At 66.6% G+C, this 57,671-nt stretch carries 45 protein-coding genes (2 of these 45 only partly in view); 18 read left to right on the top strand and 27 right to left on the bottom strand.

Features of this window, described 5'->3' with window-relative positions:
- The 13 genes from BKE09_RS18140 to BKE09_RS18080 form a co-directional block, all read right to left on the bottom strand.
- A protein-coding gene (locus BKE09_RS18140) for a DUF3025 domain-containing protein (protein WP_075677079.1) crosses the window boundary here: on the bottom strand, nucleotides 1–577 show its 5' portion. Its footprint begins 257 nt before the window's first position; only the first 577 of its 834 coding nucleotides appear in the window; it begins with the start codon at nucleotides 575–577; the stop codon falls past the left edge of the window.
- Entirely contained in the window at nucleotides 574–1,935 is a 1,362-nt protein-coding gene (gene rimO, locus BKE09_RS18135) for a 30S ribosomal protein S12 methylthiotransferase RimO (RefSeq protein ID WP_049436796.1), read from the bottom strand. The genes BKE09_RS18140 and rimO overlap by 4 nt, the downstream gene beginning before the upstream one ends.
- 146 nt (nucleotides 1,936–2,081) lie before the next feature.
- Nucleotides 2,082–2,645, bottom strand: coding sequence for a hypothetical protein (locus BKE09_RS18130; RefSeq protein WP_075677077.1), 564 nt, complete (start codon nucleotides 2,643–2,645; stop codon nucleotides 2,082–2,084).
- On the bottom strand, nucleotides 2,645–2,914 hold the full coding sequence (locus BKE09_RS18125; RefSeq protein ID WP_075677075.1) for a hypothetical protein: 270 nt from the start codon (nucleotides 2,912–2,914) through the stop codon (nucleotides 2,645–2,647). Before BKE09_RS18125 ends, BKE09_RS18130 begins: the two co-directional genes overlap by 1 nt.
- An 84-nt stretch (nucleotides 2,915–2,998) precedes the next feature.
- Entirely contained in the window at nucleotides 2,999–3,214 is a 216-nt protein-coding gene (locus BKE09_RS18120; protein WP_075677073.1) for a hypothetical protein, read from the bottom strand.
- Between the two features lie 89 nt (nucleotides 3,215–3,303).
- Nucleotides 3,304–11,580, bottom strand: coding sequence for a host specificity factor TipJ family phage tail protein (locus BKE09_RS18115; RefSeq protein ID WP_075677071.1), 8,277 nt, complete (start codon nucleotides 11,578–11,580; stop codon nucleotides 3,304–3,306).
- Nucleotides 11,571–11,966: a hypothetical protein gene (locus tag BKE09_RS18110; RefSeq protein WP_075677069.1), complete on the bottom strand. Its 396-nt coding sequence runs from the start codon at nucleotides 11,964–11,966 to the stop codon at nucleotides 11,571–11,573. The genes BKE09_RS18115 and BKE09_RS18110 overlap by 10 nt, the downstream gene beginning before the upstream one ends.
- Nucleotides 11,966–12,427 (bottom strand): DUF1833 family protein, encoded by a 462-nt coding sequence (locus BKE09_RS18105; RefSeq protein WP_075677067.1) that lies wholly within the window; start codon nucleotides 12,425–12,427, stop codon nucleotides 11,966–11,968. The genes BKE09_RS18110 and BKE09_RS18105 overlap by 1 nt, the downstream gene beginning before the upstream one ends.
- Nucleotides 12,424–12,777: a hypothetical protein gene (locus BKE09_RS18100; protein ID WP_014037988.1), complete on the bottom strand. Its 354-nt coding sequence runs from the start codon at nucleotides 12,775–12,777 to the stop codon at nucleotides 12,424–12,426. Before BKE09_RS18100 ends, BKE09_RS18105 begins: the two co-directional genes overlap by 4 nt.
- Nucleotides 12,774–15,107: a phage tail tape measure C-terminal domain-containing protein gene (locus BKE09_RS18095; RefSeq protein WP_075677065.1), complete on the bottom strand. Its 2,334-nt coding sequence runs from the start codon at nucleotides 15,105–15,107 to the stop codon at nucleotides 12,774–12,776. The genes BKE09_RS18100 and BKE09_RS18095 overlap by 4 nt, the downstream gene beginning before the upstream one ends.
- A gap of 94 nt (nucleotides 15,108–15,201) precedes the next feature.
- Nucleotides 15,202–15,444 carry a hypothetical protein gene (locus BKE09_RS18090; protein WP_233490795.1) on the bottom strand — a complete coding sequence of 81 codons (243 nt, stop codon included), beginning with the start codon at nucleotides 15,442–15,444 and terminating at the stop codon, nucleotides 15,202–15,204.
- 80 nt (nucleotides 15,445–15,524) lie between these two features.
- The gene (locus tag BKE09_RS18085; protein ID WP_075677063.1) at nucleotides 15,525–15,869 is read right to left on the bottom strand and encodes a hypothetical protein; all 345 of its coding nucleotides are present in this window, start codon (nucleotides 15,867–15,869) and stop codon (nucleotides 15,525–15,527) included.
- On the bottom strand, nucleotides 15,869–16,327 hold the full coding sequence (locus BKE09_RS18080) for a hypothetical protein (protein WP_014037992.1): 459 nt from the start codon (nucleotides 16,325–16,327) through the stop codon (nucleotides 15,869–15,871). Before BKE09_RS18080 ends, BKE09_RS18085 begins: the two co-directional genes overlap by 1 nt.
- A gap of 365 nt (nucleotides 16,328–16,692) precedes the next feature.
- On the opposite strand from BKE09_RS18080, the gene BKE09_RS18075 reads away from it, so the two are divergent.
- The 3 genes from BKE09_RS18075 to BKE09_RS23550 are packed head-to-tail and all read left to right on the top strand — an operon-like array spanning nucleotide 16,693 to nucleotide 17,966.
- Nucleotides 16,693–17,364: a dienelactone hydrolase family protein gene (locus tag BKE09_RS18075; RefSeq protein WP_075677061.1), complete on the top strand. Its 672-nt coding sequence runs from the start codon at nucleotides 16,693–16,695 to the stop codon at nucleotides 17,362–17,364.
- Complete coding sequence (locus tag BKE09_RS18070) at nucleotides 17,361–17,783, top strand: HIT family protein (RefSeq protein ID WP_014037994.1); 423 nt, start codon at nucleotides 17,361–17,363, stop codon at nucleotides 17,781–17,783. The genes BKE09_RS18075 and BKE09_RS18070 overlap by 4 nt, the downstream gene beginning before the upstream one ends.
- 15 nt (nucleotides 17,784–17,798) lie before the next feature.
- Nucleotides 17,799–17,966: a DUF5668 domain-containing protein gene (locus BKE09_RS23550; protein WP_005418011.1), complete on the top strand. Its 168-nt coding sequence runs from the start codon at nucleotides 17,799–17,801 to the stop codon at nucleotides 17,964–17,966.
- 87 nt (nucleotides 17,967–18,053) lie between these two features.
- Here the strand turns inward: BKE09_RS23550 and dcd are convergent, their stop codons facing one another.
- Entirely contained in the window at nucleotides 18,054–18,626 is a 573-nt protein-coding gene (gene dcd / locus BKE09_RS18065) for a dCTP deaminase (protein WP_014037995.1), read from the bottom strand.
- 78 nt (nucleotides 18,627–18,704) lie between these two features.
- Nucleotides 18,705–19,559 carry an iron-sulfur cluster carrier protein ApbC gene (apbC, locus tag BKE09_RS18060; RefSeq protein ID WP_042359268.1) on the bottom strand — a complete coding sequence of 285 codons (855 nt, stop codon included), beginning with the start codon at nucleotides 19,557–19,559 and terminating at the stop codon, nucleotides 18,705–18,707.
- A 213-nt stretch (nucleotides 19,560–19,772) separates the two neighbouring features.
- On the opposite strand from apbC, the gene BKE09_RS18055 reads away from it, so the two are divergent.
- The 7 genes from BKE09_RS18055 (at nucleotide 19,773) to BKE09_RS18025 (ending at nucleotide 34,833) form a co-directional block, all read left to right on the top strand.
- Nucleotides 19,773–22,562, top strand: a complete 2,790-nt coding sequence (locus BKE09_RS18055) for a TonB-dependent receptor (RefSeq protein WP_075677059.1) — start codon at nucleotides 19,773–19,775, stop codon at nucleotides 22,560–22,562.
- Nucleotides 22,563–22,948: 386 nt separating this feature from the next.
- The gene (locus tag BKE09_RS18050) at nucleotides 22,949–25,927 is read left to right on the top strand and encodes a TonB-dependent receptor (protein WP_075677057.1); all 2,979 of its coding nucleotides are present in this window, start codon (nucleotides 22,949–22,951) and stop codon (nucleotides 25,925–25,927) included.
- 94 nt (nucleotides 25,928–26,021) lie between these two features.
- Nucleotides 26,022–28,049: a prolyl oligopeptidase family serine peptidase gene (locus BKE09_RS18045; protein ID WP_075677055.1), complete on the top strand. Its 2,028-nt coding sequence runs from the start codon at nucleotides 26,022–26,024 to the stop codon at nucleotides 28,047–28,049.
- A 172-nt stretch (nucleotides 28,050–28,221) separates the two neighbouring features.
- Entirely contained in the window at nucleotides 28,222–30,324 is a 2,103-nt protein-coding gene (locus BKE09_RS18040) for a M13-type metalloendopeptidase (protein ID WP_075677053.1), read from the top strand.
- 222 nt (nucleotides 30,325–30,546) lie between these two features.
- The gene (locus tag BKE09_RS18035) at nucleotides 30,547–32,556 is read left to right on the top strand and encodes a M13 family metallopeptidase (RefSeq protein WP_075677051.1); all 2,010 of its coding nucleotides are present in this window, start codon (nucleotides 30,547–30,549) and stop codon (nucleotides 32,554–32,556) included.
- 123 nt (nucleotides 32,557–32,679) lie between these two features.
- Nucleotides 32,680–33,174 carry a VOC family protein gene (locus BKE09_RS18030; RefSeq protein ID WP_075677049.1) on the top strand — a complete coding sequence of 165 codons (495 nt, stop codon included), beginning with the start codon at nucleotides 32,680–32,682 and terminating at the stop codon, nucleotides 33,172–33,174.
- A gap of 75 nt (nucleotides 33,175–33,249) precedes the next feature.
- Nucleotides 33,250–34,833, top strand: coding sequence for an NAD(P)/FAD-dependent oxidoreductase (locus BKE09_RS18025; RefSeq protein ID WP_075677365.1), 1,584 nt, complete (start codon nucleotides 33,250–33,252; stop codon nucleotides 34,831–34,833).
- Between the two features lie 193 nt (nucleotides 34,834–35,026).
- On the opposite strand, the gene BKE09_RS18020 is transcribed toward BKE09_RS18025, so the two are convergent.
- From BKE09_RS18020 to BKE09_RS17990, 7 genes are all read right to left on the bottom strand, one after another.
- Nucleotides 35,027–35,701 carry a rhomboid family intramembrane serine protease gene (locus BKE09_RS18020; protein WP_005410509.1) on the bottom strand — a complete coding sequence of 225 codons (675 nt, stop codon included), beginning with the start codon at nucleotides 35,699–35,701 and terminating at the stop codon, nucleotides 35,027–35,029.
- A gap of 93 nt (nucleotides 35,702–35,794) precedes the next feature.
- Nucleotides 35,795–36,133, bottom strand: coding sequence for an MGMT family protein (locus BKE09_RS18015; protein WP_223224586.1), 339 nt, complete (start codon nucleotides 36,131–36,133; stop codon nucleotides 35,795–35,797).
- Nucleotides 36,130–37,050, bottom strand: a complete 921-nt coding sequence (locus tag BKE09_RS18010) for a DMT family transporter (RefSeq protein ID WP_075677048.1) — start codon at nucleotides 37,048–37,050, stop codon at nucleotides 36,130–36,132. The genes BKE09_RS18015 and BKE09_RS18010 overlap by 4 nt, the downstream gene beginning before the upstream one ends.
- Before the next feature lie 184 nt (nucleotides 37,051–37,234).
- Nucleotides 37,235–38,593: a glutathione-disulfide reductase gene (gene gorA, locus BKE09_RS18005; RefSeq protein WP_075677046.1), complete on the bottom strand. Its 1,359-nt coding sequence runs from the start codon at nucleotides 38,591–38,593 to the stop codon at nucleotides 37,235–37,237.
- Nucleotides 38,590–39,840 carry an FAD-dependent oxidoreductase gene (locus BKE09_RS18000; RefSeq protein ID WP_075677044.1) on the bottom strand — a complete coding sequence of 417 codons (1,251 nt, stop codon included), beginning with the start codon at nucleotides 39,838–39,840 and terminating at the stop codon, nucleotides 38,590–38,592. The genes gorA and BKE09_RS18000 overlap by 4 nt, the downstream gene beginning before the upstream one ends.
- 3 nt (nucleotides 39,841–39,843) lie before the next feature.
- The gene (locus BKE09_RS17995) at nucleotides 39,844–41,088 is read right to left on the bottom strand and encodes a DUF418 domain-containing protein (protein WP_075677042.1); all 1,245 of its coding nucleotides are present in this window, start codon (nucleotides 41,086–41,088) and stop codon (nucleotides 39,844–39,846) included.
- Nucleotides 41,089–41,187: 99 nt separating this feature from the next.
- The gene (locus BKE09_RS17990) at nucleotides 41,188–41,670 is read right to left on the bottom strand and encodes a peptidylprolyl isomerase (protein ID WP_014647924.1); all 483 of its coding nucleotides are present in this window, start codon (nucleotides 41,668–41,670) and stop codon (nucleotides 41,188–41,190) included.
- A 111-nt stretch (nucleotides 41,671–41,781) separates the two neighbouring features.
- Between BKE09_RS17990 and BKE09_RS17985 the strand changes: the two genes are divergently transcribed.
- Nucleotides 41,782–42,321 (top strand): C40 family peptidase, encoded by a 540-nt coding sequence (locus BKE09_RS17985; protein ID WP_014038010.1) that lies wholly within the window; start codon nucleotides 41,782–41,784, stop codon nucleotides 42,319–42,321.
- 131 nt (nucleotides 42,322–42,452) lie between these two features.
- A complete protein-coding gene (locus tag BKE09_RS17980; RefSeq protein ID WP_014038011.1) occupies nucleotides 42,453–43,226 on the top strand; it encodes a C40 family peptidase in 774 nt (257 codons plus the stop codon).
- Between the two features lie 229 nt (nucleotides 43,227–43,455).
- Here the strand turns inward: BKE09_RS17980 and BKE09_RS17975 are convergent, their stop codons facing one another.
- Nucleotides 43,456–44,790, bottom strand: coding sequence for a dicarboxylate/amino acid:cation symporter (locus BKE09_RS17975; RefSeq protein ID WP_046988032.1), 1,335 nt, complete (start codon nucleotides 44,788–44,790; stop codon nucleotides 43,456–43,458).
- Nucleotides 44,791–44,944: 154 nt separating this feature from the next.
- Here BKE09_RS17975 and BKE09_RS17970 point away from each other — a divergent pair, with 154 nt between their 5' ends.
- The 5 genes from BKE09_RS17970 to BKE09_RS17950 all read left to right on the top strand — a co-directional run bounded on the left by BKE09_RS17970 (nucleotide 44,945) and on the right by BKE09_RS17950 (nucleotide 50,272).
- Nucleotides 44,945–46,651 carry an alkaline phosphatase gene (locus BKE09_RS17970; RefSeq protein ID WP_075677040.1) on the top strand — a complete coding sequence of 569 codons (1,707 nt, stop codon included), beginning with the start codon at nucleotides 44,945–44,947 and terminating at the stop codon, nucleotides 46,649–46,651.
- Entirely contained in the window at nucleotides 46,648–47,193 is a 546-nt protein-coding gene (locus BKE09_RS17965; protein WP_075677038.1) for a WG repeat-containing protein, read from the top strand. The genes BKE09_RS17970 and BKE09_RS17965 overlap by 4 nt, the downstream gene beginning before the upstream one ends.
- Before the next feature lie 627 nt (nucleotides 47,194–47,820).
- Nucleotides 47,821–49,107 carry a tRNA lysidine(34) synthetase TilS gene (tilS, locus tag BKE09_RS17960; RefSeq protein WP_170871774.1) on the top strand — a complete coding sequence of 429 codons (1,287 nt, stop codon included), beginning with the start codon at nucleotides 47,821–47,823 and terminating at the stop codon, nucleotides 49,105–49,107.
- Nucleotides 49,108–49,143: 36 nt separating this feature from the next.
- Nucleotides 49,144–49,404 carry an exodeoxyribonuclease VII small subunit gene (locus BKE09_RS17955; RefSeq protein ID WP_006381978.1) on the top strand — a complete coding sequence of 87 codons (261 nt, stop codon included), beginning with the start codon at nucleotides 49,144–49,146 and terminating at the stop codon, nucleotides 49,402–49,404.
- Nucleotides 49,394–50,272, top strand: a complete 879-nt coding sequence (locus tag BKE09_RS17950; RefSeq protein WP_075677036.1) for a farnesyl diphosphate synthase — start codon at nucleotides 49,394–49,396, stop codon at nucleotides 50,270–50,272. Before BKE09_RS17955 ends, BKE09_RS17950 begins: the two co-directional genes overlap by 11 nt.
- 92 nt (nucleotides 50,273–50,364) lie before the next feature.
- Here the strand turns inward: BKE09_RS17950 and BKE09_RS17945 are convergent, their stop codons facing one another.
- Both BKE09_RS17945 and pmbA read right to left on the bottom strand, forming a co-directional pair.
- Nucleotides 50,365–50,739 carry a DUF4870 domain-containing protein gene (locus BKE09_RS17945; RefSeq protein ID WP_075677034.1) on the bottom strand — a complete coding sequence of 125 codons (375 nt, stop codon included), beginning with the start codon at nucleotides 50,737–50,739 and terminating at the stop codon, nucleotides 50,365–50,367.
- 87 nt (nucleotides 50,740–50,826) lie between these two features.
- Nucleotides 50,827–52,194 carry a metalloprotease PmbA gene (pmbA, locus tag BKE09_RS17940; RefSeq protein WP_075677032.1) on the bottom strand — a complete coding sequence of 456 codons (1,368 nt, stop codon included), beginning with the start codon at nucleotides 52,192–52,194 and terminating at the stop codon, nucleotides 50,827–50,829.
- Nucleotides 52,195–52,262: 68 nt separating this feature from the next.
- Between pmbA and yjgA the strand changes: the two genes are divergently transcribed.
- Nucleotides 52,263–52,850 carry a ribosome biogenesis factor YjgA gene (yjgA, locus tag BKE09_RS17935; protein WP_014038020.1) on the top strand — a complete coding sequence of 196 codons (588 nt, stop codon included), beginning with the start codon at nucleotides 52,263–52,265 and terminating at the stop codon, nucleotides 52,848–52,850.
- A 41-nt stretch (nucleotides 52,851–52,891) separates the two neighbouring features.
- On the opposite strand, the gene tldD is transcribed toward yjgA, so the two are convergent.
- Together tldD and BKE09_RS17925 are read right to left on the bottom strand one after the other, a co-directional pair.
- The gene (tldD, locus tag BKE09_RS17930; protein WP_075677030.1) at nucleotides 52,892–54,337 is read right to left on the bottom strand and encodes a metalloprotease TldD; all 1,446 of its coding nucleotides are present in this window, start codon (nucleotides 54,335–54,337) and stop codon (nucleotides 52,892–52,894) included.
- Nucleotides 54,338–54,395: 58 nt separating this feature from the next.
- A protein-coding gene (locus BKE09_RS17925) for a YhdP family protein (protein WP_075677028.1) crosses the window boundary here: on the bottom strand, nucleotides 54,396–57,671 show its 3' portion. Its footprint extends 582 nt past the window's final position; 3,276 of the gene's 3,858 nt are visible here — the last part of the coding sequence; the start codon falls outside the window, past its right edge; its stop codon occupies nucleotides 54,396–54,398.

Here is a 57,671-nt window from a genome sequence, read left to right as displayed (position 1 = left end):
CCTGTTCCATCAGCGCATGCCCGAATACCGCGGCAATGGCGATGTCACCGCCCTGCCAACGCGTTGGCTCGAACAACGCAGGCCAGTCATGCCCATCCCACGCGCGCAGCAATGTGTCATCGCGCACACGGACAATCACGCCGGTTTCGTCGAACTGGGTCAAGGCGGCCTGCGCGCGGTTGCGCTGTCCGGGTGGCATGGCCTCGATATGCCGACATTGCTGCACGTTGAGTGCCCGCTTCAGTTGCGGGTGGGATGCCCACACCAGTGCATTGAACAGGTCATGCCAGTTGTCGGCACGGGTGGCGATGCGCCCCTGCGCGATGCGGGCCTCGTAGTGCAGGCCATCGGCCAGCAGCGCGGCATCCTGTTCGACCAGCTGCCAACCCGGCAGGGACAGGCGTGCGTCAAGTGCCGCGATGGACGGCCAATCGGGGCCAACCAGCAGATCACGGACGTCCTGCAGCCCGGCGAACAGCGGCTGCCCGAACACCTGCGGATCGACCGCCGCACGTGGCGGCGGTACGAAGCGGCGGACGCCGCCCCCGTCACCGGCGGCGGTCGTCGCTGCGGTCACAGCATCTTGAGATCGAACGCCGGGCGGGTAGCGGCGGGCAGCGCGTCACCGTACAGGTCGTGCTCGTCGCTCTCGGTGATTTCCACGTCGACGAACTCGCCCACGCGCAGCGGCACCTGGTCGGCATTCTGGATATGCACCAGGCCATCGATCTCCGGCGCATCCGCCTTGGAGCGGGCCACGGCGATATCACCTTCGATGGCATCGACCAGGCACTGCTGCACGGTACCGATCTTGGCCTCCAGGCGTGCGGCGGAAATCTGCGCCTGCTTCTCCATGAAGCGGGCCAGGCGTTCCTGCTTCACTTCCTCCGGCACAGCATCGGGCAGATCGTTGGCGGTGGCACCCTCAACCGGCGAATAGGCAAACGCGCCCACGCGGTCCAGCTGCGCTTCGTCGAGGAACGACAGCAGCTCTTCGAACTCGGCCTCGGTCTCGCCCGGGAAGCCGACGATGAAGGTCGAACGCACGGTGATGTCCGGCGCAATGCGGCGCCAGTTCTGCACGCGTTCCAGGGTCTTCTCGACCGCGCCCGGACGCTTCATCAGGCGCAGGATGCGCGGGCTGGCGTGCTGGAACGGGATGTCCAGGTACGGCAGGATCCGGTTCTCGGCCATCAGCGGCACTACTTCGTCCACGTGCGGATACGGGTAGACGTAGTGCATGCGCACCCACGCATCCAGCTCGGACAGGCCTTCGCACAGCGCCTTCAGGCGGGTCTGGTAGGCCTTGTCGCGCCACATCTTCTCGGCGTACTTCACGTCCACGCCGTAGGCCGAGGTGTCCTGCGAAACCACCAGCAGCTCACGCACGCCACCGCGCACCAGGCGCTCGGCTTCACGCAGCACCTCGTCGACCGGGCGCGAGACCAGCTTGCCGCGCATCGACGGAATGATGCAGAAGCTGCACTTGTGGTTGCAGCCTTCGGAAATCTTCAGGTAGGCGTAATGGCGCGGCGTCAGCTTGATACCGTAGTCGGGCACCAGGTCCACGAACGGATCGTGCTTGGGCGGCAGCGCTTCGTGCACCGCTTCCATCACGCTCTGGTAATCCTGCGGGCCGGACACCGCCAGCACGTTGGGGTACGCCTCGCGGATCTGCTCCGGGCGCTTGCCCAGGCAACCGGTGACGATGACCTTGCCGTTCTGGTTCATCGCCTCGCCAATGGCATCCAGCGACTCGGTCACCGCCGAATCGATGAAGCCACAGGTATTGACCACCACCACGTCGGCCGAATCGTAGGACGGGACGATGTCGTATCCCTCCGAGCGGAGCTGGGTGAGGATGCGCTCGGAATCGACGAGGGCCTTCGGGCAGCCAAGGCTGACGAAGCCGACTTTGGGGTTCAGCTGGGACATGGAATCGCGGGACTCTGGGGGCCTGGGCCCCTGCCGGCATGGCAGGGGTTCCTGGGGGCCGGGGCCTGAAAGGGCGCCAGTATACCGGGGTTCGGGCCAGCGCCCTGAATCGCCGCTCCCGCCTGCGGCGCCTGGCCCGTGAAGGGTCAGTACCCGGTCACGTCCAGCACCACCGCAACCAGGTCGCGGAAGTCCGGCCGCCCCGGCTGCGGCGTCTCGAACATCATCGACCAGTCGCTCCAGATGCCATTGATGAAACCCAGCTTCAGGTGACTGCTGTCACCGGAGATCACACCGGCATTGCGCGTCATCCATCGGGCCTGCCATCCACCGTGCACGCTCTGGTTCTCGACCAGCTCCTGCCAGGGCGCCACCAGGAACGCGACAGCATACTTTCGACCGGCGGGTACTGGAATGATCCGATAGATCCAATCGTAGGAGTTCGTGTACTCGATCAGCTCGACCACACGCGCGTACTTGAAGCCGGACCAGAACGCACATTGCCCGGCGTCGTTGAATACCTGCAGGCCTGCACGGGCCTCTGTGGGAATCACACGATCATCGGCAAAGTGGTAGCTGCGGTCATGACTGCTCGCGACCAGATGGACCTGTGGCCACCTGGGCTCGTAATCCACCAGCCGCAGGCACGAGAAATCATCGCTGATCTGGATGCCATTGCCATCGTCGAGGGTTGTTTGGAAGTACGCCATCACCAGGCCACAAGATAGAGATAGGCGCCGTCGCCGGCGGACCAGGAAACCCGGTTGCCACTGATCGTGACGACCCTCCTGGAACTTGAGCTTCCGGTGAATCCACCGGCATTGATGAAGGCGCGTATCGTGCCCTGGCCGCTGGCATTGACCTCGATCTGCCCTGGTCCCATGCCGATGGGAATAACCTGCAACGTGCGGAAAACGCGAGTAGCCAGGTCGATCTCCGGCTGGCCGGCAGCGTCCCATGTCTGCAATCCCGCGGGCATTTTTCATTCTCCTTGAAAACACGGGGCCGCAGGCGGCCCCCTGAAACGGGCGGCGGCAACCCGCCGCCTGACAACCGCCCGGTCTCAGCCAGCGGCCGCTTCAATGGGCAGCGCTTCGTCCACCTCGATCGCTTCAAAGCGGTACAGCGCGCCAAACTTCAAGGCGTACGCATCCAGCGGCGATACCGGGATCACCATCTGCGGAAGAAGGTTGTCGCCCTCCGGCCGGAAATGCAGATTGACCACCCCCGACTGCTCCACTGCGCGGGTCAGCAGGACGAGACGTGCGTTGAACTTCATGTTGGATCTCCAAAAAAAATGGGCCGCATCCACCGGCGGCCCGAACGGTTTTCATGCAGGGCACCCACCGCGAGGGGCAGGCGCGCGGTTCACCACACGCCCATGCGCACACGCAGGCGTCCGGCTTCGTCATAGACCCGCCAGTTGCCATCGCTGTACTCGGTGCGGCGCCCGCCACCGGGCGCACTGACACTGAACGCATCGGCCACCACATCGAAACGCGAAACCTGGCCACTGGATGCCAGCTGCACGCCGCCGACCCGGCCATCGGCACGAACGTTCACCGACCATTGCGCGGAAGACTCGGTGCCTCCGGCCGACCAGGTGGGGGGGGCGGTTGCCGACGCATCCACCTGGCTCAGCATTGGGCGGAACATCCAGAAATAGGGCGTGTCTCCACCGGTACCGATCACGATGACGCGGAAGTATGCGAAGGCTGCGTTTGCCGGTGCCTTGGTGATCAAGAACGCCCGCGACAAGCGGTCGAGCGTGATCGGCGTTCCGGTATCGCTTCTCACGCCGGGGCTGTGCACCAGCCCCAGGTGATTGCCGGCCGCATCGAAGAAGGTCATCTCCAGCTTGGCTTCAACGCGATGGGTATTGATCCAGGCGGACGCGCAATAGGTCTTGCCGCCCTCGATGGCGATGTCGTACTCGGTTCCCCACCACGCCATTTCGCCTGCTGCGACGACGCCGGGCGTCACCGCGCCCAGCCCGAAAATTCCCTTCGGATGCCAGCTGTCATCGCCGGTGGGATTGCCCAGCTCGGACCAGCGGCCGTTCGGATTGCTTCCCCAGCCCCACCCCGAGCGCTGCCAGAAGGGGAACGTGGTGTTCATCAGCAGGTTGCCGCCGGCGCCCAGGTTCTTGACCTGCGCCTGCATGCTGGTCACTACGGCAGCGTCCGCCTTGCCGCCCAGTGAGGCCTGCACGCCGTCGACCCGCCCGGACAGTGCGGTCAGCTGCGTACCCTGCTGGCTGACCTGGCTCTTCAGCTGCGAGAAGCCGCTGGCGGAGACGTCGCCCACCTGGGTCTTGAGCTGGGTCAGGTCACGCGCCGTGGTGTCCAGCTTGCTGCCCTGCTGGCTTACCGAGGTGCTCAGTCCACTGATGGCCGAGGCATTGGCATCGTTGGCCACCTGGTCGGTGATGTCGTAGACCTGGACGCTGTCCACCCGCACCTGGCCGTTGTCGGGGTGAACATAGATGTTCAAACGCCAGGCATCGATGCCGCTGTTGAAGGCATCGAAGTCGAACGATCGGGTCTCGAACGCCTCCACTGCGAACACCGCACGCAGATCCTGGTAGGACTGCTGGCCGGCCGCATTCTTGCGATAGATCCGCACCAGCAGATTGTTGGCACCGCCAGCACCGCAGGCGCGGACGATCACCCGCAGGCGGCGCGCGCCGTTGATCGGCACCCATTTGCCACCGTTGGCCTGCAGGGTCGGATTCACGTTCGTGTAGCGGTTGAGCAGCACACCTGGGCGTCCATCACCGTTGACCGTGCTCCACACCGCGCCATTGGCGGCCGCCGATGCCGTCCAGCCACCCAGCCCTTCGGCGAAGTCGGGATTGGGCAGCAGGCCGCTGCCGGTGTTGAGTACGCCCTTCAGCCCACTGGACAGGTCGGTGATCTGCTGTGCCTGCGCATCGACCTTCGTCCCCTGCTGATCAACCCTGGTGGTCAGCGCGGTCACTGCAGTGGCCGTGGCAGCGGCGCTCTGCTGCGCGGCGTAGGCGTCGGTGACATCGATCATGCGGATGTCATCCACCTGCACGCGCACGCCCACCTCGCGCGCACCGCTTCCACCCGGGATGCTGACCAGCATCCGCCACTTCGCCGCAGACGCGGCGGTATTCATGTAGCCGCTGACCTTGGTCCAACCATCCTTGCGCAGCGAGGCCAGTGCGTAAGCCTGCAAGGGCCACGAATTCTCCGCGTTGGCTTCGTTCGTGGTCTGCCAGCCCACCCGGATCGAGCCACCGGTCGGCTGGATGCTGTCCGGATGCAGGCGTGCGTAGTACTCCACATAGATGCGGCGATTGCCGGTGATGGGGGTCCACTGGCCGAAGTACATGTCCGCATTGGTGTTCGGGCTGGTATTGGCCGCGACATTCACATCCAGGCCGCGCTCGCCGGTCCGGCGTGCATCGGCGCGGGCGGTGTAGATCGTGCCCGCCGCACTGCCCAGCAGCTGGCCGTCCTGGAACGTTTCGAACGCACCCAGCGGGAACAGGCTGTCGCTGCCATTGAGGACCGATTGCACGTCCGACTGCAGCTTGATCACACTGGACGCACTACTGGTGACACGATCACCAAGCTGCACTACGTCGCTGCGCAGGTTGGCGATGGCTGTCGCGTTGCCGGCGATGTCCTGCGCATCGGTGATGTCGTAGAGCTCGACCCGGTCGAACAGCACCTTGCCGCCTGCGTTGGTCAGGTGCACCTGCGGCATGATCTCGTTGCGATCCTGCGCGGCAGACCATTCGGCCGTGTAGGTTTTCCAGGCCGCATCGGACAGGTTCAGCGTCACGTCGGCATGGCTTTCGCCCCCTCCGCTGGTCCGCACGCGCAGCCGGCAGACCAGGGTGGCCGTCGCATTGTCGAAGGCGCGGGCGATCATCACCAGGCGGTACCGCCGCGACCTGCCGGCAACCACCGGCAACCACCGCGCATCATTGGCCGTGATGAAGGGGTTCTGCCCGGCCTGGGGACCATGCGTCATCAACAGTGCGTCACCACTCTGGCCCGATGCCTTCACCCACTCCACGGTGTTGGCCGACACGGTGCGGGTCAATGTCCACCAGGCGGCACTGCCAGCGAAGGAGCTGTTGCGCAGCACGTTGTCGCTGCTGGTCACCGAGGTCTCCACCCGCGCGGCCAGGCTGGTCAGGCTGTCGGCCGCGGACACCAGGTCGGCACCGAGCTTGCTGACGTCGGTGCGCAGCCCAGTCAATGCTTCCGCATTGCTCCGCGCCGCACGATCGAGCATCGACGAATCCTGCGATCCGGTCGGCACGCCATTGAGCACGGTGACGGTCATTTCCACCCACATGCCGGTACGGCCGGTCTCCGGCAAGGGCGACAGGATCTGCCTGCCACCGCCGGCACCGCTCCTGCGCCGCCCGATCATCACCAGCATCCGCGACCCCGACAGGGCCGCCAGGTTCTCCTGTGACAGGCCCGCATCCAGCAGGCGGGTGCGCAGGCCGCCGGTGTCGGTGTTGCTGGCACTGCTGATCGCCCCGACTGCGTCGGATGTGTAGGCAATGAAGTACTGGTTGTCCTTCAGTGTCTGGTCGTACCAGGTGTTGAAACGGGCCGACTCGCTCTGCAGGTTGCCATGGGTATCGAACACCGCCGTATCGGTGATGCTGTTGTCCGCATTGATGATGCCGACCCGCAGCCCCCGGTTGGCGCCCATGCCAGGCACGATGCTGCCATTGGCGCGGTATACACCCGATGCGCGCGGACCACCCGTGGGTGAGGAGGCGATATGCGCGTTGGCGATGATGTTGTAGCCCACCATGTTGCCGATGCCCGAGGCCAGCCGCGTGACGTCCTCGGCGGCACTGCTCAGCTTGCCATCGATCTGTTCCACCTTGGTCGACAGGCCACTGACCGCCGCAGCGTTCGCGTCGACATCGGTTACATCCTCCACCCACAGATCGTCCAGCCACAACGTGCCGGCCGTACCATTGCGATTGATCGTGACCTTGATGCCCTGCACCGTGCCCGTGGGCGACAGCGTCACGAAGGTCTCGGTCTTGACCCAGTCAGCCGATTTCGGGAACGACTGCGTGGCGCCACCCATCAGGTTTCCGTTGTGGTCGGCGACGCGCAGCTTGGTGTTGTCGGCGGTGCCGTCGAAGTCCTCGCTGGTCCGCGTCCAGCACGACACTCGATAGCGACGGCCGGCGGTCAGGGCGATGACGCGCCCCTCATTGACCGCGGCGCTGACCACCGTACTGCTTCCCCCCGCGTAGGGCTCCGCCTTCCAGCACAGACTGTTGCCGCGCCCCTCGCGCACCACCGATGCTGCGGTGGTGTTGAAGAACGTCCACCCGGTGCCAGCGCCCAGGTTGAAGTCGCCATTGAGCGCGAGGTTGCTGCCCGCGCCCATCACCGCTTCCATGCGACTCTTCAGTTGCACCAGGTCCTGGCTGCTGCTGGTGACCCGGCCATCGAGCTGCCCGACTTCGGTCTTCAGTGCATTGAAGGCGCTGGATCCGATCTTGTCCCCCATCGTGGCATCGAGGCTGTCCACGCGCCGCCCCAGTGCCGTGTCAGCGGTCACCATCGCCTGCTGCAGGCTGCTGACACTGGCACTGGTGGCCAGCGCGCCGGTGCCTGCCGGCATGCGCGCCTGGAGTGCCTGGATCGACTGCGCGTTGACCTGGTCGCCACTCAGCCGCGCGGTCTTCTCGGCCGCAATCAGGCCCTGGCTGACCCCCGCCAGGTCACCGCCCTCGTAGCTGCCGCGCATCTGCACGGCCAGCGACTCGCGCCGGCCCGCTTCGCTGCTGTCTGCCGCGACGCGTGCAGTGGCTTCGTCCTGCAGCATGGCCACCGACGCACCCGGCGTCGGGCGACCGATCGCCACCCAGTCCAGCAGGAAGTAGTGGGCGTCGGTCTGCGCCTTGGACAGGTCCAAGCGGATCTGGTCGACGACGGTACCGTTCCACGGAATGTTGTCCACATCCAGCGTCGCGATGCCGTTGCTGTCATAGCTTGGCTCCGCGAACTGCACCATGCGTGCGTTGTCCCACGACTGGCCGGGACCGTTCCACAGCAGGCGCCCGTCCCAGGCAGGATTGCCCACCTTGCGGATGCGCAGCTTGACGAAGCGATGCGCCGCGCCTTGGACATCCTGGCCGCGCGGGCTGGTCACGAAGGCATCACTGGCATGGTTGGCCGGGCGCAGCCAGCCCTCCACCAGCGTTGGACTGCCGCCGTTCGCCCCCCACCCTTCGACGCTGCTGTCGAAATACCAGATGCGCTTGCTGTCGAACTGCACGCCACTGCCCGCCGACAGCTGGCTCACCATGCGGGTGAGGTTCTCCACATCCGACCGGCGTTCGCTGGTTTCGCGGGTCACCGCCGTGGACAGCTCGGTGCGGGTATTCAGATCGCCGGCGGCGCGGTCCAACACTTCGCGTGCCAGGCCATCGGTGCTGGCCTTGAGCGCCAGGGCCTGCTGGTCCAGCCGTTCGGCCTGGCCGGCAAGCCGTTGGGCGCTGGCGGTGATCTGATCCTGCAGGCGCAGCGATTCGCTGCGCAGCGCCTCGGCGGCACGGGTGGCGGCGGCCAGGTCGCTGTCGATGCGGGCGTTGATTTCCTTGCCCAGGTCCTGCTTGACCGATTCGACCACACCGCCGATTCCCTCCAGCGTCTGCCCGGTGTTACGCCCCAGCGCGCGCCGCAGGTAGCGGGCACCGACGGACAGCACGCCGGCGGTGTTGCGACTGCGGCAGGCAAACGTCCAGCTGCCCGCCTCTGGCAGTACGGCTTCGATTGCGGAGGTGAAGAAGCCACCGGCATCGCCCAGCGGGGTCATGTGCTCCCACAGCGGATTGTCGATGCTGCCGGCGGTATAACGGATCTCCACGCCGGCGAAATCAGCCGACTGCACGGTGTCGCTGGAGAAGCCCCACACATAGCGGCGCACGCCACCGCTGAGCTCTTCGATGTCGAACAGATCGACCAGGACCGGCGGCGCATCAGCACCCAGCGTGGTGTACTGGGTGGACACCGCAACGCCGGCGCGGCCATCGGGGCTGTACGGACGAACGACCACCGGATAGGTGCCCGCACCGGGAATCGCCCAGCTCGCCGACCGCGTGGTGGTGCGAGCCACTTCCTCCAGCGCAGCATTGCCGTCTGGATCGGACAGGACCCGCGTTTCGCCGGCCGGGCCACTGATATCGAAGCTGGCCTGCAGCTCGGTGTGCATGCTGCCACCGCGGCTGACCTGGCGCTCGACCACCTTCAGATTGCTGGCCACCGGCCGGGTCTGCAGCGAGGATTCATTCGACGGCGGCACATATTGGCCGGTCCGCACGTAGTGCCAGAACTCGGGCCCCTCCTGCACCACCTCCACAGCGGCACCCTTCAGGTCACCTTCCGGGCGGATGCCGGTCACGCGCACGCGGGTACCCGGCGTCTGCTTGAAGTCGTAGATCCAGATCGTGTCGTGTGCAGGATTGCCGTCGTTGTGGCCCGGCAGTGGTGCATCTGCCGGCCACGGATCGGCCAGCACCAGCCTGTCACTCGGCTCCGTGCCCGGAACCACGCGCAGTACGCGGTAGACACGTTCGCCTGGAATACGCAGGCCGATGAACGCACTGCCCAGCGAAGGTGCCGGGACCGTCTCGTCCAGTTGCAGCGTGGCAACGCCTGCAGTGTCGACGGCGGCACCAATCAGGCGGCCACCGAAGCCCCACTGGGTCAGGTCGTGCTGCAACGCCAGCACTGACAACCGCGAGTAGGCCAGATGCTCGATGTCGGTGCTGTAGCTGATCGACTTGTATTGGTAGACGCTCTGCGCCAGATGCCAACGCGCCAACATCGCAGCATGGGCTTCGGAGCTGACGCCCTCACCGGTGATCTTGGCCGGATTGAGCATCACCTCCACGCCCGGCGCCGGCACGCGCAGCGTCGCCGCCTTCCAGGTGCGGCGGTCCAGATAGCTGTACTCGATGCCGTCGGCAGCATTGGCCAGGGTGTAGTCCACCTGGAACTGGCCCTTCTTGATCGTGGCCATGTTGACCACGCCGGAAAGGGGCTGCTCGTCAGCCGCCCAGGCCACGCCGAGCCGGCCCTTGGCCCAGGTCACCTGGCCGAAGCCGGCCAGCGCGATGGCGTCGAGCACGGCCTGGTGGCTGCGCACCTCGGTCAGCCAGTAGTCGTAACCCAGCGCGTTGTCCGCGCAATGCAGCATGAAGGCCTTCAGGCTTTCGATATCGATGCGCCGGTCGGCCATGCCCAGGCCGGCGATGCGCTTACCGTTCTCATCATGGATGCCACGCGCGTAGGCCAGGATCTGCGCACCCGGGTTGCTGGTTTCCTCGGTCACCCAGCCGGCCGCTTCACCCTTCCACACCGGAATCGGTCGCGCATGGGCCACACAACGGATCTCATCCGGGGTGCCGTTGAGCTGACCGGACGCCTTCATCTGCAGGCCGATGGCAGGAATGCCGGCATGGCTGGCATCGTCGCGCTGCACGCTGACCAGCGTGGTCCAGGTGAAATTCGCCTGCGCGCCGCTGCCGTCGGTGTTCTGCCCGGCCACGCGCACGCGCACGTCGTACTGGCCCAGCTCCACGTCGCGGCCGTAGCTGACGCGGCGCGCCTTCTGCGTGCGCCCCACTACGCTGTAATTGCCGAACGACTGCCAGGCATCGGCGCCGACCGGCCGGTACTGGATCTGGATCTGCTCGCGGTTGTCCTTGTCCTTGCCCTTGGACGTGGTATCCCACAGCCGGAACTCGATGTTCACCTGCAGGCGCAGTGATTCAGCGGAGCTGGTGCGTTCCACCCACGGGCTGGCCACGTGCTTGGCATCGCTGCCAGTATCGAGCAGCTGCGCACCTTCAATCACATCGGCGTTGCTGTACAGCGGAATCGCTTCGTCAGGCATCTGCGGGAAGCCGCGGAACCAGGTGCGCACGCCCTCGTAGCTGGACAGCGCCGAATCACCGTTCTGCAGGGCCTCTACCCGGCCAACGTTGATGCCCGGGCTGAGGGTCAGGCCGACGTACTGCTCATCGCCCTCGAACCAGGTATAGGGGCGGCTGATCAGGTCCGGAGCGAGGCGCGTGGAACCGAACAGCAGGCCCAGCGGTTCATAGGCGCGCACACGGTTGCGCGGCGCTGCCAGGGAATACGCAGTGTCGGCGACACCGCCACCACCGGGCTTGGGTGGCTTCGGCGTGAGAACCTTGTTGATCAGCACGCTGCCGGCCACGTAGACCGCGGATGCAGCCAGCGTGCCGTACGTGCCTGCGATGGCGCCTGCGCCCCAGGCGGAACCGGCCACCAGCGTGCCGATGCCGAAGGTGAAATAGGTCAGCGCGATCATCGCCACCAGCGGAATCACGGCCTTGCCCACCACGCTGCGCACTTCGATCAGCTGGCCATGGCGCGGTCGCACCTGCATCCACTGCTCGCGCGGCACCTCCAGCCCGTCCACGCAGACCTGCCATGCGCGGCCATCGAGCCCGTCTACATGGCGCATGAGGAACGCGTACAGGCTTTCACCCGGGCGCAGGTCGACCGGCACGTTGCGCTGGCCATCCAGCAGCACCGGGTGCGGGGTGATGATGAGGCGGCCGTCGACCGCCGGTTGTGGTGTCAGTTCCATGCGTAGTATCCCTCGATCCTCAGCCCAAATCCGGGCAGGTCACGAACGCGGTGCAGCACGCTGCAGCCGTTCGTTTCGTTGCTGTGCAAGACCCAGCCCTCATGGGCCAGGAAAAAGAAAACCCCGGCGTGGCCGGGGTTGTGTTGTCCGCGTTCGATCATCAGTACCAGGTCGCCGTCCTGTGGAGGGCCCTCGCGAGGTACCGCCTGCGCGCGCGACAATGCGCCCAGCCCGGCCGAGCCGCGCCGCCCGCGCGGCCGGCGTCCGGGCAGTGCCACTTCACGGGCGAACAGCGCTCGCTGCACCTGCATCACCAGGTCGGCGCAGTCGTACGCCGCTTCGTCATAGGGGATGCCCACCCATCGCTCGACGTCGACCAGGCGCATCAGAAGATTCCCGGCAACGTGAACGGATTGGCATGCAGCAGCACGGCCTGCTGGCGCATCAGGAAGTCGACACCACACTGGGCACTGACCGTGCGCGTGTTGACCGACACCTGGGTCATCGGCAGGTCGTACTCGGCCTCGATGGCATCCGGATCGGCGCGATCGGTCAGCATCAACCGTGCGGTCACCATCTCTCCGGGGGCCAGCCCTTCCAGGTCCTCGGTGAGTGCGCGGCCGATGTTGTCGATCACCAGCTGCGCGCGCGGTGCCTGTCCACTGACATCGTCGGGAAGCTGGAAGCCGAACGGTGCGGCAATGAACTCCCTGCCGTTGCTGGTCCAGTTGACGTTGTCGTTGACGATCCGCAGCACCTCCGGCATCGACGGTGCCGACACTTCCAGCAGCATCAGCGGTCCCTGGGGGTCGGCCAGGCGCTGGCGGCGCTCATGGAACGAACTCATCGCATGTACTCCAGTACAAGATCGCGCTTGGAGAAGCGGAACCGGGTGTTCAGTGGCACCAGGCGGCCGATGCCCTGCGGGAAGCGGGCGCTGATCGGCTGCCCGGTCCGCGGGTGCTCCATCGTGAACCAGCCGACGCGACCGACATCGTGCAGGTACCACTCTTCGAATGCCTCGGCGTCAGCCGCGGTGCGGAACTGCACCGAGGCGTACACGTTCTTCATCACCCGGCTGTTGAGCGCGCGCATCTTGCTGGGGCCGCGCTCCATCTCGGTCCGTTCTTCCGAGGCGACGATCTCCTCGCCGTAATCCGCAAAGCGGATTTCTGCATACTCTGGCCAACTGCTCATCCCACTGCCTCCGTCCATCCGTATCGGGCCCGTCCAATGGCGCCCAGCTCACCACCGTTGAGGCTGTCGCCCACGATGTCGATCACCAGTCGCCGCACTTCGCTGCCATCGGGCATGCGCTGCCGCTCTTCCCGGGTGTTGACCCGGCTTTCGCCGTAGTTGTTGATTTCCACATTCATCCCACCCTCGCCGGCACGGGCGATCGGCACCTGCACATAACCCCCGCTGTCACCACCAGACAGGCCATTGCCGGTTCGCAGCGACGTGCGCAGGGCGAAGAATGCCGATGGGCCGCCGAGCGCAGCCATGTCTTCCTGGCTGAGCACGCCCTCGCCCTTGTGGACGATGCCGGCCGGCTCGTACTTGCCTCCCGGGCCGGTATAGCCGCCGGCGGAATACACTATGTCGATGGCCTCTTTCTTCACCGGGCCAATCTGCTGGTTGAAGAACGTGTTGAAGATGCCCACGATCGCCTGCTTGGCGGCAATCCTTGCCAGATCAGCGATGATGGAATTGGCCATCGTCGAGAACGACAGCTTTCCAGTCTGGGCAAACCTCACCAGACTCTCCTCCATGCCCGAGAACATGTTGGTGAACAGCCCACCACTGGCCTCGGCCAGATTGGCCGCACTCGCTGCATAGTCTTCGAACGCCTTGGTGGCGCCGGCACTCCAATCGGATTCAAGCGCCTGCTTCGCCTGCTGGAAATCAGCCTCACGCTGCAACGACTCCGCATGGAATGCGTCCAGTTCGGCGAGCTTGCTCTTGTAACCGGCCGACTCGATGACCTTGCCGTCTTCACCACGCGACTCGTCGTCCAGCGCACGCTTTCGATTGTCCCGGTCCTCATCCAGTGCGGAACGGCGCTGCATGCGATCCACGCGCGCTGCGCCGTGGCCGATGCCGAACAGTGCCTGGTCATTGCCGCGCTGCTGTACATTCGCCGCCTGCTGGAGCTCCCGCTGCAGCTTCAGCAGGTCCTGCTGCGCCTTCTTCGACGCTTCAGCGGCTGCCGCCTCCTTGGCCAGGGCCACCGCGGCATCCAGCGAGGCCTTCACCCGCAGCTGCTTCTGCTCGCTGAGCTTCCTCTCGGCATGCTCCATCTCGTCAAGGAGGGTGACCTGCAGCTTTTCCGCCTCTGTCATCCCCTCCTTCAGCTTCTGGCGCACCCGGTCCTGGGCGATCTGCTTCTCGATGCGATCCATCAGCCCGGCGTACGCATCAGCCTGCTCGTTCACACCCCTGACCGACTGGTGGGCGGCCTGCTGCTGTTCGCGGAACTGGGCCTTGCGTTCGATGTCGGCCTTCTTGCGCGCGGCGTCCCTGTTGAACTCGGCGCGCTGGACCGGGTCCATCTTGTCCGGGCCGCCTCTTGCGTTGATCTCCGCGCCGCGTTCAGCCATCCAGGCCGCGTACTCGCCACGGGTCAGCCGGATCCACTCGACCTCGTCCCGCCACGCCTCTCCGCGCATGGCGCCCAGCATGCCGTTGAAGGCATCGGTTGCCTTCAATGCGTTCCATTCCGTCGCACCCAGAGACGCGATGAGCTGGTCAAGCGTCTGGTTGTCCACGTTCTGGATGGCCGTGGCAATCGCATTGAACAACTTCTCGTCAAGGGAGCCCCTGATCGTTTCTTTCAGGCCCCGGAACTTCTCCTGGACCGGCGCGACCTCCGCCTGGAACGCTTCCAGGTTCGCCTTGGCCTTCTCCAGCTCGGCGTAGTCCGAGGCTGCACTCAGGCCCGCACCTTCCCGTCCTGATCGCTGGCCATAACTCACTCGACCTTCCCAATGGACGACCGAGCCCTGCAGCGCCTTCTCGCGTGCCTCCAGCTCGCGCAGCGCCTTGGCCTGCTCATGCAGCGTGGCGACCGCCTGCTCCAGGGGCAGCGTGCCCGCTCCCATGCCCAGGCCGGCCTGGTCCATCGAGAACGACATCTGCTGCAGCGACTGCATCTGCTCCTTGTACTCGCTGCGCGCACGTTCGGACGCCTTGACCATGTCCAGGTACGCTTCGCCCAGCTTCTGCACCGACGCGATGGCGATGCCCCATGGGCCACCGGCGGCCGTCAGCAGGCCGCTGCCCAGCTCCTTCAAACCGCTGCCGAGGGCATCGCCGCCGACGTTGGCCTTTGCCTTTGTCCCGGCCTTGCCGGTTGCGCCCTCCGGTGCCGCATGCACGCGCGCAAGCGCGGCGGCCGTCCGATCGGCCTCCGCGCGCAGTGTCTTGAGATTCTGCGTCGCCAGGCGACTGGCCTCCGCCATTGCGGTACGGAAGCCCGTCGTATTGACCCGCAGTACTACGTCTAGATTCTGGTTAGTGGACGCCATACGCGTTCCTCCAAGAATGATGAGGGGCCCCGCAGGGCCCCAGGTTCGATTGCATGCCACACATCGGAGAAGCACTGCCCTGCCCCGCCCGGAATCACGCCGCAGCGTTGCGTCGCGATGCGCTGCCGAACAGTTCCAGCAGCTGCTGCGAGCGCTCCTTTGCCGCCTTCTCCGGCGAAGTGCGGGGACGCACCAGCAGGAAGTCTTCGGCAGTGGTCGTATTGCCATGCACCTGCGCCAGCACGCTGGTCAGCTGGGCGAGCATCCCCTGCAAGGGCTGGTCCAGCGGCTCCAGGCGTGCGAACGCATACATCTCCGAGAGCTGGCGGGAGGTCACTCCCGCCAGCAGGTGGTCCGGATGCGGGAGGCCAAGCCTCCACGCGATCCGGAACTGAAGCCGGCGCTCAGGCCGGCGGATCAGTTTTTTTCCAGCTCTCCCACGGCCGCATCGCCGAGCGCATTGAGCGTCTGTGCGACACGGAACACGCGATCCAGCGCCGCGGCCGATTTGGTACCCAGCTGGGCCACCTCATGGTCGGAGAACAGGCGCTCGCCCATTTCATCGACCAGGCACAGGCCGACGAATCGCGCACGGAAGTCATCCACCTTGGGCGTGTCACCGCCATAGGTGTCCTGCTCCCAGCGATCACGGTCACGGGCCGACATCATCGCCACGCGCACGCTGCCGCCCCATTCGGGTACGGCGACGTCCTCGTGCCGGCGATCCTGCGCGTCCAGGATCTGCTGCTTGCCCAACAGCATCACGGGGTGCCGCCAGCGGCCACGGTGACCAGCGCGAACTCACGCGGCAGCAGGTCCGCAGTGAAGGTCAGCACCTGGTTGGTACCCGGGGCCACGTTGAAGGCGGCGACCTTGGCGACGAAGGTGGCCGCATCGCCGGTGGGCAGCACCATCAGGAAATGCAGGTCGGCATCCGGATCAGCGTCGCGCAGGATCTCCTGGCCTGCCGAGCTGCCGACCGGCCAGCGGTGGCCGGACACCTGCACGGCCTGGCCGCCGGACAGACCCGCGATGTTCTCCATCTGCTTGGAACGCAGGTTGGTGGCATCAAGGGTGTTGGCCTGGCCGCGGCCGAACGGGAAGGCCGTCAGGCCGTCGATTTCGGTATAGCCGGCCGGGTTGTTCGGCGCGGTCGGGGCGGTGCCGGCCTTCACGTACAGCGCGGAGTCCTGGGCGGAAATGGCTTGATTGATGGACATGGTGTTGAATCTCCTGGAAATGAAAAAGCCGCCTTGCGGCGGCTGGGGTTCGGGGTGATCAGGCTCGGGGCTGCCTGCAGTGGGTCATCGTGGCTGGCCCGTCACAGCCACCAGTTGCGTGTTGCGATCGGCAACACGCGGACAACAAAAAAGCCCCCGGCTCGCGCCGGAGGCTTGTATGTCATCGTGGCTGAAAGCCTAGGCTGCGGGTGTGCACCGGTCAATGCAGAAACAGCCCTCTGCACCGCCTTGGGAACGCACTGCGGCACGCCCGCAGCCGCCCGATCCGGCACAGCCGCTGACGCCGCGCTAACCGGCGCAGCACCGACAATGCAGCTCTGTTCCCAGCAACGAGGAAGATGACGATGGCCGAGTGGATCACCCTGGATACGCATCACGGCCCGGTACGGGCCTGGCAGGCCCTGCCGGAAGGCACCGCGCGCGGCGGCCTGGTGGTGGTGCAGGAAATTTTCGGCGCCAATCCGCACATCCGCAGCGTGGCCGAGCGCTTCGCGGCTGAAGGCTATGCGGTGCTGGCGCCCTCGTTCTTCGACCTGCTCGACGGCGCCGACGCCGATCCGGACGCGCTGCCCTACGACGCCGAGGGCGTGAAGCAGGGCCTGGAGCGGGTCGGTGCGCTGGGCATGGAACGGCCGCTGGAGGTCGTGCGCGCGGCGGCCACCCGGCTGGCCCCCTACGGCAAGGTCGGCACCGTCGGCTACTGCTGGGGCGGCACGGTGGCGATGCTGTCCGCAGTGCGCCTGGGGCTGCCGTCGGTCAGCTACTACGGTGCGCGCAACGTGCAGTTCCTCGACGAAATGCCCAAGGCCCCGGTGATCTTCCACTTCGGTGCCCAGGACCGCAGCATCCCGCCGGAAGCGGTCCAGGCCCACCGTGAGAAGCTGCCGCAGATGGCCACCTATGTCTACCCGGCCGACCACGCCTTCAACCGGGAGGTCGGACATGCGTATGATCCAGACAGCGCCGCCCTGGCGCTGCAACGCACCCTGGACTTCTTCTCGGAGCATCTTGGATGAGCGAATTCGAACTCGATTCACGCCTGGCCACCGATAGCGTGCTGGTGGCGGAAGGACCGTTGTCGCAAGTGCGGCTGATGAACGACGAACGATTCCCCTGGCTGGTGCTGGTACCGCGCCTGGCCGGGGTGACCGAGTGGATCGAGCTGGACGGCGAGCAGCAGGACAAGCTGCGCACCGAGCTCAACCGCGCCTGCAAGGCCCTGAAGGGCTCCGACGGGGTGGAAAAGATCAACATCGGGGCGCTGGGCAACATCGTGCGCCAGCTGCACTTCCATGTCATCGGCCGCCATGACGGTGATCCGGCCTGGCCGGGCCCGGTCTGGGGCAGCGGCCCGGCGCACCGTTACGAGCCGGCGGCGCTGGACCAGCATGTCGCCTACTGGAAGGAACGGCTAGGATATCCGGCCCAGTCCTGAGCCTTCGCCGACCCGATGCGATTCAACCTCGTTGCCGCCGTCCTGCTGATCCTGATCGGCCTGTTCATGCTCGCCAGCAATCTCGGCTGGACGCACCTGAACCTGTCCAAGCTGCTGCTGACCTGGTGGCCGGTGGCCCTGGTGGGTGTCGGCATCGCGATGCTGTTCGGTCGCGGCAAATAAGGCAGTGCCCGGCCATGCCCGGGCACGCGCCAGAAACGAAAACGCCGGGTATGCCCCGGCGTTTTCGATGGGTGGTGATGCAAGCGATCAGGTCCGCGGCAGGGTCACGCCGGTCTGGCCCTGGTACTTGCCGCCACGGTCTCGGTACGACGTCTCGCAGACGTCATCGGCAGCCGCCTGGAAGAACAGCATCTGCGCCACGCCTTCGTTGGCGTAGATGCGCGCCGGCAGCGGCGTGGTGTTGCTGAATTCCAGGGTGACGTGGCCTTCCCATTCCGGCTCCAGCGGCGTCACGTTGACGATGATGCCACAGCGCGCGTAGGTGCTCTTGCCCAGGCACACCACCAGGGTATCGCGCGGGATGCGGAAGTACTCGACGGTACGCGCCAGCGCGAAGCTGTTCGGCGGGATGATGCACTCGTCGGCGGTGATGTCGACGAAGCTGCCCGAGTCGAAGTGCTTGGGGTCGACAATCGTCGAGTTGATGTTGGTGAACACCTTGAACTCGCGCGAGCAGCGCACGTCGTAGCCATAGCTGGACGTGCCATAGCTGACGATCCGCTGGCCGTTGGCCTGCTTCACCTGCCCGGCCTCGAACGGCTCGATCATGCCGTGCTGCTCGGACATGCGGCGGATCCAACGGTCACTCTTGATGCTCATGCTTTGTCCTGGGGGTACGAGGGGGCGCGAGGATTCTAGCAGGGGCCCGGCCTCGGCCGGCGGCCCCTGCACCCGCACTTACAACAGCGACGACAGGATCGGGATCGAGGCCCGTGGGCGCTTGCCGACTTCCTCGATCAGGCGCTGTGCGGCATGGCGGTAGGCCTGGGCCGGCGCCGAATCCGGCTGGGCGACGGTGATCGGGGTGCCTGCATCGCCCTGTTCACGGATGCCGATCTGCAGCGGCAGCGAACCCAGCAGCGGCACGCCGTACTGCGCGGCCATGCGCTCGCCACCGCCCTCGCCGAACAGGTGCTCGATGTGCCCGCAGCTGCTGCAGGTGTGCACGGCCATGTTCTCGACGATGCCCAGCACCGGCACCTCGACCTTCTCGAACATCTTCAACGCCTTCTTCGCATCCAGCGTGGCGATGTCCTGCGGCGTGGTGACGATCACTGCACCGGCCAGCGGAATCTTCTGGGTCAGGGTCAGCTGGATGTCACCGGTGCCCGGCGGCAGGTCGATCAGCAGGAAATCCAGGTCGTCCCACAGGGTATCGTTGAACAGCTGCGTCATCGCCGAGGTGGCCATCGGGCCACGCCAGATCATCGGCGTGTCCTCTTCGATCAGGTAGCCGATGGACATGGTGTCCACGCCGAACGCACGCAGCGGCTCGATGCTCTTGTTGTCCGGGCTTTCCGGGCGGCCGGACAGGCCCAGCATGGCCGGCACGCTGGGGCCATAGATGTCGGCGTCGAGCACGCCCACGCGCGCGCCGAGCTGCTGCAGCGCCACGGCCAGGTTCACCGAGGTGGTGGACTTGCCGACGCCGCCCTTGCCCGAACCGACCGCGATCACGTTGCGGATGCGGGCATGCGGCGTAAGTCCCTTCTGGACCTGGCTGACATGGGGACGGCGGGGAGAACTGTTCACAACGAGCACCGGCGGGGTCAGGGGGATAACCCGACATCATACAAGCTGGACGTAACCTGACTGAAATTCAGGATTGCGACAGATTCGTGCACAGATTGTTAAGTTCATGTTACGTTCGACAAGCACTGTTTTGAGCTGTGGAGCCGGTTGTTCCGGCCCGCGCGATGGCGCATGCGCAGTGCCGTTTTTGTTTTTGCTCTTCAATGGAACTACATGAAACACGTCAGCAATACCGCACGTCGCAACACGCTCGCCGTCGCCCTGATTTCCGCTCTGATGGCCGCCGCCCCGGCAATGGCCCAGGACAAGGCGACCAACCTGGACAAGATCACCGTCACCGGTTCGCTGATCCCGCAGACCCAGGTTGAAACCCAGACCCCGGTGATGTCCATCACCGCCGAAGACATCCAGACCCGCGGCTTCAGCAGCGTTGCTGAAGTGCTGCAGCAGTCGTCGCTGACCACCGGCGGCCTGCAGGGCGGCCAGACCTCGGGTGCGTTCACCCAGGGCGCCGAAGCCGCCGGCATGTTCGGCCTGAACCCGGGTTACACCAAGTACCTGATCAACGGCCGCCCGATGCTCTCGTATCCGGCGCTGTACAACGGCAGCGAGTCGTTCAACAACATCAGCGGCATCCCGATCGACATCGTCGAGCGCATCGAAGTCCTGCCGGGCGGCCAGTCGTCGCTGTACGGTTCGGACGCGATCGCCGGCGTGGTCAACATCATCCTGAAGGAACGCATGGACGGCGGCACGATGTCGATCCGTGGCGGCACCTACACCGAAGGTGGTGGCAGCAACATCCGCTTCAGCGCCGCCAAGGGCTTCAACGCGTTCGACGACCGCTTCCACGCGCTGGTCAACGTGCAGATCGAAAACGGCAGCCCGATCTGGGGCTACCAGCGTGACATCACCAAGCAGAACAACCCGGTCGGCTACACCGCGCAGCTGCCGTCGAACGACTTTGCCGTCATCGGCAACGCCGACAACAAGCTGTACATGATGGACCCGACCCGCTGCGCCAACGTGGCAGGCCTGTACGACGGCACCACCACCGTCGGCAAGCGTGCATCGGGCGAATCGTGCGGCTCGGTGTACAGCGCCGGCTACAAGACCCTGAAGAACGGCAAGAACAGCGGCCAGTTCTACTCGTCGATGACCTTCGACGTGAACGACAACTTCCAGCTGTTCGCCGACGTGCTGTACAGCAAGGAAAAGACCGAGTTCACCTCCGGCTCCAGCGCCCTGTGGTGGGGCACCAAGTCGGTGATGGGCGGCTTCTACGACCAGGGCCTGGGCAAGGTCGTGAACCTGCAGCGCGCGTTCGCGCCGGAAGAAATCGGCCCGGGCCACTACAACAACATCCTGAACTCCGATGAGAGCCGTTCCTACCAGGTCACCCTGGGCGGCAAGGGCATGGTCGGCGACTGGGACTACAGCGCCAGCTTCACCCGCGGCGAATACCGCCTGGACCAGAACCGCTTCGCGCGCTGGAAGGACAAGATCGAAGGCTTCTTCGGCGACACCGTGCTGGGCCCGCGCCTGGGCACCACCGCTGATGGTTTCGGCATCTACAACCCGAACTACGCCGCGTTCTATTCGCCGATCACCCCGGACCAGTTCGCCAGCTTCACCGGCTATGGCACCCACCGCAGCAAGACCTGGCAGAACCTGGGTCGCGTGCAGGTAACCAACGGTTCGCTGTTCTCCCTGCCGGGCGGCGACGCCGGCCTGGCCGTCGTGCTGGAAGGCGGCAGCGAAGGTTGGGACTACTCGCCCGACCAGGCCTTCATCGATGGCAACGCCTGGGGCGCCAGCGCCGTGGCCGGTGCCGGCCACCGCAGCAACTACGCGGTGACCAGCGAACTGCGCATGCCGGTGTTCGAATCGCTGACCATCAGCGCCTCGGGCCGCTATGACGCCTTCAAGATCGCCGACAAGACCGTCGACAAGGCCACCTACAGCATCGGCCTGGAATACCGCCCGGTTGAAAGCCTGCTGCTGCGCGGCAAGTACGGCACCGCGTTCCGCGCGCCGACCCTGTCCGATGCCTTCCAGGGCATGAGCGGCTCGTTCGCCTCCGGCCAGAACGATTACTACCGCTGCAGCCAGATGGGTTACGCCCTGCGTGACGAAGCCTGCTCGTTCTACAAGACCACCTCGGTGTACAGCGAAAAGTCCGGCAACCCGGACCTGAAGCCGATCACCGCCGACGTGTGGAGCGCAGGCGTGGTGTGGGCCCCGGTCAGCAACTTCTCGCTGTCGGTCGACTACTACAACTGGAAGATCAAGAACGAGGTCAAGACGCTGAGCACCGATCAGCTGCTGCTGGCCGAGTACCAGTGCCACAACGGCCTGCCGAACAACACCTCGGCCAGCTGCCAGAACGTGACCGACTGGGTGACCCGCGACGCCGGTGGCAACCTGACCCGCGTGTACACCCCGAAGCTCAACGTGGCCAGCCAGAACCTGGAAGCGGTGACCGTCGGTGCCAAGTACCAGCAGGACCTGGGCCGCTTCGGTTCGCTGATGTTCTCCGGCAACTACACCAACATGCTGAAGCGTGAAGTGGTGGCCCTGCCGGGTGCGCAGAAGCTGGACCTGCTGAGCGATCCGTACAACATGTGGTACTACGACAACTTCGCCAAGGTCCGTGGCGACGTGTCGGTGGGCTGGGCCATCTCCAAGTTCACCACCACCGTGTACGCCAACTACGTCGGCAGCACCCCGAACTACCTGGCCTACACCGGCCGCAGCTATGACTACGTCCACTCCTCCGGCGCCAAGGCCGGCAAGTGGGGCTCGTACACCACGTACAACATGAGCCTGAACTACCAGGCGCAGGACGATCTGACCCTGTCGCTGATGGTCAACAACGTGTTCAACAAGCTGCCGGAAGGCCAGCGCTACAACTACCCGGGCAACGAATCGACCCCGTTCAACGACGGCTTCTACAGCGTCTACGGCCGTCAGATCTCGGCCCAGGTCAAGTACGACTTCTAATCCCGTCGTACTCCGGACTCCGTGTCTGGACCAGGCCCCGCTTCGGCGGGGCCTTTTTTTTGGGGCAACGGCGCCACCTCAAGCCGCATTCACCATCCAGACAGAAAAGACACACAATGAAACAATTTATTACAAATCAATAATTTGCACTTGAAACAAGCTGACTTCCCGCGCTTGAACGGCAAGAAACCCATAAAAACATGACTACTTCGTGAACGTTTGACAGGCTCGGTTAATGCCGTGTTAATCTCGAGTCATCGGCACGTGAAGCCGGTACCAGCGCCGGGTGGCAGCACGCTGCCGACACCGGGCAAGGGGCACACGGAGACGCCGGCAAGGACCTGTCCCGGTGTACGACGCAATCATTCGATTCAAGGGGATTTCAGATGATCAATCGCAAGTCGCTCAGCAAGCATCCGCTGAGCTTCGCCCTCGCCTCCGCCGTGCTGCTCGCTGCAGCCGCCCCGGCGATCGCACAGGACGCCTCGGGTTCAACCCAGACCACCGAAGAGGCATCCAAGTCCAAGGCCACCAATCTCGATACGGTGACCGTCACCGGTTCGCGCATCAGCCGCGACGTGTTCAACTCGGTCTCGCCGGTGCAGGTTGTGACCCGTGAAGAAACCACCCTGGCCGGCTTCAACTCGACCACGGCGGCCCTGCAGAGCACGGCAGTCACCGCTGGCGCGGCGCAGATCAACAACGCCTATGGCGGCTACGTCACCGACGGTGGCCCCGGCGCCAACACCCTGGGCCTGCGCGGCCTCGGCCCGACCCGCACCCTGATCCTGCTCAACGGCCGCCGCGTGTCGCCGGCCGGTACCCGCGGCTCGGTGGGTTCGACCGACCTCAACGTGCTGCCGAACTCGATCGTCGACCGCGTCGAAATCCTGAAGGACGGTGCGTCCTCGATCTATGGCTCCGACGCCGTTGCCGGCGTAATCAACATCATCACCAAGAAGAAGGTCGACGGCGTCACCTTCGAAGCACAGCACAACGCCACCGATGGCGGCGGCGGTGAAGAGCGCCGTTACTCCATCATGTTCGGTGCCACCGGCGAGCGCTCGCACTTCTCCGGCTCCTATGAGTACTACACCCGCAACGAACTGACCCTGGCTGATCGCAGCTGGGCCGGCGGTTGCCCGACCGACATGTACCGCGACATCGACGCAGGCAACTATTGGGGCAGCGGCGACTTCATCGACCCGCTGACCGGCAAGCCGAAGTGCTGGTCGCTCGATGCCGGCGGCACCACGCTGAACACCATCGGCACCAACACCCGTACCGGTGTTGCGGCCCCGGGCGGCTCCGGCACCCGCTTCAACCGCTGGCGCCCGAACGCAGCCATCACCACCGGCCTGGTGGGCTACGAAGGCGTGGACCTGAACACCCGCGACACCTTCGACCCGGCGATGCGCAACGAGTCGCTGATCTCGCCGACCAAGACCCACACCCTGTACCTGCAGGGCGGCTTCGACCTCAACGCGCTGGGCGATGCCGAGCTGTACTACGAGTTCCTGGGCAACAAGCGCAAGTCGACCCAGACCGGCTATCGCCAGTTGACCCTGGACTATGCTGTGGGCAGCCCGCTGATCCCGGCCAACCTGCGTGACAGCGTTGCCGGCGCACCCACCGACCAGACCAGCGGCAAGAACCTGGGCGTGCGTGCGTTCATCGGTTTCGGCAACGACACCAACAAGCAGAACGTCGATTTCCTGCGCTTCAACGCCGGCCTGCGTGGTCACCTGAGCTCGGAGTGGAACTATGACTTCAACGTCATGCACTCGCGCAGCGACGCCGACTACACCTTCGAGAGCTTCCTGACCAGCCGCCTGCGCCAGAGCCTGGATGTGGTCTCCAACGGTGCCGGTGGCTATGTCTGCCGCGACAGTTCCAACGGCTGCATCGCCGCACCGGCGCTGAACACCAACACCATCGGTGGCAAGCTGCCGCAGGACTGGAAGGACTGGGTGTTCGTGCCGGTCACCGGCAACACGCTGTACAAGGAAACCACGGTCAACTTCAACGTCAACGGCCCGCTGTTCGACATGCCGTACGGCTCGGCCGGTGGTGCGTTCGGCGTCGAGTACCGCAAGGCCCGCATCGACGACACGCCCTCGCCGTACTCGATCAATGCCGACCTGTACAACCTGACCAACGCCACTCCGACCCGCGGTTCGGACTCGGTGTTCGAAGCCTACGGCGAACTGGAACTGCCGCTGCTGTCCGGCGTCACCGCTGCCGAGGAACTGACGGTCAACCTGTCCGGCCGTTATACCGACTACAAGTCCTACGGCTCGGATGAGACCTACAAGATCGGCGCGCTCTGGACCCCGGTGAAGTGGCTGTCGTTCCGTGCTTCGTACGGCACCTCCTACCGCGCACCGGCCCTGTTCGAACAGTTCCTGGGCGGCACCACCGGCTTCCTGAGCAGCAGCGCCGACCCCTGCAACGAGTACGGTGATCGCAACCCGAGCTCGCCGCGCTACCAGAACTGCGCATCGCTGGGCCTGGCACCGGACTACCTGGCCACCCAGGGCGTGACCGTGGTCACCCAGGGCGGTGCCGAGGCCGGCCTGGAAGCCGAAACCTCCAAGGCCAAGACCCTGGGCGTGGTGATCCAGCCGGAATTCGGCAGCGGCTTCGGTGACCTGTCCTTCGCGGCTGACTACTTCGACATCGAAGTGAAGAACGGCGTCGACAGCGCTGGCGGCGCGAACATCCTGTCGCGCTGCTACGACAGCGGCAGTGCCGACTTCGCCGCCGGCTCGGGCCTGTGCCGTCTGGTGGCCCGCAACCCGGTCAACAACCAGCTGGTGGTGACCAACGGCTTCATCAACCTGTCCACCGACAAGGTTCGGGGCATGGACTTCACCACCCGCTATGTCCGTGAAATCGGCCCGGGCACCCTGCGCACCACGTTGCAGTTCACCCATTACCTGGAACAGGCCAGCAAGGTCTTCGCCGACGATCCGCTGGTGGATTACAACGGCATGCTGTCGCGTCCGGAAAACACCGCCTCGCTGGACCTGAGCTACAAGTGGAAGAACTGGCAGGTGCGTTACGGCCTGGACTGGATCGACAAGATGGACAGCTACGCGTACTACGAGGAGCGCAACCCGGGTGACTTCGACCCGGCCACCTCGGCGTACAAGCTGTACACCCCGAACTACTTCCTGCAGGCCTTCTCGGTCAAGTATGAAGCGGACAAGTGGTCGGTTACCGGTGGCGTGCGCAACTTCGCCAACCGCAAGCCGCCGACCATCTCGCAGGGTGTCTACAGCACCGTCGGCAACGCGCTGCTGTACAGCGGCTTCGACTACTTCGGTCGCAGCTACTTCCTGAACATCACGCGTTCGTTCTGATCCAACCCCCTGCAACCGCCGCCCTTCTGGGCGGCGGTTCCATTTCAGGCACCGGATTTTCCGCTGACCGGTGCCAACGCATTCCGAGGTTGCAATGAAGCGAGCCCTGCTGCTGGCTGCCCTGGCCAGCCTTTCACCGTTGCTGCATGCCAAGCCTGCGGCGCCCACCATCGAACAGATGGCCGCCTTCCCGGCCATCTCCAGCCTGTCGTTGTCGCCGGATGGGCGACATATCGCCGGCCTTCGCGCCGATGGCGAAGAGCGCGTGATCGTAGTGTGGCGAACCGACGCACTGGACAAGCCGCCGACGGTGATCGGCGCCAACCGCATGAAGTTCCAGAGCGTTTCGTTCATCAAGAACGGACAGCTGGCCGTCGTGCTGTGGCAGCCCTATGACCTGCGCGCCGACCGGGTGACCAAGACCTTCGTCAGCAAGTTCTTCATCACCGACATCGAAGGCAAGCAGTGGAAGGAGCCGATCACGCCGCCACGCGCGACCAGCCGCAGCGAAGAACTCGAGCAGGCACTGGCCAACGCCACGGTGCTCGACACCCTGCCCAACGATCCCGACCACATTCTGGTGGTCAACGGTTCGGGCAGCAGTTCCGGTGACGTCTACAAGGTCGACCTGCGCAACTTCACCTCCCAGCGCATCCAGAAGACCGAAGAGCGCGTGGCGGGCTATATCACCGACCTCGACAGTGAACTGCGCGCCCGCCTGCGGCAGGACGTCGACGGTACCGGCGCCTACGTCGCTACCGAGTTCCGTTCGCCTGCCAACGGTGCCTGGGAGGAGCATTTCCGCTCCTACGTGAAGAACCGCGACGTCAACCAGGTGATCGGCTTTGCCGATGATCCGAACATCGCGTTCGTACTCAGCAACGTCGGTCGCGACAAGGCGATCGTCTACGAGTACGACATCGCGGCGCGCAAGCAGAAGGAAGTGCTGTTCGAGCACAAGCTGTTCAACGCCAGCTCGATGCTGATCAACCGCCACCGGAGCGGTGCAGTACCCTTCGGCGAGATCATGGGAATCGGCTATGCCGGTCCGCGCGGTGACGACATCCAGTGGACCTCCCCGCGCATGAAGGCACTGGACCAGGGGCTGCGCCAGGCACTTGGCATCCGCCAGGAGCCGCTGGCGATGGTCGATACCGCGAACGGCCAGCGCTACACCGCCAACTACGATACCGGCCTGAGCTACCGCATCGTCGATTACACCGCCGATCTTTCCAATGTGCTGGTCGCCACCTCCGGCCCTTCCAACCCGCCCGAGTATCACCTGCTGCACGACGGCAAGCTGACCCTGCTGGCCAAGACCTATCCGCAGATCCAGCCAGCCGCGCTGGGCACCACCCGGCTGGTCTACTACAAGGCACGCGACGGGCTGGACATTCCGGCGTTCCTGACCACGCCCAACACCGAGCTGTGCGGTGCCGGTCCCTGGAAAGCCGTTGTGCATCCGCACGGCGGCCCGTGGGCACGCGACGGCATGGACTTCGATGGCTCGATGTGGGTCCCCCTGATGGCATCGCGTTGCATGGCGGTGCTGCGCCCACAGTTCCGCGGCTCGGCCGACTGGGGCCGCAAGCTGTGGATGGCCGGTGATGCCGAATGGGGCCAGAAGATGCAGGACGACAAGGACGATGGCGCGCAGTGGATGATCGACCAGAAGATCGCCCAGCCCGGCCACATCGCCATGTTCGGCTTCTCCTATGGCGGCTACTCGGCGTTCGCGGCTTCGGTGCGTCCCAATGGCCTGTACAAGTGCGCCATCGCCGGTGCCGGCGTCTCGGACATCAAGAAGATCTGGTCGCGCTTCTATACCAACCCGTTCTTCCGCCAGGCCCAGGCGCCGACCGTGGCCGGCCTCAATCCGGTCGACAAGGCCGGCGAAATGAAGATTCCGTTGATGGTCTACCACGGTGACCGCGACCGCACGGTGCCGATCGAGCAGTCGGAGTGGTTCGTGAACAAGGCCAGGAGTTCGGGCCAGCCGGTCGAGTTCCACGCCATCGCCGACTACGCGCATGGTCCCGCCTGGACCCGCGCGATCATGGGCGACCAGCTCAGGCTGATCGACGACTACCTGGGCAAGGGCTGCGGCGGCGGCGGCCTGTAAGCCGCACCGCTTCCTGCAGGGGCGCCCATCGGGCGCCCTTGCACGTTCTGGCCCTTGCGCCCGGCCATGACCTTCGACACCCTTGCAGGCCAGGCCGGCGGCGTATCGTTCGGCCCACGGCCGTACCTGCGGCTACTCCCTGACTCACTCGGCCTGGAGGCCAAGAATAGTGATGACGCGCACTCCCAAGATCGTCCTGCTCAGCCTGGCCGTGTCGGCCGTGCTGGCCGGCTGCGGCAAGAACGAAACCCCGGCCAAGGATGCCGCGACCCCCGCCCCGGCCACCGCCGAAGCCACTACCTACAAGCTGGACGACAGCAAGCTGCCGGCCTACAACGCCTTCCAGCCGAGCGACCTGGACACCACCAAGGACGCCTGCACCGCCTTCGGCGACTACGTCAACAGCAAGTGGCTGGCCGCCAATGAGATCCCGGGCGACCGCACCAGCTGGGGCGCGTTCACCATCCTCGACGAGCGCTCGGTGGCCGTGCAGCACCAGCTGGCCGAACAGGTCGCGCAGGTCAAGACCCCGAACCACATCGAGAAGATCGTCGGCGACCTGTGGGCCACCGGCATGGACGAAGCCAAGATCAATGCCCAGGGCATCGAGCCGCTGAAGGCCGACCTGGCTGCGATCGACGGCCTGCAGGACAAGGCGGCCATCGCCAACTACCTGCGCACCAGCGCCGCCAAGGGTGACAACATCCTGTTCGGCTTCGGCGCCGAAGCGGACTTCAAGAACTCCGCCGTGAACATGGCCTATGCCAGCCAGGGCGGCCTGGGCCTGCCGGATACCACCTACTACACCGATGCCAAGAACGCCGACAAGCTGAAGGCCTACCAGGCGCACGTCGCCAAGGTGCTGGAACTGTCCGGCGTGGCCGCGGCCGATGCGGCCAAGCAGGCCGAGGACGTGGTCAAGTTCGAAACCCGCCTGGCCAAGGCCTCCAAGTCGCGCGTGGAGCTGTCGCGCAACGTCGAGCTGTACTACAACCCGGTCACCCTGGCCGACGCCGACAAGCTGACCCCGAACTTCAGCTGGACCGAGTTCTTCAAGTCGCAGGGCGTGGCCGCGCCGGAGAAGTTCTCGCTGGCCATGCCGGCCTTCCATGAGGAAGTGAGCAAGTCGCTGGCCGACACCGATCCGTCGGTGTGGCGCGCCTACCTGCGCTTCCACACCGTGGACAGCGCCTCGCCGTACCTCGCGGACGCCTTCGTGCAGGAGAACTACGAGTTCTACGGCAAGACCCTCAACGGCCAGAAGGAGCAGAAGCCGCGCTGGAAGCGCGTGCTGGGCACCATCGAAAACGATGCCGGTGAAGCCTTCGGCCAGCTGTACGTGAAGGTTGCCTTCTCGCCGGAAGCCAAGGCGAAGATGGAAGAACTGGTGAAGAACCTGGCCGCCTCGCTGAAGGACCGCATCCAGGGCCTGAGCTGGATGAGCGAGGAAACCAAGGCCAAGGCCATCGCCAAGTGGGAAACCTTCACCCCGAAGATCGGTTACCCGGACAAGTGGCGTGACTGGTCGGGCCTGCAGACCCAGCGCGACAGCTACCTGGGCAACGTGCGCGCGGCCAACGAGTTCAACTACAAGTTCAACCTGTCCAAGATCGGCAAGCCGGTGGACAAGACCGAGTGGGGCATGACCCCGCAGACCGTCAACGCCTACTACAACCCGCTGCAGAACGAGATCGTGTTCCCGGCCGCCATCCTGCAGCCGCCGTTCTTCGATCCGAAGGCCGACGACGCGCTGAACTATGGCGGCATCGGTGCGGTGATCGGCCATGAGATGACCCACGGTTACGACGACCAGGGCGCACGCTTCGGGCCGACCGGCAACCTGGAAGACTGGTGGACCCCGGCCGACAAGAAGAACTTCGAAGGCCTCACCGGCAAGCTGGTCAAGCAGTTCGACCAGTACAAGGTCGACGGCCAGGCAGTGAACGGCCACTTGACCCTGGGCGAGAACATCGCCGACCTGGGCGGCCTGGCCACCGCCTACGACGCCCTGCAGAAGGCCACCGCCGGCAAGGAAGATGCGAAGGTCGACGGCTTCACCCGCGACCAGCGCTTCTTCTTCAACTGGGCCACCGTGTGGCGCACCAAGTACACCCCGGAAAACGCCAAGGTCCGCCTGGCCACCGACCCGCACGCCCCGGCGCAGTTCCGCGCCATGGGTGCGCCGTCGAACCTGCCGACCTTCGCTGCCGCGTTCCAGTGCAAGGCCGGTTCGCCGATGGCCCGCACCGGCGAGCAGCAGGTGGTGATCTGGTAAGCCACGGCTGACGCTGCGGCAGACCTGCAAAGGCCCGGGAATTCCCGGGCCTTTGTTTTTCCGGGGTGTTTTTCATCCACGCATGGCGTGGATCTACTGATCTCGGCACTCCCCGGTAGCGGCCGACCCTGGTCGGCGAAAGCAGCGTGATGCGTGCATGCCGCGTCGATGCGCGGCTTGCTATAGTGCGCGCGCCCTCAATCCATCACGGATTCGTTCCACATGCCCAATTTCCGTCCGCTTGCCATCGCCCTGGGCATCAGCCTGGCGACCCTGGTCCCGACCCACGATGCGTTCGCCGCCGCCAAGAAGAAGGCCGCGCGCGCCCCGGCCGTCAGCGCCCAGTGCAGCGACTTCTACGACGCCACCAATGCAGGCTGGCTGAAGGCCAACCCGGTGCCGCAGACCGGTGCCACCACCGCGCTCGGCCAGCTGGTCGACCGCAGCCGCCAGCAGCAGCGCGAACTGCTCGACGCCGCGATGAAGTCGCCGCAGGGCAACGTGCAGAAGCTGCTGGGCGACTTCTGGGCCAGCGGCCTGGACGAAGCCGCCGTGGAAGCGGACGGTTCCAACCCGATCGCGCCGCTGCTGACCCGCATCAACGCCATCAAGAAGGCCAAGGATGTGCCGGCCTCGATCGCCGCGCTGCACCAGGTCGGCATCCCGGTCGCCTTCAACTTCGGCCCGGACGTCGACCTGAAGGCACTGGACCGCCACATCGGTTACTTCATGCAGGGCGGCATGGGCCTGCCGGATCCGGCGTTCTATACCCGCACCGACGCCGACACCGTGGCGCTGATGGGCCGCTACCGCAACTACGTCAAGCAGATCCTGGCGCTGACCGGCACCCCGGCGGCCAAGCTGGATGCAGAGTCGCAGTCGGTCATCGCGCTGGAGACCGAGCTGGCGCGCAATGCGCAGTCGCTGGCCGGCATCAACAACCCGTTCAACAACTACGCGCCGATCTCCACCAAGGAGCTCAACAGCCGTTACCGCAACCTGCAGCTGGACGCGTTCCTGAAGGCACAGGGCGTGGACGACGACCTGGTCTCGCTGGCCGACCCGGGCCTGTTCAAGCAGCTCGATGGCATGGTCACCAAGCTCAAGCCGGACCAGTGGAAGGCCTACCTGCGCTGGCGCGTGGGCGACTCGATGGCGCCGTACCTGTCCAAGGCCTACCGCGACGCAGAATTTGAGTTCCGTGGCCGCGTGCTGCGCGGCGAAACCCTGCCGCCGCAGCGCTGGGAGGATGTGCTGGACGCGATCAACGTGGCCGCCGGCCCGATGGTCGGCCGTGAATATGCGGCCCGTTACCTGTCGGCCGAAGACCGTCGCCAGGCGGCGTGGATCGTCGACAAGCTGCGCGAAGTGCAGATCGAGGCGGTCAAGAACAACAGCTGGATGAGCGCCGAAGCCAAGACCGAAGCGCAGGCCAAGCTGGCCGCGCTGAAGATCGAGATCGGCACGCCGCTGCGCGACCTCGACTACAGCGTGCAGCCGATGGGCCGCGGCTCGTTCGGCGGCAACATGCTGATCGCTTCGACCTGGCGCCACCGCGAGGAAATGAAGCGCATCGGCAAGGGCAACGCCGACCGCCGCTGGGATGTGCTGCCGCAGCAGCCGTCGCTGGCCTACGACCTGGCACAGAACCGCCTGATCGTCACCGCCGCGATCCTGCAGGGCCCGGTGTTCAACGCCAAGGCCGACGCCGCCGACAAGTTCGGCAGCTTCGGTGGCCTGGTCGGCCATGAGCTGACCCGTGCGATCGACGCCAAGGGCGCGCTGGTCGACGCCAAGGGCGAACTGCGCAGCTGGTGGACCCCGGCCGACAAGACCGCCTGGACCCTGCTCGGCAACCGCGTGACCGCGCAGTACAGCGCCTACGACTTCCCGGGCGTGAAGGGTGCCAAGGTCAACGGCACGCTCACCCAGGAAGAGAACCTGGCCGACATCGCCGGCCTGGAGCTGGCCTGGGCGGCCTATACCGCGCAGGAGCCGAAGGCCAAGCAGGCGCAGCAGCAGGGCTTCTTCCGCGCCTGGTCGACCCTGTGGGCACAGCAGCTGTCGCCGAACGAAGCGGTGCGCCGCCTGACCGCCGACATCCGCGCGCCGGGCCTGTGGCGCAGCAATGGCACGCTGGCCAATCTGCCGGCCTTCGGTGCCACCTTCAGCTGCAAGGCCGGCCAGCCGATGCAGCGCAGCGAAGCCGACCAGATCAAGGTCTGGCGCTGAGCCAACCACAGTACCCGTAATGCAGAGGGCGCCTTCGGGCGCCCTTTTTTGCGGGTGCAGCACGATCCCGGGTTAACACCGCCCGTGCTATCGCTGCGGCTTCGTCCATCGCGGAGCCCCGACATGGCACACAAGAACACGATCTGTGTCTGGTACGACAACGGCGCGCTCGAGGCCGCCACCTTCTACGCCAGCATCCTGCCCGACAGCGCGGTGACCGCCGTGCATCACGCCCCGGGTGATTTCCCGGATGGCAAGGAAGGCAACGTGCTGACGGTCGAGTTCACGGTCTGCGGCATCCCCTGCGTCGGCCTCAACGGCGGTACCGCGTTCAAGCACAGCGAAGCCTTCTCCTTCCAGATCCAGACCGAGGACCAGGCCGAGACCGACCGCCTGTGGAATGCGATCGTCGGCAACGGTGGCCAGGAGAGCCAATGCGGCTGGTGCAAGGACCGCTGGGGCATCTCCTGGCAGATCAGCCCGCGCATGCTGATCGAAGCGGTGACCAGCAATGACAAGGCATTGGCCAAGCGCGCCTTCAACGCGATGATGCCGATGAAGAAGATCGACATCGCCACCATCGAAGCGGCAATCAAAAAAGGGGACGGAGGGGATTAAGTCGTTTCTCCCCACCCCTGTGTGCAGATGCAGATTGCGACTTAATCCCCTCCGTCCCCTTTTCGCGAGGTGCTGATGACCTGGGATGCGATCGTCGTTGGCGGTGGCCACAACGGCCTGGTCTGCGCGGCCTATCTGGCGCACGCTGGAAAGAAGGTACTGGTGCTGGAACGTCGTGGCGTTCTCGGCGGTGCCGCAGTCACCGAGGAATTCCATCCCGGCTTCCGCAACTCGGTGGCGTCGTACACGGTGTCATTGCTGCAGCCGAAGGTGATCGACGACCTGCAGCTGCATGCGCATGGGCTGCGCATCGTCGCGCGTCCGGCCAACAACTTCCTGCCGTTGCCGGACGGCCGCCACCTGTTGTCCGCGCCAGGCCGCACCCAGGCCGAGGTGGCGAAGTTCTCCGAGCGGGATGCGCAGCGCTTGCCCGCGTACGAGGCACGCCTGGGGATTTTCGCCGACGTACTGCGCGCATGGGCCCTGCGCACGCCGCCGGACCTGGGTGCAGCAGGCGGTTGGCGTGCCCTGCCCGCCCTGTGGCAGATGGGCCGTCTCGGTCGTGAACTGGCGACGCTGGATGCCTCGCTGCGGCAGGAACTGCTGGACCTGTTCACGCTGTCGGCGGCCGAGTACCTGGATCGCTGGTTCGAGAGCGAGCCGATCAAGGCGCTGTTCGGCTTCGATGGCATCGTCGGCAACTACGCAAGCCCGTATACACCGGGCAGTGCCTACGTACTGCTGCACCACGTATTCGGCCAGTGCAATGGTGTGAAAGGTGCATGGGGCCACGCGATCGGCGGCATGGGCGCGATCAGCCAGGCGATTGCGGCCTCGGCACGCGAGGCCGGTGCGGAACTGCGCGTGGAGACCGGTGTACAGCGCGTGCGGATTGAACAGGGCCGCGCGGTGGGTGTGGAACTGGCCAACGGCGAGATCCTGCGCGCACGCGCGGTGGTCGCCAACGTCAATCCGAAGCTGCTGTACGAACAATTGCTGGAACCGGCACAGGTACCCAACGCAACGCGCGAACGCATGGCGAACTGGCGCTGCGGTTCGGGCACGTTCCGGATGAACCTGGCGCTGTCGCGGCTGCCGGATTTCAGCGCCCTGCCCGGCCCCGGCGATCACCTCAGCGCCGGCATCATCATGGCACCCAGCCTGGACTACATGGACCGCGCCTGGCTGGACGCGCGCCGCGACGGCTGGTCGCACGAACCGATCGTGGAGATGCTGATCCCCAGCACGCTGGACGATTCGCTGGCGCCGCCCGGGCAGCATGTGGCCAGCCTGTTCTGCCAGCACGTGGCACCGGTGTTGCCCGAGGGCCGCCATTGGGATGATCACCGCGAGACCGTGGCCGACCTGATGATCGCCACCGTCGAACGCTATGCGCCTGGGTTCGCCGGCAGCGTGCTGGGCCGCCAGGTGCTGTCACCGCTGGATCTTGAACGGATCTTCGGCCTGATCGGTGGCGACATTTTCCACGGTGCACTCAGTGCCAACCAGTTGTTCTCGGCACGGCCGATGGTCGGCCAGGCCGGCTATCGCGGCGCCCTGCCCGGCCTGTATCTGTGCGGTTCGGGCACCCATCCCGGTGGAGGCGTCACCGGTGCGCCCGGGCACAATGCCGCGCAGGTGGTGTTGCGGGATCTGTAGAGGCGTGCCGACCAACGGTCGGCACCTACCGCGTCAAATGATCCCATTCAAAGCGTGCCAACCAAGGTTGGCACCTACCCGCGTGGGACAAGGTGTGCCGACCAAGGTTGGCACCTACCGCGTCAAATGATCCCATCTAAAGCGTGCCAACCAAGGTTGGCACCTACCCGCGTGAAGCGAGGCGCATCGCGCCTCACTTCACGCTGCGCAGATGGTTCGGGCGCTTCGGTGGGCCGGGCGGGCGGCGCTTGTTGAACGGCGGCTGCCCACGCCAGTAGCGGATCAGCAACCAGCCGAACAGCATGCCGCCGAGGTGCGCGAAGTGGGCCACGCCCGGCTGCCAGCCGGTCATGCCCAGCACCAGCTCGCCCACGCCGAACAGGATCACGAAGGTACGCGCCTTCATCGGGATCGGCGGGAACAGCAGCATCACCCGCTGGTTGGGGAACAGCATGCCGTAGGCCAGCAGCAGGCCGAACACGCCGCCGGAAGCACCCAGCACCGTGGCCGGGTTTTCCAGCAGCGTACCCACCAGCAGCTGGCAGACGCCGGCGCCGGCCACGCACACCAGGTAGTACAGCAGGAAGCGCTTTTCGCCCCAGGTCTGCTCCAGCGGCGCGCCGAACATGAAGACCGCCAGCATGTTGAAGAACAGATGGCCGAAGCTGCCATGCAGGAAGCCGTAGGTCAGCAGCTGCCAGGGCTGGAAGTTGCCGCCCGGCGAGAATGCGTCGAAGCCCTGCTGCAACGGCTGCAGCATGAACGGCTCGAAGGTCTGCATGCCGAGCAGGAACGGCTGCTGCAGCAGGAACAGGATCGCGTTGGCGATCAGCAGGGCCTTGGTGACGGTTGGCAGTCGCGGGAACATGGGAGCACCGGCATGGAACGGCCTCCATCATAGCCGCAGCATCGTGTCTTGTTGGCGACCCGCGGGTCTGGCCTGTTCAGTCGCCAGCGATGCTCAGCCCGGGCCCCACACGGCCGCGTCCAGCGCCGCCGCCGGATCGGTCGCCGGCATCCGTACCCGGCCGTTCTCCACCCGCACGCCCTCGGCGCGCAACCGCTGTGACTGCTCGCGCCAGCCGGCCGACCCTTCTTCCATGGCAATGCGCCCATCCGAGCGCAGCACGCGGTGCCAGGGCAGGTCCGGGTCGTCGTTCTGGCCGAGGATACGCGCGGTCAGGCGTGCACGCCCGGGCAGGCCCGCACGCATCGCCACCTGGCCGTAGCCCATCACCTGCCCCGCCGGGATCGCGCGGATCACCGCCAGGATGCGCGCACGCGCCTGCTCCGGCGTCAGCGCCGCAGGCGGGTCACCAGCAGAACGCCGATCAGCACCAGCACGGTGCCGGCGATCTGCGCCGGCCCCATCGGTTCGTCGAGCAGCCATAGGCTCATCACGATCGTGGAAACAGGGCCCAGCATACCGACCTGCGCGGCCAGCGACGAACCCACGCGCTGCACTGCCAGCATGATCGCCAGCACCGGCAGCACCGTGCACACGGTGGCATTGACCAGCGACAACCACTGCACCGGCGCCGGTGCCTGCCACAGCAGTGGCAGCGGATGGGTCACCGCGAAATGCAGCAGCACCAGCACGCTGGCCACGCAGCTGGCGTAGGCGGTCAGCCGCACCGCACCGATGCGCGCGACCACCTGCCCACTGCCGAACAGGTACAGCGCATAGCTGAGCGCGCTGCCCAGCACCAGCAGGCTGCCGACGATGATCTGCCCACCCTCGCGCTGCAGGTCATGGCCGAAGGCCAGCAGCACGCCCAGGTAGCTCAGCACCAGCGCGCCGATCTGCCAGCGGCCCGGTCGCTGGCGCGCCAGCAGCACGTTGATCAGCAGTACCAGGGTCGGGTTCAAGTACAGGATCAGCCGTTCCAGGGTCACGCTGATGTACTGCAGCCCCTGGAAGTCGAGCAGGCTGGACAGGTAGTAGCCGGTGAACCCCAGCCACAGCACGCGGGCGCGGTCAGCCCAGGACAGCGGCTCGGCCCGCCGCGCGGCCCACACGGCCATCAACGCGAACAGGGGCAGCGCCATCAGCATGCGCAGGGCGAGCAAGGTGGTGGCATCCACGCCATGGCGCAGACCGAGCTTGACGATGATCGCCTTGCCGGAAGCAGCGATGGCGCCGATCGCGGCCAGGCCGATCCCCCCCAGCGCGATGCGAGGGGAGGCGGTAGCGATACGGGAAGCGGTGTTGGACATCGGGACGACGGCGGGCCGCGCGGAGCGGCTGGGGAAAGCGTGGGGGCGGCCATTGTCGCATGGGGGCGTCCGGTGCCCGCCCCGGTAGCGCTGAGCGTGCCCGAATGCCGCCTTCTGTAGAGTCGAGCCATGCTCGACTGCTTTCGCACGGCAGTCGAGCATGGCTCGACTCTACAACCGCAGGTCAGCGCATCAGCACCACTTCCTCGGCCGAGGTCGGGTGGATCGCCACGGTGTCGTCGAACTGGGCCTTGGTCGCCCCCATCTTCACCGCCACCGCGAAGCCCTGCAGGATCTCGTCGGCCGCTTCCCCCAGCAGGTGGATGCCCACCACCCGTTCGTCCGGGCCGGCGCAGACCATCTTGAACAGGCTGCGCTGGGTGCCGTTGGCCAGCGCCTGCAGCATCGGGCGGAAACGGCTGTGGTAGACGCTCACCTGGTCGAAGCGCGCGCGCGCTTCCTCTTCGCTCATGCCCACCGCGCCCAGCGGCGGATGCGAGAACACCACGCTCGCCACGTTCCCGTAATCCATCTTCGACTGCGGGCGCCCCCCGAACAGCCGATCCATCAACCGCCGCGATGCGGCCACGGCCACCGGCGTCAACCCGACCTTGCCGGCGATGTCACCCACCGCATGCACGCTCGGCACGCTCGTGGTCTGCCATTCGTCCACCTGCACCTGCTGGTGTTCGCCGATGCCGATGCCGAGCGCTTCCAGGCCAAGGTCACGACTGTTGCCGCGGCGACCGGTCGCGAAGAACACTGCGTCGAACACGTTGTCGAGCGGGCCGTCATGACCGAACGCACGCACGCGTTCGCCATCGCGCTGCAGCTCGCGCAGGCGGTAGTCGAAATGGATGCGCACGCCCTGCTGCTTCAGGTTCTCGGCCAACTGATCGGTCAGCTCGTAGTCGAAGCGCTCCAGCAGCCGCTTGCCGCGCACCAGCAGGCTCACGCGGCTGCCGAGCGCCTGCAGCAGGCCAGCCAGTTCCACCGCGATGTAGCCGCCGCCGATGATCGCCACCTCGGCCGGCGCTGCACGCAGGTCGAAGAAATCATCGGAGACCAGGCCCAGTTCCGCGCCGGGAATGTCCGGGCGCAGCGGATGCGCGCCGGTGGCAATCAGGATGTGCTCGGCGCTGTAGCGCACGCCATCACTGCAGGCCACGGTGTGCGCATCAAGCAGATGACCACGTGCCGGAATGCGCACCACGCCGGTTTCGTCCAGGCGCTTGTGGTAGCTGGTATGGATGTTGCTGATGTAGGCCTGGCGATGGATCACCAGTTCCTTCCACGACAGCGCCGGGCGCGCTTGAACATCGAAGCCCATCGCACTGGCCAGGCCGATGCGCTCGTGCAGGTCGGCCGCCAGCCACATCGCCTTCTTCGGCACGCAGCCAACATTGACACAGGTCCCACCCAGCTCACCGGGCTCCAGCATGGCCACGCGCTTGCCGTGCTGCGCGGCGCGGATCGCGCCGGCCAGGCCGGCGGAGCCGCCGCCAAGGACGATCAGGTCGTAATCATAGGATGCAGTGCTCATCGGAATCGCTCGGGTCGGTAAGGGGCAGGATCGATCGCTGGCGTGCGGCCGCAGACGAGATCGGCGATCAGCTGGCCGGTGCCGGCGCTCATGCTGATGCCGAGCATGCCATGCCCCGCTGCAAGCCAGACGTGAGGATGCGCGGGCGCGCGGCCGATCAACGGCACGTCGTCCACGCTCATGGGGCGCCACCCGCACCACTGCTCCTGCAGCTGCGCACCGCGCGGCGCGCGCAGGTAGTGGTCGGCGGCCTCCTGCAGGGCCTGCAGGCGGCGCGTGCGCAGCTGCGGGTCGGCGCCGGCGAACTCCATGGTGCCGCCCAGGCGCAGCGCGTCGCGCCAGGCAATCACGAACACGGAATGGTCCTTCAGCACGACCGGACGCTGCGGCACCAGCTCCGGTCGCGACCAGGTCAGCGAATAGCCCTTGCCGGGCTGGATCGGCACGCGCAGGTCCAGTTGCCGTGCCCAGTCGCGCGACCACGGGCCAGTGGCCAGCACCAGCTCACGCGCCCGCACGGTCTGCAGGCCGGCCTGCACGCGTACGCCCTGCGCATCGTCACTGAATCCCTGCACGTCCACCTGTTCGTCGATCACCACGCCCTGCGCGCGCAGCACGCGCGCCAGCTCAGCGGTGTAGCGGTCCGGACGCAGCTGCGCATCGCCAGGAAAGTGGATCGCACCGGCGAGGCGATCATGGAACGCCGGATTGTCGCGCGCATAGTCGCCGCCATCGATGCAGGCCGTGACAATACCCTGCGCGTTCAGTGCCTCGCACTCGGCCGCATGATGGTCGAAGTTGCGGGCGTCACCGAACACATAGTCCAGCCCGTGTGCAGCGAATTCGCAGTCCAGCGCATGCGTATGCACCCAATGGGCCAGGCGCAGCCGTGAATCATTCAACAACGCGCCGCGTGCCCGTGTGGAGTGCAGCCAGTCGCGCGCATTGCAGCGCGACCCGAACTGCAGCAACCAACGCCACAGCGTCGGATCCAGCCGCGTACGCACGTACAACGGCGCACGCGGATCGAGCATCCAGCGCAGCGCACGCAATGGCACGCCGGGGGCCGCCAGCGGTGGCGCATGGCTGGGCGTGACGGTGCCGCAGTTGCCATGCGACGTCGCGCCGCCGACGCGCCCGCGATCGATCACCCGCACCTGCCGCCCCTGCGCACGCAGCGCGAGCGCGGCGGCCAGTCCAATGGCACCGGCGCCGACCACGATCACATCCTCGTGTGCGCCCTGCATCGATCAGCCCTGCCCGGCCCCACGCCGCATCGGTGGCCACTGCCGATAGGTCATCGCACGCCATACCCACTCAATCGGGCCGAAGCGGAAACGGCGCAGCCACAGGTGCGAAATCACCACCTGCGCGGCAAACAGCAGCAGCGCAAACAGCAGCTGCACGCTGCGCGGCATCATCTCGAACCTGCCCAGGCCATAGTGGTAGAAGGTCCAGGTACACAGCAGCGACTGGCCAAGATAGTGGGTCAACGCCATGCGCCCCACCGGCGCCAGCCACGCCAGCCGCGTGCGCCAGTGCACGATCCACGCCAGGTAGCCCAGGCACATCGGCAGTCCGCCAATCGTGACCAGGGCCATCGCCGCCGTCACCGGCAGGTTGTACGCACCGGGTGCCAGGTAGGGTTTCCAGGCAACCCCCAGCAACGTGACCAGCAGGCCCAGCGGCAGTGCGATCCAGCGCAGCGACGCGTACAGCCGCGGGAAGCGCTCCGGCGTCGCCAGCGCACCACTGCCGGCGAACCAGCTGCCGATCAGGAACATGCCCAGCACTTCCGGGCCGGTGATCAGCAGCGCGCCCATCGAGGTGCCGAACTCGCTCAGGCGCTGCACATTGGCCTGCGCCCAGCTGCCCTGCCCGTACACCTGCCGCTGCAGGTCGATGCTCTGCTGCGCCTCGGCCAGCATGCTCCGCACCTCTTCGGCCGAAGCCATCGACACCATCGCGCCCACCAGCAGCATCATCGCTACACCGCCGAGGTAGACGATCACGCCCATCCACGGCAGCCAGCTGCGCGGCGCCTCGCGGCAGGCCAGCAGCGGCAGCGAGATCAGTGCATACATCACCAGGATGTCGCCGGACCAGACCAGCAGTGCATGGCACAGGCCGATCAGCAGCAGGCCGGCGCTGCGGCGCAGGTAGAACGGGGTGAAGTCGCGCCCGGCCACCTCGGCGCGTTGCGCCATCACCGCGAAGCCGGCGCCGAACAGCAGCGAGAACAGGGTGAAGAACTTGCCCTGCACGAACACGTAGACGAAGGCGTCGGCCCAGTAATCGATGCCCCGCCAGTGCACGTCGATGCCGGTGAAGGCCAGGTCCAGCGGGCCACTGAAGGCCTCGATGTTCATCAGCAGGATGCCCAGCAACGCGGCACCGCGCAGCACGTCCAGCACGGCGATGCGTTCGCCGGAAGCCACCGGCTGCAGGGAAGGAGAAGCGGCGTTCACGGGGGGTCCGTCAGGCAGGTCCGCCATTATGCCGCCGGCCCGTGCACCATGGATGGCCGCGCCGTGTTCCACATACGCAACGGCCCGCCGAAGCGGGCCGTTGCTGCCATCACGATCGCACTGCGATCAGTGCTGGTGGCCGCCGTCACCGTGGACGTGGCCGTGGTCCAGCTCTTCCTTGCCGGCTTCGCGCACGTCGACGATTTCGACGTCGAAGTGCAGGTCCTTGCCGGCCATCGGATGGTTCAGGTCAACGTCGACGACGCTCATGCCGACCTTCTGCACGGTCACCGCACGCGGGCCGAAGTTGGTCTGCAGCACGACCTGCTGGCCCGGAGCCAGCTTGGTGTTGCCGAAGTGCTTCTTCGGCACGCGCTGGGACAGGCCCTCACGACGCTCGCCGTAGGCATCGGCCGCCTTGACGTCGACGTTGAAGGTCGCACCGGCTTCCTTGTCCATCATGGCGTTTTCCAGGCCCGGGATGATGTTGCCGTGACCGATCAGGATCGCCAGCGGCTCGCCGCGGTCCTTGGACGATTCGATCGGCTCCTGGCCGACTTCGGAAACGGTGTAGTGGAAGCGGACAACACGGTCTTTTTCGATCTTCATGCGCAACTCTGTCTGGATCTGCCGGAGGCAGGCGGGTTGGGGCGGGTTGTCGCCCGACGGGGACGCCGCCATCATGACGGCCAATCCAAGGTGGCGCATTATCCGGAGATCATGCACATCACGCCAGTTTCGTCCGGCCCGCGCCGGTTCCTCGCCCCGGCCCTGCTGCTGGCCCTGCCCCTGTTGATGACCGCCTGTGGCGGTGGCAAGGCCACCCGCCCGGCGCCGCCCCCGCCCACGGCGAACTGGCCAAAGACCGTGCCGGACAACCCCGAGGCTGCCAACTCGGTGCTGATGCGCGCCATCAGCCTGGTCGGCACGCCCTACCGCTACGGCGGCAACACCCCGGATTCGGGCTTCGACTGCAGCGGCCTGGTCGCCTATGTCTATCGCGAGATGCTGGACCTGCGGCTGCCGCGCACCTCGCGCGACCTTGCGGCGGTACAGGGCCCGAAGATCGACCCGCAGCGCCTGGCCACCGGCGACCTGGTGTTCTTCGGCAGCCGCGGCAGCGTCACCCATGTCGGCATCTATGTAGGTGAAGGGCGTTTCGTGCACGCGCCGAGCACCGGCGGCACCGTGCGCCTGGACTCGCTCAGCGGCCCCTACTGGAAGGACCACTACACCGGCGCGAAACGTGTCCTTCGCTAAAATGAACAGGCGATATGTTCAAAACTGTGACGGACATCACCCTGAAACTAACGGTTTACTAACGGAATTTTTAACTTATTGCCGCTTTTACAGGGCATGATGCCCCATCGTTTTTTTCTTGTGACCGACGCGTGACGACTGACGACCTGAAAAGCGAAGGCCAGACTTCCGTATCTTCACGTAGTGCCCGCCCGCTGTTGCTTGGCCTGGCACTGTGTCTGACCAGCCTTCCGGCCTGGTCGCAGACTGCTCCGAACCGTTCCGATGTGACCCCGGCCCCGGTGGCCGAGAACACCACCCGACCGGCCGCCAAGGCCGAGGCTGCCGCTCCGCAGCGCAGCCGCGTCGATGCCGCCGCCAGCGCCACGCTGGCCGCCCTGCTGCCGCACCTGGCCGCCAACGACACCATTCCGCTGATGGACCGCTCGGCCGTGGTGGCCGGCGACCTCAGCCGCCTGCTCGCCAACTACGACACCAGCAGCGCCGCCAATGGCAGCGTTGTCGGTACCGCCGCCGACAACGGCAAGGTGCAGTCGCTGCTGCGCCGCGCGATGACCCTGCTGGGCACCCCGTACCGTTGGGGTGGCAGCAACCCGGACAGCGGTTTCGACTGCAGCGGCCTGGTCGGTTATGTGTTCCGTTCGGCTCTGGGCATCGAGCTGCCGCGCGTCTCGCGCGAGATGGCCCACGATGACAACGCCGAACTGATCAACGACCGCACCGCGCTGGCTGCCGGTGACCTGGTGTTCTTCGGCCGCAAGGGCCGTGTTGACCACGTCGGCATCTATGTCGGCGACGGCCGCTTCCTGCACGCGCCGAGCTCGGGCAAGGACGTCCGCGTGGACACCCTGCTCAGCGGCTACTGGGGCAACAAGTTCATGCAGGCCCGTCGGGTCGATCTCTGATCTGACCGGTTGGCGCTACCGCGCCGCCTGACACGAGAAAGCCGCTGCCCTGCAGCGGCTTTCTTGTTGGGCCCGTGCAATGGGTGGGTAGCGGCCGACCTTGGTCGGCACTGCCTTCATCCACGCATGGCGTGGATCTACCAGGTGCCCGCCTCGGCCGGTACCGCGTCGGCCATCTCCCAAACAAAAGGCCCGCCGGTCAGGGCGGGCCTTTCATCTCCACGCAACCTCAGCCGCGTGGCGGAGTCGGATCAGGATCGTCCACACCCACATTGCTGGACGGATTGTCATACACCGCCTGGTCGAGCAGCCCGGTTTCCTTGGCCACGATCACCGGCACCAGCATCTGGCCGGTCACATTGGTCATCGTGCGCATCATGTCCAGGATGCGGTCGATGGCATACAGGTAGCCGATGGTCTCCAGCGGCAGATTGGCTGCGCTCAGCACCACCGTGGCCATGATCACCGCGGTACCCGGCACGCCGGCGGTACCGAAGCTGCCCAGCACCGACGCGATCAGCACTACCACGTACTGTTCCGGGGTCAGCGGCACACCGCTGTACTGCGCGATGAACACCGCGCACAGCGCCGGATAGATCGCACCGCAGCCGTCCATCTTGATGCTGGCGCCAAGCGGCACCGCGAACGAACCGTAGTCCTTGTTCACGCCCAGGTTGTGGGTGATCGAACGCAGCGCCACCGGCATCGCGGCGAAGCTGGACGAGCTGACGAACGCAACCTGCATGCCCGGCGCCGCGCCGCGGAAGAACTTCAGCGGGTTCAGGCCGTGCGCCAGCAGCAGTGCGCTGTAGACCACCACGATGTGCAGCGCGCAGGCCACGTACAGGGCCAGCACGAAATGACCCAGCGGCAGCAGCTTCTCGAAGCCATAGCTGCCGACCAGGCCGGCGATCAGGCCGAAGGTGCCGATCGGGGTGACTTCCAGCACGAAGCGGGTCACCTGGATCATGATGTCGCTCATCTGGCCGACCAGCTTGCGCGCCTCGGTCACCTTCTCGCCCAGCTTGACGATGGCAAAGCCCACCAGGCCGGCGAAGAAGATCACCGGCAGGATCGAGCCGCGACCGGCAGCCAGCACGGTCTCACCGGCCGCGTTGACCTTGGTGCCGATGCCGGACAGCGCGTAGAAGACATTGGCCGGCACTACGTCCAGCAGCACCTGCACCACGCTGGGCACTTCGCGCGGCACGTAGTTGCTGGCCATCGACAGCTGCAGGCCACCGGCGCCGGGCTGCAGCACGGTGCCCACGCCCAGGCCGACGCACACCGCCAATGCAGCAGTGATCACGAACCACAGGAAGGTGCGGCCACTGAGCGCGGCGACCGATTTCTGGCCATGCAGCGACGAGATCGCGTTGATGACCGCGAAGAACACCAGCGGCACGGCGATCATCTTGATCAGGGTGACGTACAGCTCACCGAGCGGGCCGAACCACGTTTCCGCGGCCGGGCCAAGCGCCCAGCCGGCCAGCGCGCCGAGCACGAAGCCGCCGACCACGCGCTGCCAGAATGGAATCCGCAGCCAGGCAGAGACCAGCTTCATAGGCAATCCAGAGGGGAAGGAAGGGATGCTGGCACGATAGCCCAAGGCGGCCCGCAGAACGACCGCCCGGCCGGCAAATCAGTGTGTCATCGGCGTGCCTTGCAGGGGCGGGCATAATGAACGTCCCGTTACAGTTTGTGAGATCCCAGCGTCCATGCGCCGTTCCGTCTCCCTGTTGGCCGCCTGCGCCACCACCCTGCTGCTGGGCGCCTGCGCCAGCACCGCCCCCGCGTCCGCCCCGGCCGGCCTGAAGGTCACCGTCGATCCCGTCGCCCATCCGGCCGGCGAGACCCCGCCGTGGTGGTACCGCAGCGGCGCTGCCCAGGCCGCCGCCAACGGTGCGATGTCCGGCAAGGCCAAGAACGTCATCCTGTTCCTCGGCGACGGCATGAGCCTGACCACCGTGGCGGCCTCGCGCATCTACGAAGGCCAGCAGAAGGGCGGCTCAGGTGAAGAGAACCTGCTGTCCTGGGAGCGCTTCCCGGCCACGGCGTTCAGCAAGACCTACAACACCGATTCGCAGACCCCGGATTCGGCCGGCACCATGACCGCCATCACCACCGGCGTGAAGACCCACATGGGCGCGATCGGCGTCAGCGCCGGCAGCCGCACCGACTGCGCCGACAGCCTGTCCAAGGGCCTGCTGACCTGGCTGCAGCTGGCCGACAGCGCCGGCCTGGCCACCGGTGTGGTGTCCACCGCACGCCTGACCCATGCCACCCCGGCCGCCACCTACGCGCACTCGCCCGAGCGCAACTGGGAAAACGACACGGACCTGACTGAAGCCGCCAAGGCGGCCGGCTGCAAGGACATCGCCCAGCAGCTGCTGTCGACCTCGCGCTATGGCCGTGGCCCGCTGGTCGCCCTCGGCGGCGGTCGCGGTGAATTCACCACCGTGGAAGAACGCGATCCGGAATACGACGACAAGGTCGGCCAGCGCCTGGATGGCCGCAGCCTGGTGCAGGAATGGCAGCAGGCGCACCCGCAGGGTGCCTACGTGTGGAACAGCAAGCAGCTGGCCGCCGCCGCCAACGCGCCGGCCATCCTTGGCCTGTTCGAGCCGGACCACATGCGCTACGAGTACGAGCGCCCGCAGGATCCGGGCGGTGAGCCGAGCCTGGCCGAACTGACTGCCGCAGCAATCAAGAATCTGGCCAAGCACCAGGAAGGCTACGTGCTGATGATCGAAGGCGCGCGCATCGACCACGCCAACCACAGCGGCAACGCCTACCGTGCACTGACCGAGACCGTGGCACTGTCCGACGCGGTGCGCGTGGCCAACGAGCTGACCTCGGCCGACGACACACTGATCATCGTCACCGCCGACCACTCGCATACGCTGAACTTCGTCGGCTACCCGGCACGTGGCAACCCGATCCTGGGCAAGGTGAAGGACAAGGGCGGCGAAGACGGCGCCGGCAAGCTGGACTATGCACTGGACGGCAGCGGCCAGCCGTACACCACCCTGACCTACGCCAATGGCCCGGGACACACCGGCGCCAGCAACCAGCAGCCGGCCGGCGCCAAGCGCTACCCGCACAACCCGAGCAGCTTCGAGCCCGCCAACGGCCGCCCGAACCTGCGCGAGGTCGACACCGAGCATCCGGACTACATGCAGGAAGCGCTGGTGCCGATGAAGGCCGAATCGCACGGCGGTGAAGACGTCGGCATCTGGGCGCGCGGCCCGGGCAGCAAGGCGATCCGCGGCACGCTGGAACAGAACGCGATCTACCACATGATCGTGCAGGCCACCCCGGCGCTGCGCGAGCGCCTGTGCCAGGCCGGCACCTGCGATGACAAGGGCGTGCCGGTGCAGCTGCCGGCACCGACGGCCTTCGAGCGCAAGGCCGAGGCCAAGTGATCGTGCGGCAGGCCCGCCCTGCCCCCGCCCGCGGCCGTTTCGCACGGTCGCTGGCCCTGCTCGGCGCGCTGGCCAGTTCCAGTACGCTGGCGCAGGCACCGGCCTGCAAGCTGCTGACCGACGAACACGGGTTGTGGCCGCTGCCCAACTGCGAGGTGGTCGATCACCGGCCGAAGATCAGCGCCGACACGTTGAAGGACCTGAACTACGACGACCACGGCCTGGCCGTGGTGTATGCCGACCAGGGCTTCCACTACGTCGACCGCAAGGGCCGCAGCCTGCCGGTGCTGACCTGGGACAACGGCCCGGAGACACCCGAGGAAGGCCTGCTGCGCGGGCGCGTCGGCAATCGCGTGGCCTACTTCGACCTGAAGTTCCGCCAGGTGGTGCCCGGCACCTTCGATTTCGGCTGGCCGTTCCGGGATGGCGTGGCCGAGGTCTGCAACGGCTGCCGGCGCGGCACGCCGGATGCCGATGGTCACACGCCGATGGAAGGCGGAGAGCGGTTCCGCATCGACCGATCTGGCCGTCGGGTGAAGTAGGTTTTTCGGCAGGGCTGCGCCCTGCACCTGCTACAAGCCAGAGCAACAGCAACAGCCAAAGCGGCTCTGGATTTCCGTTGGTTGGGCGGGGCGGTGTGGGTGGGCAGGACACGCCGTAAACCCCGCTCCGCGGTCCGGCCCAGCCGCTGGCGGCTGTGCGTTCGGGCGCTTGCGAAGCAGTGCTTCGCAAGCAAAGCGCCCTCACCCATGGGGGCTCGATGGCGCCATCCATGGCGCCAACGGTCCTGCCCACCCACACCGCCCCACCCCCGACAGATTTCCGGTGACGGTTGGACCATCCACGCTTTGCGTGGATCGAATCTGTCAGATATCGAATTGAATCCGGGGTCAGATCCGTTTTCCTGCGGAAAACGGATCTGACCCCATCAACATGCCGGACAGCTCGCAGGAAACTGTCGAAGGCGGGGTGGGGCCGGTTGCGGGGGCGTGAGCCGCATGGATGCGGCGACCGAGCTTACATGGATGTACTTGCAGCGCCCCCCGCAACCGGACCCACCCCGCCTACCCTCAGGAAGCCCGCTTCTGCTGTTGCTTCGGCCGTTGCCGTTGCTTGCGCGTCTGCGGGTGCAGGGTGCAGCCCTGCCGAGCAACCCTATACTTGCCGCTGTGACTGCCTTCCCTGCCCTTGTTCCGCTGGATGCGCCGCTGCTGGTGGGCTACAGCGGCGGTGTCGACTCGACCGTGCTGCTGCACTGGCTGTGGCGCTGTGCCCAGGCCTCCGGCACTGCGCTGCGCGCGGTACACGTGCACCACGGCCTGCACACCGATGCGGACGACTGGGTGCTGCACTGCCAACAACAATGCGCAGCACTGGGCATCGAACTGGCCGTGCATCACGTGCGGGTCGACAACAGCGCGGGCCTTGGCCTTGAAGGCGCGGCGCGCCAGGCACGACGTGCCGCGTTCGCCGCCGAACTGCACGACGGCGAAACACTGGCACTGGCGCAGCACCAGGACGATCAGGCCGAGACCTTCCTGCTGCGGGCCCTGCGCGGTTCCGGAGTCGATGGCCTTGCCGCGATGTCCGCGCACAGCTGCCTTGGCGAACAGCCTCTATGGCGGCCGCTGCTGGCGGTGCCACGCAGTGCACTGCTCGACTACGCACGCCAGCACGCGCTGCGCTGGATCGAAGACTCCAGCAACGCCGACGATCACGCCGATCGCAACTTCCTGCGCCTGCAGGTGCTGCCGTTGCTGCGCCAGCGCTGGCCGCATGCCGCCGCGGCACTGGCGGGCAGCGCCCTGCACTGCCGGCAGACCCGCGAGCTGCTGGACGAGGAAGACGCCGAGCTGATCGCGCACCTGGAGGTGGCACCGCGCGTGCTGTCGCTGCAGCTGCTGCGCCAGGTGTCACCGGGCCGCGCGGCGCGCGTGCTCCGTGCCTGGGTGATCGGCCATGGGGCCGCGCCACTGCCGGCCACCGTGCTGCAGCAGGCACTGGACGAGCTGCTGCCGGCCGGCAACGATCGCCAGGCGCGGGTACGCTGGCACGATCATGCGATCCAGCAATGGCGCGATCATGCCTATCTCCTGCCCGCGCAGCTGCCGGCGCTTCCCCATGATTGGCAGGCCGGATGGGATGGACGCGCGCCATTGGCGCTGCCCGATGGCGGTCAGCTGCGCCTGCAGGGCGCCGTGGCCTTCGAACGCCCGCTCCAGGTGCGTGCGCGTGTGGGCGGCGAACGCATCCTGCTGCCCGGTCGCCAGCATTCGCATGCGCTGAAGGACTGCCTGCAACGCGAACACCTTGCCCCCTGGCGACGCGCCCAGCTGCCGCTGGTCTTCGATGGACCACAGCTGCTCGCCGCCGCCGACGTAGTCATTGCAGCTCCCCTGCAGGCCTGGTTGCAGGCCCACGACGCGCAGCTGCAGTGGCGTCCCGGCGGCTGGTGAATTGACCCCCGCGCGCAGCCCGTCCACACTTGCCGCATGGCCAAGAAGTCCCCCGAAAACGCCTCCCCGGTCGCCCAGTTCGAGCAGTCGCTCGAATCGCTGGAGCAGCTGGTGGAGCAGATGGAAACCGGCGAGCTGAGCCTGGAAGCGTCGCTCAGTGCTTACGAACGTGGCGTCGGTCTGTACCGCCAGTGCCAGCAGGCGCTGGAGCAGGCAGAACTGCGTGTACGCCTGCTCAGCGATCCGGCGCAGCCGGAAACGGCCGAGCCTTTCGATCCGCCCAGCCATGACGGCTGAGGTTCTGTTCGCGCGCTGGCGCGACCGTATCGAAAGCCAGCTCGACGCTGCCCTGCCCTCGCCTGCCGAAGCACCGCAGGGCCTGCACCAGGCCATGCGCTATTCCGTGCTGGGCGGCGGCAAGCGCATGCGCCCGCTGCTGGTGTACGCCAGTGGCCACCTGTTCGGCGCACAGCCTGAAAACCTGGATGCGGCGGCGATGGCTGTCGAGCTCATCCACGCCTATTCGCTGGTGCATGACGACTTGCCGGCGATGGACGATGACGCCCTGCGACGCGGCAAGCCGACCACCCACATCGCCTTCGACGAAGCCACCGCGATCCTGGCCGGCGACGCCCTGCAGACCCGTGCCTTCGGCCTGCTGGCCGATGCGCCGCTGCCGGCCACGCTGCGTGTGGCCTGCCTGCAGACCCTGGCCCACGCGTCCGGTGCCTCCGGCATGTGTGGCGGCCAGGCGCTGGACATCGATGCCACCGGCCAGCAGCAGACCCTGGCGGCACTGACCCGCATGCATGCACTGAAGACCGGCGCGCTGATCCGTGCAGCGGTGCGCATGGGGGCGCTGTGTGGCCAGGCCCACGAACCGCAGCTGGCCCAGCTGGACGGCTTCGCCGACGCGCTCGGCCTGGCCTTCCAGGTGCGCGACGACATCCTCGATGTCGAAGCCAGTTCCGAACAGCTGGGCAAGACCGCCGGCAAGGACCAGGCCCAGGACAAGAGCACCTTCCCCGCGCTGCTCGGCATGGACGGCGCGAAGGCCCAGCTGCACGAGCTCGCAGCGCGCATGCAGGCGATCCTGGCCGGATACGGCGAAGAGGCCGATGCACTGCGTGCGCTGGCGACGCTGGCGGTCGAACGCGATCATTGATCGCCGCTCGCTCGCCGGGCACCGCCCGTCGCTCCCCGCACATGAAAACGCCCGGCAATGCCGGGCGTTTTCAGTTCCGCATGCAGCCGGTCTTACTTGATCAGGCGCAGGGTGAACGGGTAGCGGTAGGCTTCGCCGTTGTTGGCCTTCACTGCGGCAATGATGCAGAACACCAGGTTGATGACGCCGACGATCGGGGCCAGGATGCCACCGATGATCACGATCATCAGGATGATGCTGATGACCATCGCGATGGTCACGGTGATCTGGAAGTTCAGGGCTTCCTTGGCCTGGTCGGTCACGAAGGCCTTGCCAGCGTCGTCCTTGTTGATCAGCCAGATGATCAGCGCGCCGATGAAGCCGGTGAAGATGCCCAGCAGGTGCGCAGCCAGCGCCATGGTGCGCTGGTCGGCCGGCACGTCGGTGGTGGCCGGCGGCGGCGGCGGGACGTTATCGAATTCGCTCACGACAAAACTCCTTTTCATTGGGTGGTCTTGACCCACCAGCACCAAGCTGGTTGCGTCAGGCGGGCATAGCTTACGCCATCAATGCCATCAATCATTACCGGCGATGGTCATCCGCCCCAGCAGGATCGAGCCGGTCCGGACGTGCGAGCGCGGGTCGACATCATTACCCACCGCCTCGATGCTTCTGAACATCTCGCGCAGATTGCCGGCAATGGTGACGCCGTCCACCGGGTACTGGATCTCGCCGTTCTCGACACGGAAGCCGCCCGCGCCCCGCGAGTAATCGCCGGTCACCCCGTTCACGCCCTGCCCCATCAGCTCGGTCACCAGCAGGCCGTCGCCCATCTGCCGGGCGATCTCCTCCAGCGGGCCGGCATTGGCCGCCAGCTGCAGGTTGTGCACGCCGCCGGCATTGGCGGTGGTCTGCAGGCCCAGCTTGCGCGCCGAATAGCTGCCCAGCACGTAGCGCTGCAGCACGCCGTCACGGACCAGCGCCGAAGTACGGGTGGCCACGCCATCGCCGTCGAACGCGGCCGAGCGCAGGCCGCGGCGCAGGTGCGGCAGTTCGTCGATCTGCATCCATTCCGGGAACAGGCGCTGGCCGACGCTGTCCAGCAGGAAGCTGGCCTGGCGGTACAAGGCGCCGCCGGACACCGCCGACAGCAGGTGGCCGACCAGGCTGCGTGCCACTTCCGGGGCGAACAGCACCGGCATGCTGCCGGTGGCCAGCGAACGCGGCTGCAGGCGGGCCACGGTGCGCTCGGCGGCACGACGGCCGACCAGGCCCACGTCTTCCAGGTCCTCCCGGGCCAGCGCGCTGGTGTACCAGCCGTCGCGCTGCATGCCATCGCCCTGCCCGGCGATCAGCGCGCAGCCGACCGAATGGTGGGTGCCGCGCTCACGGCCGAAAAAGCCGTGCGAATTGGCGTACACCGACAGGCTCTGCATGCTCGACACCGAGGCGCCATCGGAATTGCGGATCTGCGCATCGGCCTCGCGGCCGGCGGCCTCGCAGGCCAGGGCCAGGTCCACCGCCTCATCGGCCTGCAGCGCCCACGGGTGCCAACCGTCCAGCTCCGGGAAGTCGGTGGCCATCAGTGCGGCCTCGGCCAGGCCGGCGGCCGGGTCATCCTCGGTATGCCGGGCAATCGCGCAGGCCTGCTCGACCGTAGCGGCCAGGCTGGCCTCGTTCAGGTCACCGGTGCTGGCACTGCCCTTGCGCTGGCCGAAATAGACGGTCACGGCGATGCCGCGGTCACGCGTGGACTGCACGGTCTCGACCTCACCGAGGCGGACATTGACCTCCAGGCCGCGGTCCTCGCTGCAGCTGACCTCGGCCTGGCTGGCGCCCAGCGCACGGGCGCGGTCGAGCAACTGCTGGGAGAGGTCGGCCAGCCGTTCCAGCCGGGCCGGGCTGTCGTCGCCGACAGCCACTTCAGGGGCGATCACGTTCAATGCTTTATCCTGTACGGGTTGGGCCCGGCATCACGCCGGGCGACTTTTTTTGAGATCAGGTAGGGACGATGCGCGGACGCGACGAAGAAACCGGTGAATTCCACGACAAGAGCCGCAGCCAGAACCGGCGCGACGCACTCGACGTGCTGGCCCTGGGCGAGAAGCTGGTGTCGCTGACCCCGGCCCAGCTGGCGCGCCTGCCGATTCCGGAAGACCTGCTGCCGCACATCGCCGAGTGCAAGCGCATCACTGCCCATATCGCCCACAAGCGCCAGCTGGCGTTCCTGGCCAAGCACATGCGCCGCGAGGAAGACGCCACGCTGGACGCGATCCGCGATGCGCTGGACGCCAACAGCGAAACCGGCCGCCGCGAAGTGGCGATGATGCACCGCGTGGAAGACTGGCGCGATCGCCTGCTGGCCGAGGGTGACAAGGCGCTGGCCGCCCTGCTCGACGACTACCCGCAGGCCGACCGCCAGCAGCTGCGCACCCTGCTGCGCAACGCGCAGACCGAGAAGGCGAAGAACAAGCCGCCGCGCGCCTACCGCGAGATCTTCCAGGTGCTGCGTACGCTGATGCTGCCGGCGGCGCTGGGCCTGAAGACGGCGGGCGACGAACACGCCGGCGATCCGGTCGACGAGGCCGACGAGGACTGAGTCCGCGCCGGCCAGGGCGGTGGCCGCGGCCATCGCCATGCTCAGGCCTGCGTACCGCCGACGGTGATGCCCTCGATCAACAGCGAGGGCTGGCCGACACCCACGGGCACACTCTGCCCGTCCTTGCCGCAGATGCCCACGCCCTCGTCCAGGGCCAGGTCGTTGCCGACCATGCGCACCTTCTGCATGGTTTCCGGGCCGTTGCCGATCAGGGTCGCGCCCTTCACCGGCGTGGTGATGCGGCCATCCTCGATCAGATAGGCCTCGGTGGCCGAGAACACGTACTTGCCGCTGGTGATGTCGACCTGGCCACCGCCGAAGTTGACCGCGTACAGGCCCTTCTTCACCGAGCGGATCATCTCCTGCGGGTCATGCTGGCCGGCGCGCATGTAGGTATTGGTCATGCGCGGCATGGTCAGGTGCGCGAAGGATTCGCGGCGCCCGTTGCCGGTCGGCGCCATGCCCATCAGCCGCGCATTGAGGCTGTCCTGCATGTAGCCGACCAGGATGCCGTCCTCGATCAGCGTGGTGCACTGGCTCGGGTGGCCTTCGTCGTCGATGTTCAACGAACCGCGGCGACCATCGAGCGTGCCGTCGTCGACGATGGTCACCCCCGGTGCCGCCACACGCTCGCCAATGCGGCCGGCGTAGACGCTGGTGCCCTTGCGGTTGAAGTCGCCTTCCAGGCCGTGGCCGACCGCTTCGTGCAGCAGCACGCCCGGCCAGCCCGGGCCGAGCACCACTGGCATCATGCCGGCCGGCGCCGGCACCGCGTCCAGGTTCACCAGCGCCTGGCGCAGTGCTTCCTGGGCGAGGGCTTCGGGGCGACCGCTGGCAAACAGGTCTTCGTAGCCATAGCGGCCACCGCCACCGGCATAGCCGGACTCGCGACGGCCGTTGTGTTCGACGATCACCTGCACGTTCAGTCGCACCAGCGGGCGCACGTCGGCCGCCAGCACGCCGTCGCTGCGGGCGATCAGCACCGTGTCGACGCCACCGGACAGGCTGACCATCACCTGCTTCACGCGCGGGTCGGCGGCACGCAGGTAGCCATCCAGGCGCTTGAGCACCTCGACCTTGGCCTCGTTGCCGATGCCGTCGATCGGGTCCAGCGCCGGGTACAGCGCGCGCGCATTGCCGCGCAGCAGCGATCGCCCGGACTGGGCGCCACCCTCGCGTGAGATCGCGCGCGCCGACTGCGCCGCCGCCAGCAGCGCTTCGGCATGGATGTCGTCGGAGTAGGCGAAGCCGGTCTTCTCGCCGGAAATCGCCCGCACGCCCACGCCCTGCTCGATGGAATGGGCGCCGTCCTTGACGATGCCGTCTTCCACGCTCCAGCTCTCGCGGCGGGCGTGCTGGAAATAAAGGTCGCCGAAGTCGACACCGGGGCCGAGCAGCTGGCCGAAGGTGCGCTCCAGGCCAGCGGTATCCAGGCCGCCGGGGCGCAGCAGGCGGTCTTGGGCAAGCGTCAGGGCGATATCAGTCATGGTCTCGATCTGGGGGTGCGGGGGCGCTCAGGCAAGCCCCGTGAACAGGGAACCGCGCTCAGCGCGAGCGCGGCAGGTCGGTGACGGTCGGCGGAATGGCCGGTGCAGGTGCCGGCACGGGCGGTGATGGGGTCTTGTCGCGGCTGCGCTCGATCACTTCCACCTTCGGCTCCTTCCATGGACCGGTCACCTTGTAGGTACGGGCGCCAATCTCGCCCAGCGGCTTGGACAATACCGCATTGGTGGCCGCACCCAGCGCGGCGCCCACCGGGCCACCGGCCACCGCACCGACCACGGTCAGCAGGTTGCCCGCGCGCGGGTTGACGTCGATGCTCTGGTCGAACTGCTGGTTGCGCAGGTCGGCCTGGCCACGGATGGTGATGTTGGCCGCCGGGCCTTCGATCAGCACCTTGTCGGTGCGCGCCATGCCCTGGCCGAACTGCATGCTGCCGTCGATCTGGTTGAACGCGAAGCCCTTGGAGAAGAAGTCGCGGAAATCGAACATCAGCCGCCGCGGCAGCTGCGCGACGCTGAGCAGGCCCAGCACGCGGCCGGCGCCCGGGTCCAGCTCCAGCAGCTGGCCATTGCGCGCGTGCAGGTCGAGGCTGCCCTGCAGGTTGCCCAGCTGGAAGTCCGACGGACCACCGCTCCACGAGGCCTGCAGCTGCGCCTGGCCGGAACCGCCACGCAGCTGGCCACCGTAATCGAGGTTCTGCATCAACCCGCCCAGGTCCTCGCTGCGCACCTGCGCGGTCAGTTCGGTACGGGCCCCACCGGTCCGGCCCAGCCAGCGACCGCTGATGTCGATCTCCTGGTCCGGCGCACGGAAGCGCAGCTCGTCCACGTTCAGGCCATTGGCCAGCGGGCGCGTGCGCAGCACCGCCTGGCCCAGCACCACCTTGCCGAACTTCAGGTCGGCGATGTCCAGCGCGAACGGCGGCAGCTTGGCCGGATCCATGTCATTGGCACCGGCCTGTACCCGCGCCGGTGCGGCCGGCGCACCCGGTGCCGCCGGCAGTGACTGCCAGTGCACGCGGTCAAGCTGGCCACTGATCGTGCCGCCCTCGGCATTGGGGACGGTCAGGCGCCCGGCCAGCGACGGGCCGTCCAGGCGCACATCCAGTGCCTGCGGGCCCGGGTGCAGCTGCAGCCGGGTCTGCTCGAACACACCGCCGATCAGCTTCAGCTGGCCGACCTGCACGTCCACCGCGCGCAGTGGCATGGCATCGTCGTCACCGCCGCCGCGCGCCAGGCTGATCCACTCCAGCGCATCCAGGGTCGGGCTGCGGCCATTGACCGACAGTCCGCTCGGCGGCGGCTCTCGGTCGACATGATCGCTGCCCAGGGTGACCTGCACACCGGTCTGGTTGTTGTGGCTGCGTGCGGCCAGGGCCAGGCGCTGGCCGAAGGCCACATCGATGCGGCCGGCCCCCATCGGCAGCTGCGCGGCCACCGTGGTCGCCAGCGGCTCGGAGGCCGGCTTGTCCAGCGGCGCCGGCAGGTCCAACCGGGTGCCGACCAGGTCCGAACTCAACCGCAGCTCGCTCGGCGGCGCCGACGCGCCCGGGGCCACCTTGGGCAGGTTGACCGCGATGGTCCACGCCGAATTGCCGGAGATGTAAGGCTTGAGCCAGGCCATTTCCGGAGCACGGTCAATCAGTACGCCAGCATCGAGATGGGCCGTCAGCTGCGACTCGAAGGCCCGCGTGCTGTCGTGCACGTAGCCGCCGGCACGCAGGCTCAGGCGGCCGTCCTGGCCGAGGTGACGCACCGCCAGGTCCTCGGCGCCGAAGCCGCCGTTGCTGTAGCGCGCCTGCCCATGCATGTTGTCGAAGGTCAGCTGGAAGCGCTTGTCGACCAGCTTCACGCCGGCCAGGTCGACCGTTCCCTGCAGGTGGCCCTCGCCTTCATCCAGGTGCAGCGGCTGCAGCAGGTCGAAGGTCACATGCGCCGGACCACTGGCAACCAGATTGTCCAGCGTATCGCCGTAGTCCTTGTGCAGCGGGCTCTGGCGCAGCATCGCCAGCAGCTTGCCGGCCTCGCTCGGCGCATCGGCGCGCACATACAGCGGCTGGTGGCCGAAGTCCGGAATGCCGGCTTCGAACTTCTGCACCGCCACGCCCGCCAGGTCGCCCCGTCCACGCATGTCGAAGCCAGGACCGATGAAGGCGATATCGGCATCGACCTGGCTCATCAGCGGCCAGTCGTGCTGGAAACGGATGTCGCCATTGGTGATGTGGCCGGTCGCCTCGAAGCGGCCATCGTTGTTGTCGAACGGCCAGTCGTCCAGGTCACCGGTGACCAAGCCGACACCACCGCGTACCTGGCCGCCGGCCAGCGCCATGTCCAGCCAGTCGGTGGCGCCCTTGCTCATCTTGGAGTGGATCCAGAAACGCTTGGCCGCCGTCATCGGCACGTCGTCCAGCTTGGCGGCCAGCTGCAGCCACGGCCGCGTGCCATCGCCCTGGAACCAGACCCCGCCACGCACGTCGGCCGCGTAGTCGGTGCCTTCCACGCGCATGGCCGGCGTTCCGATCCGCCAACCGCCACCCTCGTCGCGCCAGCCCACGATCTGTCCGGCCAGGTGCAGGTCATGGCGTACGCCGAAGCCGGTCGGCCAATCGAACTGCAGCTGGCGTTGCGGCAGCAGCTGCAGGCTGAAGCCATCGGCATCGCCTTCGAAACGCCCGCCCAGGCCGCGCAGGCCCGGGGAATCGCCAACGCTGGCAAAGCCCAGCGACTGCAGCTCGCCCTGTGCCCACAACGGGCCATCGCGCTTGCCTGCCAGCTGCAGCTCGCGAACGTCCAACTGTGGCTTGGACAGGAACAGCCAGCGCCGCAGCCCCGGCTCAAGGAGATTGCTCAGGGCCAGCCCGCGCAGCGCGGTACCGGCCTGCACCGCACCGGCATTCACCCGCAGCTGCTGGCCGACCTGCAGCTGCAGGCCATCGAGCTGCTGTTCGCCGTCTTCGGTCTTCAGGCGCAGGCGCGGCACCAGCAGCGCCCAGCCGTCGGCCTGACGCTGCCAGCGCAGGCGGGCCTGCACCCGTTGCAGCTGCAGCTGGGGTGCCGCCACGCCGGGCATCGGGGCGCCATCGATACGCACGTCCCTCAGGTCCGAATCGGTGGTCAGCGCCACCGGCGCGAAATCACGCAGGGTCAGCCACAGGTTGAGCTCGCCCTTGCCCTCGCGCAGGCGCACACCGCCGGCCGCCAGCAAGGGCGACCAGGCATGGAAATCGACCGGGTCGGCACCCAGCCAGGCCTGGCCGTTGCCGCGCATGCGGTCCACGTCCAGTACCGCGGTCAGCGGCAGCGCTTCGGCCTGCGCCCA

Origin of the sequence: Stenotrophomonas sp. TD3 (genome assembly GCF_001939825.1) — a bacterium.
Classification (GTDB): Bacteria; Pseudomonadota; Gammaproteobacteria; order Xanthomonadales; family Xanthomonadaceae; genus Stenotrophomonas.
The sequence above is the reverse complement of the archived record's forward strand: the minus strand, read 5'-3'. Positions and strand labels throughout refer to the sequence as shown.

Coding starts and splice junctions, on each gene's coding strand:
- rimO (WP_049436796.1), bottom strand. CDS start 1,935: ATGTCCCAGCTGAACCCCAAAGTCGGCTTCGTCAGCCTTGGCTGCCCG.
- BKE09_RS18130 (WP_075677077.1), bottom strand. CDS start 2,645: ATGGCGTACTTCCAAACAACCCTCGACGATGGCAATGGCATCCAGATC.
- BKE09_RS18125 (WP_075677075.1), bottom strand. CDS start 2,914: ATGCCCGCGGGATTGCAGACATGGGACGCTGCCGGCCAGCCGGAGATC.
- BKE09_RS18120 (WP_075677073.1), bottom strand. CDS start 3,214: ATGAAGTTCAACGCACGTCTCGTCCTGCTGACCCGCGCAGTGGAGCAG.
- BKE09_RS18115 (WP_075677071.1), bottom strand. CDS start 11,580: ATGGAACTGACACCACAACCGGCGGTCGACGGCCGCCTCATCATCACC.
- BKE09_RS18110 (WP_075677069.1), bottom strand. CDS start 11,966: ATGCGCCTGGTCGACGTCGAGCGATGGGTGGGCATCCCCTATGACGAA.
- BKE09_RS18105 (WP_075677067.1), bottom strand. CDS start 12,427: ATGAGTTCGTTCCATGAGCGCCGCCAGCGCCTGGCCGACCCCCAGGGA.
- BKE09_RS18100 (WP_014037988.1), bottom strand. CDS start 12,777: ATGAGCAGTTGGCCAGAGTATGCAGAAATCCGCTTTGCGGATTACGGC.
- BKE09_RS18095 (WP_075677065.1), bottom strand. CDS start 15,107: ATGGCGTCCACTAACCAGAATCTAGACGTAGTACTGCGGGTCAATACG.
- BKE09_RS18085 (WP_075677063.1), bottom strand. CDS start 15,869: ATGCTGTTGGGCAAGCAGCAGATCCTGGACGCGCAGGATCGCCGGCAC.
- BKE09_RS18080 (WP_014037992.1), bottom strand. CDS start 16,327: ATGTCCATCAATCAAGCCATTTCCGCCCAGGACTCCGCGCTGTACGTG.
- BKE09_RS18075 (WP_075677061.1), top strand. CDS start 16,693: ATGGCCGAGTGGATCACCCTGGATACGCATCACGGCCCGGTACGGGCC.
- BKE09_RS18070 (WP_014037994.1), top strand. CDS start 17,361: ATGAGCGAATTCGAACTCGATTCACGCCTGGCCACCGATAGCGTGCTG.
- BKE09_RS23550 (WP_005418011.1), top strand. CDS start 17,799: ATGCGATTCAACCTCGTTGCCGCCGTCCTGCTGATCCTGATCGGCCTG.
- dcd (WP_014037995.1), bottom strand. CDS start 18,626: ATGAGCATCAAGAGTGACCGTTGGATCCGCCGCATGTCCGAGCAGCAC.
- BKE09_RS18055 (WP_075677059.1), top strand. CDS start 19,773: ATGAAACACGTCAGCAATACCGCACGTCGCAACACGCTCGCCGTCGCC.
- BKE09_RS18050 (WP_075677057.1), top strand. CDS start 22,949: ATGATCAATCGCAAGTCGCTCAGCAAGCATCCGCTGAGCTTCGCCCTC.
- BKE09_RS18045 (WP_075677055.1), top strand. CDS start 26,022: ATGAAGCGAGCCCTGCTGCTGGCTGCCCTGGCCAGCCTTTCACCGTTG.
- BKE09_RS18040 (WP_075677053.1), top strand. CDS start 28,222: ATGACGCGCACTCCCAAGATCGTCCTGCTCAGCCTGGCCGTGTCGGCC.
- BKE09_RS18035 (WP_075677051.1), top strand. CDS start 30,547: ATGCCCAATTTCCGTCCGCTTGCCATCGCCCTGGGCATCAGCCTGGCG.
- BKE09_RS18030 (WP_075677049.1), top strand. CDS start 32,680: ATGGCACACAAGAACACGATCTGTGTCTGGTACGACAACGGCGCGCTC.
- BKE09_RS18025 (WP_075677365.1), top strand. CDS start 33,250: ATGACCTGGGATGCGATCGTCGTTGGCGGTGGCCACAACGGCCTGGTC.
- BKE09_RS18020 (WP_005410509.1), bottom strand. CDS start 35,701: ATGTTCCCGCGACTGCCAACCGTCACCAAGGCCCTGCTGATCGCCAAC.
- BKE09_RS18010 (WP_075677048.1), bottom strand. CDS start 37,050: ATGTCCAACACCGCTTCCCGTATCGCTACCGCCTCCCCTCGCATCGCG.
- gorA (WP_075677046.1), bottom strand. CDS start 38,593: ATGAGCACTGCATCCTATGATTACGACCTGATCGTCCTTGGCGGCGGC.
- BKE09_RS18000 (WP_075677044.1), bottom strand. CDS start 39,840: ATGCAGGGCGCACACGAGGATGTGATCGTGGTCGGCGCCGGTGCCATT.
- BKE09_RS17995 (WP_075677042.1), bottom strand. CDS start 41,088: ATGGCGGACCTGCCTGACGGACCCCCCGTGAACGCCGCTTCTCCTTCC.
- BKE09_RS17990 (WP_014647924.1), bottom strand. CDS start 41,670: ATGAAGATCGAAAAAGACCGTGTTGTCCGCTTCCACTACACCGTTTCC.
- BKE09_RS17985 (WP_014038010.1), top strand. CDS start 41,782: ATGCACATCACGCCAGTTTCGTCCGGCCCGCGCCGGTTCCTCGCCCCG.
- BKE09_RS17975 (WP_046988032.1), bottom strand. CDS start 44,790: ATGAAGCTGGTCTCTGCCTGGCTGCGGATTCCATTCTGGCAGCGCGTG.
- BKE09_RS17970 (WP_075677040.1), top strand. CDS start 44,945: ATGCGCCGTTCCGTCTCCCTGTTGGCCGCCTGCGCCACCACCCTGCTG.
- BKE09_RS17955 (WP_006381978.1), top strand. CDS start 49,144: ATGGCCAAGAAGTCCCCCGAAAACGCCTCCCCGGTCGCCCAGTTCGAG.
- BKE09_RS17950 (WP_075677036.1), top strand. CDS start 49,394: ATGACGGCTGAGGTTCTGTTCGCGCGCTGGCGCGACCGTATCGAAAGC.
- yjgA (WP_014038020.1), top strand. CDS start 52,263: ATGCGCGGACGCGACGAAGAAACCGGTGAATTCCACGACAAGAGCCGC.
- tldD (WP_075677030.1), bottom strand. CDS start 54,337: ATGACTGATATCGCCCTGACGCTTGCCCAAGACCGCCTGCTGCGCCCC.